Annotated in this window: 46 protein-coding genes, 4 tRNA genes, 1 pseudogene and 1 riboswitch; of the genes and pseudogenes, 19 read left to right on the forward strand and 32 right to left on the reverse strand. The window is 41.6% G+C overall.

Translation table 11 applies throughout. The features are described 5' to 3' along the window. From E0H77_RS06390 to secA, 8 genes are all read right to left on the reverse strand, one after another. On the reverse strand, positions 1-223 hold a 223-nt coding region (locus tag E0H77_RS06390), incomplete at its 3' end, for a hypothetical protein (protein ID WP_165491502.1). A gap of 34 nt (positions 224-257) precedes the next feature. After that, positions 258-334 (reverse strand) — tRNA-Pro (locus E0H77_RS06395). A gap of 4 nt (positions 335-338) precedes the next feature. Beyond that, a tRNA-His gene (locus E0H77_RS06400) sits at positions 339-414 on the reverse strand. Between the two features lie 37 nt (positions 415-451). Beyond that, a tRNA-Arg gene (locus E0H77_RS06405) sits at positions 452-528 on the reverse strand. Positions 529-571: 43 nt separating this feature from the next. Continuing rightward, positions 572-648 (reverse strand) — tRNA-Pro (locus E0H77_RS06410). A 247-nt stretch (positions 649-895) separates the two neighbouring features. Beyond that, positions 896-2116, reverse strand: a complete 1221-nt coding sequence (gene argJ / locus E0H77_RS06415; protein WP_131375951.1) for a bifunctional glutamate N-acetyltransferase/amino-acid acetyltransferase ArgJ — start codon at positions 2114-2116, stop codon at positions 896-898. Positions 2117-2254: 138 nt separating this feature from the next. Next, positions 2255-2572, reverse strand: coding sequence for a hypothetical protein (locus tag E0H77_RS06420; protein WP_131313596.1), 318 nt, complete (start codon positions 2570-2572; stop codon positions 2255-2257). A gap of 134 nt (positions 2573-2706) precedes the next feature. Beyond that, a complete protein-coding gene (gene secA / locus E0H77_RS06425; RefSeq protein WP_131375953.1) occupies positions 2707-5436 on the reverse strand; it encodes a preprotein translocase subunit SecA in 2730 nt (909 codons plus the stop codon). A 282-nt stretch (positions 5437-5718) separates the two neighbouring features. Here secA and E0H77_RS06430 point away from each other — a divergent pair, with 282 nt between their 5' ends. Both E0H77_RS06430 and E0H77_RS06435 read left to right on the forward strand, forming a co-directional pair. Beyond that, positions 5719-6360 carry a peroxiredoxin gene (locus E0H77_RS06430; RefSeq protein ID WP_131375956.1) on the forward strand — a complete coding sequence of 214 codons (642 nt, stop codon included), beginning with the start codon at positions 5719-5721 and terminating at the stop codon, positions 6358-6360. A 128-nt stretch (positions 6361-6488) separates the two neighbouring features. Beyond that, positions 6489-7088 (forward strand): dual specificity protein phosphatase family protein, encoded by a 600-nt coding sequence (locus tag E0H77_RS06435; RefSeq protein ID WP_131375959.1) that lies wholly within the window; start codon positions 6489-6491, stop codon positions 7086-7088. A 2-nt stretch (positions 7089-7090) separates the two neighbouring features. Here E0H77_RS06435 and E0H77_RS06440 read toward each other — a convergent pair whose 3' ends face one another. From E0H77_RS06440 to E0H77_RS06465, 6 genes are all read right to left on the reverse strand, one after another. Further along, positions 7091-8230, reverse strand: a complete 1140-nt coding sequence (locus E0H77_RS06440) for an SPOR domain-containing protein (protein WP_131375962.1) — start codon at positions 8228-8230, stop codon at positions 7091-7093. Further along, complete coding sequence (gene folC, locus E0H77_RS06445) at positions 8230-9504, reverse strand: bifunctional tetrahydrofolate synthase/dihydrofolate synthase (RefSeq protein WP_131375965.1); 1275 nt, start codon at positions 9502-9504, stop codon at positions 8230-8232. The genes E0H77_RS06440 and folC overlap by 1 nt, the downstream gene beginning before the upstream one ends. Before the next feature lies 1 nt (position 9505). After that, on the reverse strand, positions 9506-10399 hold the full coding sequence (gene accD / locus E0H77_RS06450) for an acetyl-CoA carboxylase, carboxyltransferase subunit beta (protein WP_131375968.1): 894 nt from the start codon (positions 10397-10399) through the stop codon (positions 9506-9508). Between the two features lie 2 nt (positions 10400-10401). Further along, positions 10402-11199, reverse strand: a complete 798-nt coding sequence (trpA, locus tag E0H77_RS06455) for a tryptophan synthase subunit alpha (RefSeq protein ID WP_131375971.1) — start codon at positions 11197-11199, stop codon at positions 10402-10404. A gap of 422 nt (positions 11200-11621) precedes the next feature. Further along, complete coding sequence (gene trpB, locus E0H77_RS06460) at positions 11622-12851, reverse strand: tryptophan synthase subunit beta (protein ID WP_131375974.1); 1230 nt, start codon at positions 12849-12851, stop codon at positions 11622-11624. Further along, positions 12826-13476: a phosphoribosylanthranilate isomerase gene (locus tag E0H77_RS06465; RefSeq protein WP_131375977.1), complete on the reverse strand. Its 651-nt coding sequence runs from the start codon at positions 13474-13476 to the stop codon at positions 12826-12828. The genes trpB and E0H77_RS06465 overlap by 26 nt, the downstream gene beginning before the upstream one ends. Positions 13477-13610: 134 nt before the next feature. Next, positions 13611-13803, forward strand: a riboswitch (cobalamin riboswitch). A gap of 23 nt (positions 13804-13826) precedes the next feature. On the opposite strand from E0H77_RS06465, the gene E0H77_RS06470 reads away from it, so the two are divergent. From E0H77_RS06470 to E0H77_RS06490, 5 genes are all read left to right on the forward strand, one after another. Further along, complete coding sequence (locus tag E0H77_RS06470; protein WP_131375980.1) at positions 13827-15713, forward strand: TonB-dependent receptor plug domain-containing protein; 1887 nt, start codon at positions 13827-13829, stop codon at positions 15711-15713. Positions 15714-15800: 87 nt separating this feature from the next. Continuing rightward, the gene (locus E0H77_RS06475) at positions 15801-16373 is read left to right on the forward strand and encodes a cob(I)yrinic acid a,c-diamide adenosyltransferase (protein ID WP_131313606.1); all 573 of its coding nucleotides are present in this window, start codon (positions 15801-15803) and stop codon (positions 16371-16373) included. 49 nt (positions 16374-16422) lie between these two features. Next, a complete protein-coding gene (locus tag E0H77_RS06480; RefSeq protein WP_131375983.1) occupies positions 16423-17148 on the forward strand; it encodes a glycerophosphodiester phosphodiesterase in 726 nt (241 codons plus the stop codon). Positions 17149-17303: 155 nt separating this feature from the next. Then, a complete protein-coding gene (locus tag E0H77_RS06485; protein ID WP_131313608.1) occupies positions 17304-18467 on the forward strand; it encodes an acyl-CoA desaturase in 1164 nt (387 codons plus the stop codon). A 109-nt stretch (positions 18468-18576) separates the two neighbouring features. Beyond that, positions 18577-20019, forward strand: coding sequence for a protein adenylyltransferase SelO (locus E0H77_RS06490; RefSeq protein WP_131375986.1), 1443 nt, complete (start codon positions 18577-18579; stop codon positions 20017-20019). Positions 20020-20047: 28 nt separating this feature from the next. Here the strand turns inward: E0H77_RS06490 and E0H77_RS06495 are convergent, their stop codons facing one another. Both E0H77_RS06495 and baeS read right to left on the reverse strand, forming a co-directional pair. Next, positions 20048-20734 (reverse strand): response regulator, encoded by a 687-nt coding sequence (locus E0H77_RS06495; RefSeq protein WP_131375989.1) that lies wholly within the window; start codon positions 20732-20734, stop codon positions 20048-20050. A gap of 4 nt (positions 20735-20738) precedes the next feature. Continuing rightward, positions 20739-22418 (reverse strand): sensor histidine kinase efflux regulator BaeS, encoded by a 1680-nt coding sequence (gene baeS, locus E0H77_RS06500; RefSeq protein ID WP_131375993.1) that lies wholly within the window; start codon positions 22416-22418, stop codon positions 20739-20741. 143 nt (positions 22419-22561) lie between these two features. Between baeS and E0H77_RS06505 the strand changes: the two genes are divergently transcribed. The 5 genes from E0H77_RS06505 (at position 22562) to E0H77_RS06525 (ending at position 28041) form a co-directional block, all read left to right on the forward strand. After that, positions 22562-22954 carry a hypothetical protein gene (locus E0H77_RS06505; protein ID WP_131375996.1) on the forward strand — a complete coding sequence of 131 codons (393 nt, stop codon included), beginning with the start codon at positions 22562-22564 and terminating at the stop codon, positions 22952-22954. Positions 22955-23235: 281 nt separating this feature from the next. Continuing rightward, positions 23236-25038 (forward strand): acyl-CoA dehydrogenase C-terminal domain-containing protein, encoded by a 1803-nt coding sequence (locus E0H77_RS06510; protein WP_131375999.1) that lies wholly within the window; start codon positions 23236-23238, stop codon positions 25036-25038. A 135-nt stretch (positions 25039-25173) separates the two neighbouring features. After that, complete coding sequence (locus tag E0H77_RS06515; protein WP_131376001.1) at positions 25174-26952, forward strand: acyl-CoA dehydrogenase C-terminal domain-containing protein; 1779 nt, start codon at positions 25174-25176, stop codon at positions 26950-26952. Between the two features lie 112 nt (positions 26953-27064). Next, positions 27065-27550 carry a phosphate-starvation-inducible protein PsiE gene (locus E0H77_RS06520; RefSeq protein WP_131313615.1) on the forward strand — a complete coding sequence of 162 codons (486 nt, stop codon included), beginning with the start codon at positions 27065-27067 and terminating at the stop codon, positions 27548-27550. A 44-nt stretch (positions 27551-27594) separates the two neighbouring features. Next, the gene (locus tag E0H77_RS06525; RefSeq protein WP_131313616.1) at positions 27595-28041 is read left to right on the forward strand and encodes a hypothetical protein; all 447 of its coding nucleotides are present in this window, start codon (positions 27595-27597) and stop codon (positions 28039-28041) included. Between the two features lie 169 nt (positions 28042-28210). Here E0H77_RS06525 and E0H77_RS06530 read toward each other — a convergent pair whose 3' ends face one another. Both E0H77_RS06530 and znuD read right to left on the reverse strand, forming a co-directional pair. Continuing rightward, complete coding sequence (locus E0H77_RS06530) at positions 28211-29674, reverse strand: phospholipase D family protein (RefSeq protein WP_131376003.1); 1464 nt, start codon at positions 29672-29674, stop codon at positions 28211-28213. A 103-nt stretch (positions 29675-29777) separates the two neighbouring features. Next, the gene (znuD, locus tag E0H77_RS06535) at positions 29778-31793 is read right to left on the reverse strand and encodes a zinc piracy TonB-dependent receptor ZnuD (RefSeq protein WP_131376005.1); all 2016 of its coding nucleotides are present in this window, start codon (positions 31791-31793) and stop codon (positions 29778-29780) included. Between the two features lie 133 nt (positions 31794-31926). On the opposite strand from znuD, the gene E0H77_RS06540 reads away from it, so the two are divergent. The 4 genes from E0H77_RS06540 to E0H77_RS06555 all read left to right on the forward strand — a co-directional run bounded on the left by E0H77_RS06540 (position 31927) and on the right by E0H77_RS06555 (position 36233). Beyond that, the gene (locus tag E0H77_RS06540) at positions 31927-32691 is read left to right on the forward strand and encodes a DUF4184 family protein (protein ID WP_265937312.1); all 765 of its coding nucleotides are present in this window, start codon (positions 31927-31929) and stop codon (positions 32689-32691) included. 132 nt (positions 32692-32823) lie between these two features. Next, on the forward strand, positions 32824-34611 hold the full coding sequence (gene aspS / locus E0H77_RS06545; protein WP_131376009.1) for an aspartate--tRNA ligase: 1788 nt from the start codon (positions 32824-32826) through the stop codon (positions 34609-34611). A gap of 105 nt (positions 34612-34716) precedes the next feature. Next, complete coding sequence (locus tag E0H77_RS06550) at positions 34717-34935, forward strand: hypothetical protein (protein ID WP_131376012.1); 219 nt, start codon at positions 34717-34719, stop codon at positions 34933-34935. A gap of 5 nt (positions 34936-34940) precedes the next feature. After that, the gene (locus E0H77_RS06555) at positions 34941-36233 is read left to right on the forward strand and encodes an O-antigen ligase family protein (RefSeq protein ID WP_131376015.1); all 1293 of its coding nucleotides are present in this window, start codon (positions 34941-34943) and stop codon (positions 36231-36233) included. Positions 36234-36235: 2 nt separating this feature from the next. Here the strand turns inward: E0H77_RS06555 and E0H77_RS06560 are convergent, their stop codons facing one another. Beyond that, positions 36236-36994 (reverse strand): glycosyltransferase family 25 protein, encoded by a 759-nt coding sequence (locus E0H77_RS06560; RefSeq protein ID WP_131376017.1) that lies wholly within the window; start codon positions 36992-36994, stop codon positions 36236-36238. Between the two features lie 68 nt (positions 36995-37062). On the opposite strand from E0H77_RS06560, the gene E0H77_RS06565 reads away from it, so the two are divergent. Next, positions 37063-37950, forward strand: coding sequence for a glucosamine inositolphosphorylceramide transferase family protein (locus E0H77_RS06565; RefSeq protein ID WP_131376020.1), 888 nt, complete (start codon positions 37063-37065; stop codon positions 37948-37950). On the opposite strand, the gene E0H77_RS06570 is transcribed toward E0H77_RS06565, so the two are convergent. The 9 genes from E0H77_RS06570 to E0H77_RS06610 all read right to left on the reverse strand — a co-directional run bounded on the left by E0H77_RS06570 (position 37940) and on the right by E0H77_RS06610 (position 51702). Beyond that, the gene (locus E0H77_RS06570) at positions 37940-38983 is read right to left on the reverse strand and encodes a glycosyltransferase (protein ID WP_131376023.1); all 1044 of its coding nucleotides are present in this window, start codon (positions 38981-38983) and stop codon (positions 37940-37942) included. The genes E0H77_RS06565 and E0H77_RS06570 overlap by 11 nt on opposite strands. Before the next feature lie 7 nt (positions 38984-38990). Further along, the gene (locus E0H77_RS06575) at positions 38991-39758 is read right to left on the reverse strand and encodes a glycosyltransferase family 2 protein (RefSeq protein WP_131376026.1); all 768 of its coding nucleotides are present in this window, start codon (positions 39756-39758) and stop codon (positions 38991-38993) included. Continuing rightward, a complete protein-coding gene (locus E0H77_RS06580; protein WP_131376029.1) occupies positions 39755-40510 on the reverse strand; it encodes a polysaccharide deacetylase family protein in 756 nt (251 codons plus the stop codon). The genes E0H77_RS06575 and E0H77_RS06580 overlap by 4 nt, the downstream gene beginning before the upstream one ends. After that, positions 40507-41535 (reverse strand): glycosyltransferase family protein, encoded by a 1029-nt coding sequence (locus tag E0H77_RS06585; RefSeq protein ID WP_131376032.1) that lies wholly within the window; start codon positions 41533-41535, stop codon positions 40507-40509. The genes E0H77_RS06580 and E0H77_RS06585 overlap by 4 nt, the downstream gene beginning before the upstream one ends. Before the next feature lie 21 nt (positions 41536-41556). Beyond that, on the reverse strand, positions 41557-42447 hold the full coding sequence (locus tag E0H77_RS06590; RefSeq protein WP_131376035.1) for a mitochondrial fission ELM1 family protein: 891 nt from the start codon (positions 42445-42447) through the stop codon (positions 41557-41559). A gap of 66 nt (positions 42448-42513) precedes the next feature. Continuing rightward, on the reverse strand, positions 42514-43440 hold the full coding sequence (locus tag E0H77_RS06595) for a branched-chain amino acid transaminase (RefSeq protein WP_131376039.1): 927 nt from the start codon (positions 43438-43440) through the stop codon (positions 42514-42516). Positions 43441-43466: 26 nt separating this feature from the next. After that, on the reverse strand, positions 43467-46211 hold the full coding sequence (gene glnE / locus E0H77_RS06600) for a bifunctional [glutamate--ammonia ligase]-adenylyl-L-tyrosine phosphorylase/[glutamate--ammonia-ligase] adenylyltransferase (RefSeq protein ID WP_131376042.1): 2745 nt from the start codon (positions 46209-46211) through the stop codon (positions 43467-43469). A gap of 75 nt (positions 46212-46286) precedes the next feature. After that, entirely contained in the window at positions 46287-47558 is a 1272-nt protein-coding gene (locus E0H77_RS06605; RefSeq protein ID WP_131376045.1) for a sensor histidine kinase, read from the reverse strand. An 895-nt stretch (positions 47559-48453) separates the two neighbouring features. Beyond that, positions 48454-51702, reverse strand: coding sequence for a type I restriction endonuclease subunit R (locus E0H77_RS06610; RefSeq protein WP_131376048.1), 3249 nt, complete (start codon positions 51700-51702; stop codon positions 48454-48456). A gap of 167 nt (positions 51703-51869) precedes the next feature. Here E0H77_RS06610 and E0H77_RS06615 point away from each other — a divergent pair, with 167 nt between their 5' ends. After that, on the forward strand, positions 51870-52478 hold the full coding sequence (locus tag E0H77_RS06615) for a hypothetical protein (RefSeq protein WP_131376051.1): 609 nt from the start codon (positions 51870-51872) through the stop codon (positions 52476-52478). A gap of 73 nt (positions 52479-52551) precedes the next feature. Here the strand turns inward: E0H77_RS06615 and E0H77_RS13985 are convergent, their stop codons facing one another. Genes E0H77_RS13985 through E0H77_RS06625 form a run of 3 tightly spaced genes read right to left on the reverse strand, consistent with a single transcriptional unit; the run spans position 52552 to position 55315 of the window. Then, positions 52552-52902 (reverse strand): restriction endonuclease subunit S, encoded by a 351-nt coding sequence (locus E0H77_RS13985; RefSeq protein ID WP_213073556.1) that lies wholly within the window; start codon positions 52900-52902, stop codon positions 52552-52554. Then, a complete protein-coding gene (locus E0H77_RS06620) occupies positions 52884-53768 on the reverse strand; it encodes a restriction endonuclease subunit S (protein ID WP_213073557.1) in 885 nt (294 codons plus the stop codon). Before E0H77_RS06620 ends, E0H77_RS13985 begins: the two co-directional genes overlap by 19 nt. Then, entirely contained in the window at positions 53765-55315 is a 1551-nt protein-coding gene (locus E0H77_RS06625; protein ID WP_131376054.1) for a type I restriction-modification system subunit M, read from the reverse strand. The genes E0H77_RS06620 and E0H77_RS06625 overlap by 4 nt, the downstream gene beginning before the upstream one ends. A gap of 601 nt (positions 55316-55916) precedes the next feature. Between E0H77_RS06625 and E0H77_RS06630 the strand changes: the two genes are divergently transcribed. After that, a complete protein-coding gene (locus E0H77_RS06630; protein WP_131376057.1) occupies positions 55917-56381 on the forward strand; it encodes a hypothetical protein in 465 nt (154 codons plus the stop codon). Between the two features lie 621 nt (positions 56382-57002). Here E0H77_RS06630 and E0H77_RS06635 read toward each other — a convergent pair. Then, a pseudogene (locus tag E0H77_RS06635) lies at positions 57003-57593 on the reverse strand (recombinase family protein); the annotation flags it as partial. Between the last annotated feature and the right edge of the window lie 78 nt (positions 57594-57671).

Below are 57671 nucleotides of genomic sequence, written 5' to 3' on the forward strand. Positions count from 1 at the left end.
GAATAGCGAATAGCGAATAGCGAATAGCGAATAGCGAATAGCGAATAGCGAATAGCGAATAGCGAATAGCGAATAGCGAATAGCGAATAGCGAATAGCGAATAGCGAATAGCGAATAGCGAATAGCGAATAGCGAATAGCGAATAGCGAATAGCGAATAGCGAATAGCGAATAGCGAATAGCGAATAGTATATAAAATCAGAAATGCAAGAAATTTTAGACATAAAAAAACCGCATTTAAGCGGATTCTTTAATAATTGGTCGGAGCAGTAGGATTCGAACCTACGACCCCCTGGTCCCAAACCAGGTGCACTACCAGGCTGTGCTATGCTCCGAAATTGGGGTGAATGATGGGGCTCGAACCCACGACAACCGGAATCACAATCCGGGGCTCTACCAACTGAGCTACATCCACCATAGTTTTGGTTCTATTATCAGACTACCAATAAAACTGGTGCGCCTGACAGGATTCGAACCTGTGACCATCCGCTTAGAAGGCGGATGCTCTATCCAACTGAGCTACAGGCGCTTAATCGATGATAAAACATCATGCGATGACTGCCTTGAGGAATTGGTCGGAGCAGTAGGATTCGAACCTACGACCCCCTGGTCCCAAACCAGGTGCACTACCAGGCTGTGCTATGCTCCGATTCATCTCAGCTTTCGCTGTATCGCACATCTGTGCGGTACGGTGTGCATTCTAGGCGTGAGTCCTGTTTTGGTCAATACCTTGAATCAAAAAAATATGCTTTTCTTTACTCAAAAGCTTATTTATTCAGCATTTTTATCATTTTCGTGTTTTTTTTAAACATTTTTCTCTTATTTTCAAGCATCTATCTCACAAAAAAATAAAGCCCCATCTAAAGATGAGGCTTTTAAAACATCAAAATAGTCAATTATGAACGATAATCTGCGTTGATTTTAACGTAGTCATAAGATAAATCGCAGGTATACACCGTATCTTTTGCTGTACCACGCCCCAAATCAACTCGAATGGTCATTTCAGATTGTTGCATCACGCGTGCGCCTGCTTCTTCTGTGTAGTCTGCGGCGGCACCACCATCTTTGCAAAGTTGAACTTCATCGAGCCAAACCTGAACTTTTTCAACATTCAAATCTTGAATTTTGGCATAGCCAATCGCACACAAGATACGCCCCCAGTTTGGATCTGACGCAAAAATTGCGGTTTTAACCAATGGTGAATGTGCGATGCTATATGCAACTTCACAGCATTCATCGGTATTTTGTCCACCTTCAACCGTTACAGTAATGAATTTGGTTGCCCCTTCACCATCACGCACGATGAGTTGAGCCAAGCGCTTCATAACATGAGTCAAAACTTCTGCAACGATTGCATAGCGAGCATCATCTGCTGACTGGATTTCTTGACCACCCGCCTGACCTGTTGCTACAAAGATGCAAGAATCATTGGTTGAGGTATCACCATCAATGGTGATACGGTTAAAAGACTGATCTGCAGCATCTTTCAAAAGCTTTTGCACAAGATCACGTGCAACAGGTGCATCAGTTGCAACAAAAGAAAGCATGGTTGCCATATTTGGGCGAATCATACCCGCACCTTTACTGATACCTGTCATAGTGTAAGTTACACCATCTAACTGGAACTGTTCAGATGCACCTTTTGGCGTGGTATCTGTAGTCATAATGCCTTTAGCAGCATCACTCCAAGCATCAGCTTGCAAACTGTCAAATGCAGGCTGTAAACCTGCAATAATTCGATCGACAGGTAATTGCTCGCCAATCACACCTGTTGAAAATGGCAGTATTTCCTGTGTTGTTACGCTTGCAACATTTGCCAACGCTTCACAAATTTTTTGTGCATTTTGCAAACCTAATGCGCCTGTACCTGCATTGGCATTGCCTGTATTAATCACTAAATAACGGGCATTTTTTTCTAGCAAATGTGCTTTCGATATACGCACGGGCGCTGCGCAAAAAGCATTTTGAGTGAACACGCCTGCAACGTGCGAGCCTTCAGCAAACTCAAAGATCACTAGATCTCGTCGGTTTGGGTAACGTACATGCGCTTCTGTAGAGCCAATTTTTACACCTTTTACCACATGCATAAGTGGCATTGTAACGTCACCAACAGCCATTTTAATAATCCATTTTTAGAAGTGAAATAAAGTTCTAGCTTATTAGATCTGTCAGTAAAAATCGAGTCTCTGCAAAACAAACCCCATGAAAAAACCAGCCATATTGGCTGGTTTTTTCTATCGTATTTAACAAATCGACTATTTAGATTGTTCCATACTAAGTAACGACTGTTCAGCTTTTTGCTGACTTTCTACAGACAATGCTGGATTTGTTGCCACAATGCGCTTTACTGTTAAAGTGTTTGCAGGTGCAATCGCTGTTGTTTGAATTTGAATCAAGCGTCCTTGTGTATCACCCAGCGCATAACGGATTCCAGTACGCGGGCTAACCACCATAGTCGTGTTACCTTGTACAATGGTTTGTGCAGTTGTGATAACCGATTGTGTCTCTGCAGCAAAGCTTAAGCCTGGAGCAAGACATAAAGACAGCCATAGGGCCTGTTTAATTTTTTTCATGGTCATACCAATACTTTAAGGTTTTACACAGTGAATTTTGCCTGAAAGTGTACTGGAATTTGGTGACTGAGCCTATGACCTTGCAATAAAAAAGCAGAACATCTTGTTCTGCTTTTGTAAAAGTGCTGTCAGACTTAAATCTTGCCGTGACATTGCTTATATTTTAGACCTGAACCACATGGGCACGGCGCATTACGGCTGGCTGGTGGAATCACTGCATCTTTAGTCAAGCTAAATTCAGACTCTGTATCTTCCTCGTTACTGTCCATCAGTGTTGCCCCTGTCAATCCATCGACATTGTCATGTTCAAATGACAAACGCATCGAATCTGCCTGCTGTTGCTGACGTGCTTCCATTTCTGCAAGCTCTTCAGGTGTTGGTACATGCACCAAAGATAAGTCAGTAACGACATCTGATTTGATCGCACCCAACATATTCACAAACAAGTTAAAGGCTTCTTTTTTGTATTCCTGCTCAGGATTTTTCTGCGCATAGCCACGCAAATGAATCCCCTGACGCAAATAGTCCATTGCAGCCAAGTGATCTTTCCAGTGACGGTCAAGCGCATTGAGCACAAAATGACGTTCTAGCATTGCGGCTGAATCTGCGCCCATTTGTTCACGACGAGCACGATAACGTGCAACCACCTCATCGGCAATACGTTCAACTAGACCTTCTTCATCGAGACGGCGCTCTTCATCAAGCCATTGCTGAATAGGTAATTCAATACCCAAATCGGTGCTCAGCGCTTTTTCCAAGCCCTCAATATCCCACTGATCATGAATCGACTCAGGTGGAACAAAGTTGGCTATCAAGCCCTTCATGACATCATGATGCATTTCTTCAACATACTCTTGCAGGGTATTTTCTGCCAAGACTGCATCACGTTGTGAGTAAATGATTTTACGCTGCTCGTTATTGACATCATCGTATTTCAACAAGTTTTTACGAATGTCAAAGTTACGTGCTTCAACTTTACGCTGTGCATTTTCAATTGAGCGACTCACCATTTTATGTTCAATGGCTTCATCTTCTTTTAGACCCATTGCACGCATCATGCCAACCACACGGTCGCCTGCAAAAATACGCATCAAATCATCTTCTAAAGACAAATAGAAACGTGAAACACCTGGGTCACCCTGACGCCCTGCACGACCACGCAACTGGTTGTCGATACGGCGTGATTCATGACGTTCTGAACCAACAATATGCAAACCACCTGCACTCAAAACAATCTCGTGGTCACGCTGCCATTCGGCTTTCAAACGCGCTTCATCTTCCGCAGTCGGATTTTCAATTTTTGCAAGTTTGGCTTTCCAGTTACCACCAAGTAAAATGTCAGTACCACGACCTGCCATATTGGTCGCAATCGTGACTGAATCTGGACTACCTGCTTGGGCAATAATATCCGCTTCGCGTTCATGCTGTTTTGCATTCAGAACTTCATGCTTAATGCCCGCCGCAGTCAGTTTTTGCGATAAGATTTCACTGGCTTCAATGGTTGCCGTACCCACCAAAATTGGTGCGCGAGTTTCCTGAATGCGTTTAATTTCTGCCACAATCGCACTGTATTTGCCATTACGATTGAGGTAAATCAGGTCATTATGGTCTTGACGAACCATTGGGCGATGGGTTGGAATCAGAACTACATCTAGACCATAAATTTCTTTCATTTCTGCCGCTTCTGTATCAGCAGTCCCCGTCATACCTGAAAGTTTTTTGTATAAACGGAAATAGTTTTGGAATGTTGTGGTTGCTAGTGTTTGGTTTTCGGGTTGGATTTCCAAGCCTTCTTTAGCTTCTACGGCTTGGTGCAAGCCTTCAGACCAACGACGACCAGGCATGGTACGACCTGTATGCTCATCGACAATGACCACTTCACCATTGTGAATGATGTAATGCACATCGCGCTGGAACAGGAAGTGCGCACGAATTGCCGCAGATACATGATGAACCAAATTCAAATTGGTAGCGGAGTACAAACTCTCGCCTTCTTGCAACAACCCCATCTGGATCAATTCGCTTTCTACAGCTTCATAACCCACTTCAGTCATTTCAACTGAACGCTGTTTTTCATCAATCCAGAAATGCCCGCCATCAGCCACTTTTTCTTCTTTTTGTGGATGCAGTTTTGGCGCAATCGCATTAATTGCAGCATAAAGTTGTGATGAATCTTCACTTTGACCTGAAATGATCAGTGGTGTACGCGCTTCATCAATCAAGATAGAGTCGACTTCATCAATGATGGTATAAACTAAACCACGCTGTTTTTTCTCAGCCAGAGAAAACACCATGTTATCACGCAAATAGTCAAAACCAAATTCGTTGTTGGTTCCGTAAGTAATGTCTGCTTTGTAAGCAAGAGCTTTTTCATCTGGCGCTTGCATCGAGTAAATCGTGCCAACCGTCAAACCCAAGAACTCAAACAATGGGCGGTTTAACTCTGCATCACGCTGTGCTAAGTAATCGTTCACGGTAATAACATGCACGCCCTGACCTGTTAGCGCATTTAAATAACATGCCAAGGTCGCCATCAGGGTTTTACCCTCACCTGTACGCATTTCGGCAATTTTACCTTCATGCAAGGTAATACCACCGATGAGCTGCACATCATAGTGACGCATCCCCATAATCCGTTTACCTGCTTCACGGCAGACCGCAAACGCTTCGGGCAACAAATCGTCTAAACTTACCCCAGTTTGATAACGATCTTTAAATTCTTGAGTTTTTGCAGACAAATCTGCATCGCTAAGAGCGGCTATCGTCGGTTCGAGCGCATTAATTTTCTCGACAATTTTACGCATGCGTTTCAGTTCGCGCTCATTTTTTGTACCGAAGATACCTCCGATCAGACCTGCCAACATGGATAAGCTCTCTAAATTTTGCTAGTCAAAAATGAAAAATGAATTTCTAATTACACGTTATTATGGAGTTAGATTTTTGAAGTACAAGTTTTTTACGTAAAAAGCCGCATTTTTTTTCAACTTATCCACTTTGAATCACACTAATCACCATTAAAAAATTTAATCTAAAAACTTCTTACTTATCTTTTTTATTCATATCAACATAAGAAAGCTATATTTTCTATGCAAAAGAACTGGTTCATAGTGAAACACATCAACCCATAAAAAGTTTTGAGGTTTCACATGAGCTTACGTCTTGGCGATACTGCCCCAAATTTTCAGCAACAATCTAGTGAAGAGCAAATCGATTTATATCAATATTTAGGTCAGCATTGGGGCATTTTATTTTCACACCCTGCGGACTATACACCTGTATGTACCACCGAACTCGGTTATACGGCGAAACTGCAAGATGAGTTTGCAAAACGTGATGTCAAAGCGATTGCCTTGTCTGTCGATGATGTTGAGTCACATCAAGGCTGGATTAAAGACATTAACGAAACTCAAGCGACAACTGTTAACTTTCCAATTTTGGCAGATAAAGATCGTAAAGTTTCTGAGCTATATGGTTTCTTGCATCCAAATGCCAGTGAAACCACTACGGTTCGTTCTTTAGTGATTATTGACCCGAATAAAAAAGTCCGTTTAATCATTACTTATCCTGCATCAACAGGGCGTAATTTCAACGAAATTTTGCGTGTTATTGATTCACTACAATTAACCGACCACTATAAAGTGGCCACCCCTGCCAACTGGCAACAAGGGGATGATGTGGTGATTGTTCCAAGCCTTAAAGATGAAGATGAGTTAAAACAGCGTTTTCCTAAAGGCTATACTGCCGTAAAACCCTATTTACGCTTAACTCCACAACCCAATCTGGACTAAATTCTTATAAAAAAAAACTGTATGTAAATTTCTCCAAGCCTATTTTTTAATAGGCTTTTTTTTACACAAAATCTGCTGCAACATGCCGAAATTTTTATTAAGTTAAAGCAATTCTACGACGAATGTTCATGATCATGCAGGTTCGATCTTATCGCTGGTTTATCATCGCCATAACCACTGGTGTGTTTTTACAAGGCTGTATGCAAAGCAGCGCTTTACCCGATACTCAGCGCCCTACAAATTGGGGAGTTGCTGTCGATAAACACTACAATTTTTATCGTGTTAACTCATGGTTATATCGGAGTGAACAACCTTCATCCGAGCTTTTAGCAGATTTACAACAACAGCAGATTGATATTGTGATTAACCTGCGTGTGCATAATGAAGATCGTCAATTACTGCAATCGACCCATATTCAACTGTTTCATATTCCAATCAATACTTGGGATATTCAGCGGCAGGATATTCTCAAAGTCATGCAAATTTTACAGGCAGCAAAGAGCGAGCATAAAAAGGTACTGATTCATTGTTATCATGGCTCAGACCGTACAGGTGCAATGGTAGCCATGTCACGCATCTTATTGGAAAACTGGTCAGTTAATGATGCCGTAAACGAAATGAAACACGGAGGCTATGGCTTTCACCCAATCTGGATGAATATTAACTGGTTATTTAAATCCGAAAATATTGACTGGATGCGCCAGCAACTGGCACACCCAACCCAATAAAATTAACGTTGATCGAGTGGCACCCAGTCAATAATCCACGCTGATTTCATACCTAAACTGCTATCAGCTTGGATTTTTCGACGTGCTGTATCTGCAGTTTCACGGTCTTTCGCAGGTCCCACCATCACCCGAATTCCTTTTGAGGTTTGGCTGGTCACGACTTTATAGCCTTTGGCACGCAACCTAGATACAGTCGCATCTGCATTGGCTTGGTTTGCCGCAAGTGCAACCTGTACCATCCATTTTTTCTTACCTTCCAGCAAATCTCGTGCTTTATCAGCATCCGCTTTTTTGTCTTTTTTCTTAATCTCCGTATCTTGATCATCATCTGCTTTTTTCTTCGCATCTAAAGCAGCTTTATGTTTGGCTTCTAGTGCCTTTTTATGTTTTACTTCTGCAGCATCAGCTCTACGCTTTTCTTCTGCATCAGCCTGACGTTTTTCTTCCGCATCCGCTTTTTTCTGTGCTTCTAATTCAGCTTTCTTCTTGGCTACTGCGCGACGATGAGCTTCTTCATCTGCTTTCTTTTGTTCATCTGCTTCTGCTTTTTTCCTAGCTTCTCGTTCAACCTGCTTTTTCGCCTCCAAATCAGCCTGTTTTTTCGCTTCTGCATTTGCTTTTTTCTTAGCATCTACAGCCGCTTGATGCTTGGCTGTTTCATCATCAGCGAGCTTCTTTTTTGCAGTAGAATCTACCTGATGTTGTTGATCTACGGCTTTGTTTTTGCTGTCAGGCTTAACCTCAGGTGGAATATTGTCAGAATCGCCCTGCCCTGTACGGCGTTTATTAATTTCTGCATATTCTTCTGCCGCCTTACGTGCAGCGTCGGCTTCTGCCTGCTGCTGCTGCTGTAGATATTGCTGAGTACGCGCTTCTTGTTCTGCTACCGCCCGCTCACGTGAACGCTTCTGCTCTTCAAGCAAGCGTTTTTCCGTTTCAACATCAACAGTTAATGGCTGCAAAGGCTGCATATTGCCAGTTTTTTGCGTTGTTTTTTGTTGCTGTGCTATTGTCGTCTGGGCTGAGGGAGTGGCTTTATGCTTTAATTCTTGTGTGCCTTTGACCAGCAGCGCAGCAAGCAGCACACCACCTCCCAATAAAACAACGCCTCCCATCCAACGTTGTTTGTTATTCATTGACATTATTCAATGTACTCCCAAACCGCTTCTAAGGTATGAAACGAACCACAAACTAAAATCAGTTGTTGATCTTCTACATGATCCAGAGCAGATTGAAAAGCCTCTTTCACATTTGCAAAATGTTGTGTCGCTGTATTGTGTAAAGCTTGTTGGATTTTCTCAAGTCTTGCCGCACGAGGTACTGTCAACTCTGCAATATGCCATTTAGACACCACAGGGCTGAGTAACTCAATGACAGAATCTATATCTTTATCAGCAAGCATGGAAAAAACTGCAACGACTTCAACATACTGTTTATTGTATTGCATGAATTTCTGCAATTGCTTTAACAAAAACTCAACACCATGCGGATTATGTCCCGCATCAAAAATCACCGTTTTATGATGAATTTGACGAACTTCAAAACGCCCTGCAATTTTTGCAGTTTGAATTCCTGCGTGAATTGCCTGATCAGAAACTGTTAATCCACTGACTAAAATAGCAGCAACTGCGGTTGAAATATTATCGAGCGCCAAATGTCCTTTTGGTAAAACCAGTGTTGATGCAGGAGTCGCAAATAGCCACGTTTCTGCACTTTTTTCCTGATAAAAATAATCACGATTGAGTACATATAACTGTGCCTGACATTCTTGCACTTTATCTTGAATTGCTTGTGGAAGCTGTTGCTGCCCTGCAAAAATCACAGGAATGTTTGGACGAATAATACCTGCTTTTTCAAAGGCAATTTTTTCAATGGTATCACCAAGCCAATCGACATGATCTAAACCAATATTGGTAATGACTGCAACATCAGGCTCAATTACATTGACTACGTCTAAACGTCCCCCGAGCCCAATTTCCAGCACCCAGACATCACACTGTTTTTGCTGAAAAATCAGAAATGCTGCCAGCGTTGTGGCTTCAAAAAACGATAGGCTTAAACCACATTCACGACGGGCTTGATCGACTTGTACAAAAGCATCAACCAACTCTTGATCGGTTGCTTCCAAGCCTGAAATTTTGACACGTTCGTTAAAGTGGTAGATATGCGGAGATTGGTAAAGTGCCACCTTATAACCTGCCTGCTGTAAAATAGCGGCGATGGTGGTCGTAGTTGAACCTTTACCATTGGTTCCTGCAACAGTAATGACTTTGGCAGAAGTTTGAGTCACATTTAATTTTTGAGCAACAGGAATGACGCGCTCTAAGCCCAAATCAATTCCTGTTACATGCACATGACCCCAATAGTTGAGCCATGTGTAAAGACTATCCGTAGCTTGTGGTGCTATTGTGTTCAATTTAGATGTTCATCAGCTTACTTACGATTCGATATACAGTATCACGTAATGCATGACGATGAACAATTTGATCGACCACACCATGATCAAGCAAATATTCAGCACGTTGGAACGGTTCTTCGAGTTTTTCGCGAACAGTTTGTTCAATAACACGTTTACCCGCAAAGCCAATCATCGCTTTCGGTTCAGCAATATGAACATCACCTAACATTGCCAATGATGCAGTCACACCACCATATACAGGGTGAGTTAAGACCACGATATAAGGCAAGCCAGCTGCTTTCACTTTTTCAATTGCAGCAGCAGTACGCGCCATTTGCATCAAAGACAACATGCCTTCTTGCATACGCGCACCACCTGAAGCAGCAAAACAAATGAACGGTTGTTTTTTCGCAATTGCGCTTTCAGCTGCTTGTACAAAACGGTCACCCACTACAGTGCCCATTGAACCGCCCATAAAGTCGAATTCAAAAGCACAAGCCGTCATTGCTACGCCTTTTAAAGTGCCTTGCAATACGATCAATGCTTCAGATTCACCTGTTTTCTTTTGCGCTTCTTGCATACGTGCAGGATATGGCTTGCTATCTACAAAGTTCAATGGATCTTTGGCACTAAATTCCTGACCAAGCTCGGTATCGACTTGATCGAAAAACCAAGTTAAACGCTCGCGCGCGCGCATACGCAAATGCTCATCACACTGAGGGCAAACATAAGCATTAAAGCTCATTGCTGTTAGTGAGATCAGTGAACGGCACTCTGGACATTCAACTGTCGGTTCAGTAAAACTTGCCTTTAATGTTTCTTGGGCATCTGGCACATGGATTCCAGGAACTGGGCGATCAGTCCAAGGTGTCGATGGGTTCAGAACTTTACTTGGTTTAACTTCTTGATTCATATTCACTCATCGAGCGCAGCTCGAAGCTCCTTGACTTTATTAACCGTTTGTTCTGCGGCTTGTTCCGGTGGCAACGTTGCAAAAGGCTTAACGAGAGCACTACCGACAATCACGGCATCAGCAACTGCAGCCATGGCTTTTGCAGATTGTGCATCGTTAATCCCAAAACCGACCCCAACAGGAATGCTGGTTTGTGCTTTAATTTTCTCGATACGTTTTGCTGCTTCAGACGTATCTAAAGTTGCTGCGCCTGTTACACCTTTCAGTGACACATAATAAATAAAACCACTGGCTTGTTTTATGACATGTTGAATACGTTCATCAGTTGACGTTGGTGCTAAAAGAAAAATCTGATTCATGTCGTATTGGCTTAGCACCTGATTCAACTGCTCAGATTCTTCTGGCGGCAAGTCCACCAACAAAATACCATCGACACCACTTTCATGGGCTTTTTCAACAAAATTCTCATAACCAATGACTTCTATAGGGTTTAAATAGCCCATCAAAACTACTGGCGTTTCTTGATCTTTTTGGCGAAATTCTTTGACCATAGCCAAAGCATCTAGGGTATTTGTCCCACCCGCAAGTGCTCGCTCTGCAGCAAGTGCAATTACAGGACCATCTGCCATTGGATCAGAAAAAGGCAAGCCCAATTCGATCACATCAACACCTGCATCAACCATGCGATGCAATAATGGTACTGTAACCTCTGGATGAGGGTCGCCCGCCATAACATAAGAAACCAAAGCTTTTTGTTGTTTAGATTGAAGCTGTTCAAAACGTGTGGCTAGACGAGACATAGATTTTACTTTCCTTGCATGAAAATAGTGTGTGCTGTGTTTACATGACACCGCATTGTAACGCTATTTTTTATACATTGCACAGCGCCAAAAGCTGCCTGATTTGATTCAACATTTATGAAACAATCCGCAAGCTACATTAATCAATATTTGATAGTTTTTCTCAATGATCAAACATTCCTAATTTTTAGGCATATTCTGAATTGCTTTTTTGACTTAACACGGAATTTATAATTAATAAAAACATATAAAACAATAAATTAAATAAATGTATAAGCTTTATTCACATGGCAAAATGTTTGCACACGCTTAAAATTTATTCGGCCTATTCATCCTCAGTATTCTGCTTTTTTTGTAAAAATGTCTCAAAAACAAAAGGCGGGCTGTAATCAGCCCGCCTTTCTTTTGATCAAAATATTGTTTTACAGTTCAACCAGCGGAATGCCATCTATACGTGCAACAGTCAGTAAATCTTTATCGCCACGGCCTGATACGGTTGCGATAATGATCTGATCTTTCGACATGGTTGGTGCAAGTTTGGTGACATAAGCCATAGCGTGTGAGCTTTCAAGCGCAGGAATAATACCTTCAATCTGGGTCAAGTCACGGAAACCTTGCAATGCTTCTTCATCGTTGATTGGGACATATTGTACACGCTTCATGTCTTTTAAGAAGCTGTGCTCTGGTCCAACACCAGGGTAATCAAGACCCGCAGAAATACTGTGGGTTTCAATAATCTGACCTTGAGCATCACTCATCAGGTAAGTACGGTTACCATGCAATACGCCAACATGTCCAGCATTTAAAGGTGCTGAGTGTTTACCTGTTTCAATACCATGACCTGCAGCTTCAACACCATACATTTTGACATCGTAGTCGTTCAAGAATGGATAGAATAAGCCCATGGCATTTGAACCACCGCCAACACAGGCAACAAGTGCATCAGGTAACCGCCCTGCTTGCGCTAAGATTTGCTGACGTGCTTCGCGTCCAATGATCGACTGAAAATCACGTACCAACTGTGGATATGGATGTGGTCCTGCCACAGTCCCAATCACATAATACGTGCTGTCGACATTACTCACCCAATCGCGCATCGCTTCATTTAATGCATCTTTGAGTGTTTTTGAACCACTTTCAACAGGAACTACTTTTGCACCCAGTAGGCGCATACGGTATACATTCATGGCTTGACGTTTTACGTCTTCAGCACCCATGTAAACCACACACTCCAGTCCTAAACGTGCAGCAATGGTGGCAGTTGCCACGCCGTGCTGACCTGCACCTGTTTCGGCAATAATGCGTTTTTTGCCAGATAACTTAGCCAGCAAGGCTTGACCAATTGTATTGTTTACTTTGTGAGAACCTGTGTGGTTAAGGTCTTCACGTTTTAGGTAAATTTGCGCACCACCTAAATGTTTAGACCATCGTTCAGCATGATAAAGTGGACTTGGACGGCCAACATAGTAAGCCAAATCACGGTCAAATTCTGCCAAAAACGCTGGATCATTTTTCATTCTGTTATACAGATTTTCTAAATCTTGTAATGCAGCCATTAATGTTTCTGACACGAATCGTCCGCCATGAATGCCAAAGTGTCCTTTAGCATCTGGATATTGTGTATAGTCAATCACTTCGTTTTGCTGATCCACAATGGACTCCTTGCATAAATTTTTTGATTAATCGTTGATCTTTAATCCCTTTTTGAGCTTCCACCCCACCACTCACATCAACCGCAAAAGGCTGTGTCAGTGCAATTGCCTCGGCAATATTGTCAGGGTTCAAGCCCCCAGCCAGAATCAGTGGAATATCCAGTTTCGGGAATTGCGACCAATCAAATTGTAAACCTGTCCCACCCTTTAAGTCAGGATGCCAAGCATCGAGTAAGATAGCACTTGCGCCCGCTTGTTGGTAGCGTTGAATTTCGTTTATTAAGTTTAAATCAGGCTTGACCTGAATCGCTTTATACCAACGGCGTTTCGTGACTTGTGCAATCTGCCGACACATTTCAGGGCTTTCATCGCCATGTAATTGCAATACATCTAACGCAACATTTTGCAGCATAGCCAAGATTTCTTCGGCACTGGCATTTACAAATAACCCGACCGTTTGCACATAAGGCGGAATATGTGCCAGCAAGTGCTGGGCTTGCTCTACAGTGACGGAACGAGGGCTAGGCGGATAAAAGACTAAGCCTATCGCATCTGCACCCGCCTGTACCACACTGTGAATATCTTCTACTCGGGTAATTCCACAAATTTTTGCTCTGGTTCGCATAGATCATCTGGTTTAATAAAAAGCATACTGCCGATTAAAACGGAAAACAGACCATAAAATCTAGAGACGATTACAGCTTTCAACACAATCTATGTCTGTTGATTGTTTCACTCATGTAAAGCCCGTATACTTTAGCGCAATTTATAGCAACAAGTTTTAGGGAAGTTGGTGAAAACCCAACACTGCCCCCGCAGCGGTAACAATGAAACGCATATTGTTTGAGTCATTCACTCACGTCACTGTTTTTTAAAATGGGAAGACGAATATGTTGGTTATATCTGTAACTATATTGCAAGTCCGAAGACCTGCTTGTTGTTTACTTCGATGAATCATTCACGGGGAGTGAATGTATGGAGCAAACCATGTTTCTTTTTAAGCCCACTGCGTTAGCCGGTGCGATTGCGCTTGCAACAAGTTTTTTAGCAACAGCTCATGCAGCAGATAACCAAACCGCAAACAACGACCAAGATGTCGCACCTTTAGATACAATTGTTGTAACGGCATCTCGCACCGCAGAGCCAATCAAGAATGTTCCTGCACGAATTGATGTGATTGACAGCAAGGCGATTGAGCAAATACCGATAGCAGGCTTACCATATTTATTACAGCAAGATGCTTCTATTAATATGGTGCAAAGTGGTGGTTATGGTCAGCTTTCTTCCATATTTCTACGCGGTGCTGAATCCGATCATACGCTAGTTTTAAAAGATGGTGTTCGCTTAAACTCAGCATCATCAGGCACAGCTAGCCTTGCCTTTTTAGATACTTCAGATATTGAAAAAGTAGAAATCCTTAAAGGTCCTGCTTCAGTATTATATGGTTCTGATGCTATTGCTGGTGTTGTCCAACTTATCTCTAAAATCCCTCAAAAAAACTCAGCATTTCTTACTACAGAATATGGTGAAAATAATACTTACAAAACCATTATTGGTGGTGACTTAGCTTCAAATGGTTTCTATGCACAAGTTCGAGGGCAAAGCCTTGAAACAGATGGCACAAAAGTTACTGACCTATCAGGGAATGGAATTAAATCTGCGGGCTATGATCAAAAAGGCTTTAGTACTAAAGTTGGCGTAGAAAAAGAACGTTTTGGAATTTCTATTGATTACTCTCAAAATCAAGGAAAAAGCGCGTATGATTCATACAATTTCGATGGTTCTCTAATTTCTGAAGACTTTCAAAATCAGATGATCAATATTAAAGGTCATTTTAATGTACTCGATACTCTGTCTTTAAATGCTCGGCTATCTCAATTCAACGATGACCTAGATCAAAATGATCCTAACTATCTAGGTGCTTTTGATTTTGTTCATAGTAAAACTCAAGAAGCAGAGCTTTATGGAAAATGGCAATTTACTCCAAGTCAAAATCTATTAATTGGATCAACCTATCGTAATCTTGATGGAGATGTTCTCTCTTATGGTTTACCGTATAAAGAAAGCATAGATTCAGCTGGTTACTATATTCAACATCAATATAATAATAATGGCTTAAGTACCCAAGTAGGTGCTCGTTTAGAAGACAACCAAAAATATGGTTCGCATACTGTTGGTCAAGCTGCGATTCGCTACCAAATTTTACCAATGACAAGCATATATGCAAATGCGGGAACAGCCTTTAAATCACCAACTCTAAATGAGTTATATGCTTATCAAGGCAATCCTAATTTAAAACCTGAAGAAAGTACGTCTTATGAAATTGGTTTAGATCAAACGCTAAATCATGGCTTGTCTACAGGCTTCTCGCTATATCATACTGATGTAGATCATTTGATTGCCACAGGAAGCAATAATATTCTAACCAATATTAATAAAGCGACCTATGAAGGTGGTGAAGTTTACTTAAATTGGAAACAAAACGACCTATTTGCAAAAACCTCTTATAGCTATGTTAAAGCAACCAATAAACAAACAAATACAGATCTAAATCGCCGTCCACGTCAAAGCTTTACTGTAACGGTTGGTCTAGAAAATCAGATTTATGGTCTAAGCACGTCACTTGTTGCAAAATCACATTCAAAAGACTTTGCTGATTGGCCTTCAACAACTTTAAATAATGATCCAGGTTATACAACTGTTAATTTCAATGCTTACTGGAACGTACTTCCATACTTAAAGCTTTTCACAAATATAGAGAATATCGGCGATGTTAAATACAAAACCGCATACTATGGCTATGGAAACTATTATGTAAATGGTGGTCGTCTAGCCACTGTTGGGGTGACATTAAGCTTCTAAACTTTAAAAAAAGTATTTTATCAGCGCATTTTTATGGATAATGTTTGTAAAGGCATTATCCTTTTTTATCATTAAAAGGAACTACTTATGGGTCACCGTTTAAGTAAAATTTCAACCCGCACTGGTGATGATGGCACCACAGGGCTTGGAGATGGAACACGTGTTGAAAAAGATGACTTGCGTATTCAAACGCTCGGAGATGTCGATGAGCTCAATAGTGTCATCGGTGTATTACGTGCGCAAGTTGTCAACAGCAATATTCAGGCAGATGAAAAGCAGCGCTGGGATAAAAGCTTAAGTCTCATCCAACACTGGTTATTTGATCTGGGTGGCGAAGTCTGCATTCCCAACTTTTCCATGGTTCAGGAATCTGCCTTGCTATTTTTAGAAACAGATATTGAAGCCATGAATAAATACCTGCCAATGCTTAAAGAGTTTATTTTGCCAGCAGGTTCATTATCATGCAGTTATGCACATCAAGCGCGTGCTGTGTGTCGCCGCGCTGAACGTAGCCTGATTAGCCTGCAAAAGCGTGATCAAAATATTCAAAAAACATCACTCCTGCTACTTAACCGCCTATCTGACTGGTTATTTGTGGCATCTCGCAGCTTGCAACTAGAAGAACACGGCAAAGAAATGTACTGGCAAAGACAAAAATAGTATTTTTCAGCGTAAAATAAATTCATCATCTATTTGATTTGGCAAATGAATGCAAATTATTGGTCATCGTGGTGCGCGTGGCGAAGCACCTGAAAATACCCTCGGTGGTTTTGCTTATTTAAAACAGTTGGGCATTCGAGCAGTCGAGTTCGATGTCCGCCAACTTCCAGATGACACGCTTATTGTCATACATGATGACAATCTTTTCCGAACCGCTGGAAAATTAAGCTCTGTTTACCAAAGCCAGCGACATGATCTGGCTCACCATGATCATCGCTCCCAATGGAAAAACTGGGAAAATCATGAACCAACCCCTTTGCTGCCACAAGTACTCGATTTACTAAAAGACTTTCAGCATATTGAAGTTGAAGTCAAAGCGGTGAGCAATCAGGCGCAAGCCGAACGTCTTATTGAGGCATTACAACAACAACTCAAGGGTTTTGAACATTCAGCAACCATTACCAGCTTCGATGAGAAAATTTTACAGGCATTACAGCACAACCAAAGTCCATTTCAGCGCGGCTTGCTGATTGAAGACAATCTTAAAACTCAAGCTATTGAAAAAGCAATAAAATATGGGTGTACGCGCATTGGCTGGAAAGATAAACTCGCCACGCCTGATATGATTGAATTATCAAAACTGGCAAAACTTGCAGTGAGTGTCTGGACTGTCAATGATGTATCAAGAGCAAAAAACTTACTAGATCAAGGCATTGATGGATTAATCACCGATTTTCCAAAAACAATGCAACAGCAGCTCTATATTTTAGGGTAATATTTAGACAGAAGATATTGATCGAAAGTTTATCTTTAGCTTTTAAAATACAAGTGTATAATATTGCTAAAGCATCTATAAAGATGTCTCTGAACAACCATCAGTATTACATTTTTGAAGGTTGACCCTATTTACTCTTAGGAGCGTCGCTGCATATGACTCCCCTGCCCCAAGCAAAAGCACCGATTAACTGGACAGCAACCATTACGTTGTTGGGGACTCCCATTGCTGCCCTGATTGCCATACCGCTATATGCTTATTACCACGATTTTTCTGTCAGTGCGTGGGTAAGCCTATTTTTTCTACTCGCGCTGAGTAGTTTAAGTATTACAGCGGGCTATCACCGTTTATGGGCACACCGTGCCTATGAAGCGTCTCTCCCACTAAAAATTATCCTGATGCTCGGTGGAACGTTTGCTGTACAAAACAGTATTCTGTACTGGGCATCTGGACACCGTACTCATCATCGCCATGTCGATGATATTGAACAAGATCCGTATTCGATTAAAAAAGGTTTCTGGTATGCCCACTTAGGCTGGATGATTCGTGATTATCCTGCGGCTACAGCAAACTATAAAAATGCGCCTGATTTGCTTAATGATAAAGTCGTGATGTTCCAAGACAAATACTATGTGCCTTTGGTGATTGCCGTGCATGTGGTGATCTTGGGTACAATTGGCTGGGCAGTTGGCGACTTGTGGGGTGTGATTTTATTAGGTGGTTTGCTCCGCCTGATCTTGAGTCATCACGTAACTTTCTTTATTAACTCCCTATGCCACATGTTTGGTAAACGTCCATATACCGACGAAAATACCGCACGTGACAACTTCTGGTTAGCGATTGCAACTTGGGGCGAAGGTTATCATAACTACCATCATATCTTTCAATACGATTACCGTAATGGCGTGAAATGGTGGCAATATGACCCAACCAAATGGCTGATCTGGTCGTGTTCAAAAGTCGGTTTGGCAAAAAATCTGCGCCGTATTCCAAGCTTTAATATTAAAAAAGCAGAGTTGGCAATGAAATTTAAATATGCCGAACAAGACCTCGCGGTCTATGGACATGACATTAATGAAGACATGCGTAATATGAAACAACATATTGCACAGGAATACGAAGCATTTACCCACACGCTGAATGATATGGCAAAACTTAAAGAGCTTGAGTTACAACATAAAAAAGCAGCGGTCACTGAAAAATTTCAGAAATTTGATCACAAATTAAAACTGGATTTCCAATTGATCGAACAGCGTTTACAACACCATCGTGACCGTTTGGAAGTACTAGTGAAAAGTCTGCGTAAGATTTCGACCTAATCTAACATCACTATTAAGAAAGAGATGCCAGTGCATCTCTTTTTTATTTTGTCTTTCCAAAGCGAAGTTTTGTTATAGTCTTTCCGAACATTTGCAAAACCTGTCGACTATGATTTTCAATTCCCTGTACCCTTCTTTAAATGCCAAGCTTTTTCATCAGCAAGCCCCTAAACCATTGCAGGGCGCACGTGCAGGACATTTCAATGCTGCCTTAGCCAATGAATTGCAATGGACTACAGAAGAACAGCAAGATTGGGTGGCCATTTGTAGTGGACAAAAAACCTTTGCTGAGTTTCCACCACTGGCAATGGTGTATGCTGGGCATCAGTTTGGGCAGTGGGCAGGACAACTCGGTGATGGCCGTGGTTTACTGATTGGACAAATTCTAGATCGGCAAGGTAAAACCATTGACCTACACTTAAAAGGGGCTGGTAAAACGCCTTATTCACGTATGGGTGATGGCCGCGCAGTGTTACGTTCCGTGATTCGTGAATACTTGGCAGGACACGCACTGAATGCTTTGGGTATTGCGTCAAGCAATGCGATTGGATTTACCACATCTCAACATACTGTGCAGCGCGAACAACTTGAACAAGGTGCAATGCTTCTGCGTACAGCAGATTGTCATATTCGCTTTGGGCATTTTGAGTGGATTAATCAGTACGCACCTGAACTGTTGAATGAATTCACTCAAAAAACTATCGAATGGTATTTTCCCGAATGCCTGAATGCTGAACAGCCAATTCTTGCTTTTGTCGATCAGGTAATTGAACGTACAGCCAAAATGATCGCCCAATGGCAACTAGTGGGTTTTGCACATGGCGTGATGAATACCGATAATTTAAACATTACAGGTTCAACGCTAGATTTTGGCCCTTACGGTTTTATGGAACGCTTTCGCCCCAACTGGATCAATAACCATTCTGATCATCAGGGGCGCTATAGTTATCAAAATCAGCCAAGCATTGGACACTGGAATTTATGGGTCTGGATCAATAACCTTGTGCCACTTGCCAAAGCTGAAGATCGTGAACAGTTTAAGCAAGACTTGGTCAAAGCCTTGGAACAGTTTGAACCGAAATTTCTGGCGTTTTATCAGCAAGGGTTGGCTGCAAAAATGGGACTGCCCGATTTTCATAAAGACAGCTTTGACTGCGGCATGGCATTTTTAAAAATCATGCAAAGTGAGCAACTGGATTACACACAAAGCTTTTTGCGTTTACAAGACAAACAATATCGCGCGATTCAAGATGACTGCCTCGATACCCGTCAGGTCGAGAATTTCCTACAGCAGTATCATACAATTCGTGAAAACCAAGACACTCAACAGCTTGATGCAGCCATGCGTTTAGTCAACCCACGTTATATTTTACGTAACCATATGGCACAGACAGCGATTGAAGCCGCACAGCGTGATGACTTTAGCGAAGTGGAGCGTTTGTTTGAATTATTGGCGCAGCCGTTTACCCATCAACCCGAACGTGAACGCCCTGCCGATCTTGCACCTTTACCAAGTGATGTACCCGATGTAATGGTGAGTTGTTCATCTTAAAAAAAGGAGCGTTATCGCTCCTTTTTATTTACTCATTCGGATATTCAAAACGATACCCGACACCATACACGGCTTGTACCCATTCATGGCGATTATCATCTTCTGCGACTTCAGAAATCTTGCGGCGCAGGTTTTTAATGTGGCTGTCAATCACGCGGTCAGCCACGTCAAAACTGTCAGGGTTAATATGATCGAGCAGTTGAATCCGCGAATAGACTTGTCCAACATGCTCTAAAAATAGTTCTAATAAGCGGAATTCGGTCGGGGTCAAATTCAAGGCTTTTTGTTTATACCAAATGCGTTGCTGAGACTTGTCGATACGAAACAGATCATTGTCTTCAGGTTCCGCTTTACGCTCCAAACGGCGTAACACAGCTTGTACACGTGCCACCAATTCTTTCGGGCTAAATGGCTTACAGACATAATCATCTGCCCCCATGTTTAAGCCCAGTACCCGATCAATTTCTTCGGTACGCGCAGTGACCATAATAATCGGCAAGTTAGATTGTTCACGTACCTTACGGCAGATGGTTAAGCCATCCATACGCGGCACCATCAAATCCAGAATCATCAGGCTCGGTTTGCGTTGCAAAAAGCTGTTATAGGCTTCTTGTCCATCGTGAAACATACTGACTTCATAGCCTGCTGCTTCTAAGTAGTCACGAACCAGCCCCGCTAATTCAACCTCATCTTCAACCAAAATAATATGTTTCATAAACTTATGTCCTAAAAGTTTTTGGGAACGTTAACTGGCAGCGCAAACCACCCAAAGGCGAGTGATCAAAACTGAGCTTGCCCCCTAAAGCTGTCGCAATTTTGACTGAGAGTGCCAAACCTAAACCTGTGCCTCCCGTACTACGGGTACGAGAATCATCGACACGATAAAAACGCTCACCCAAGCGTTGCAACTGTTCATCGGTTAAACCTAATGGGCTATCATCAATCAACAATGTCCATACCTGTTCATTTTGTGTGCTATGAATACGAATCGTACCGCCTTGTTCAGTATAACGAATACTATTGCCCAGCAAATTCACCACGATTTGCTTAAAGCGATCGACATCTAAAGACAATACCGCACCGCTACCATCTACTTCGACGTGTAATTGAGCCTGTTCAAATTTAGGGGTGAAATTAATCACTTCCTGCACCACCACCTGCCACGGATCAACCTCAGCAAAATAACAGGTCAACTGTTGGGCTTCAACCTGTGCCAAGTCTGCCAAATCTTGAGTCAGTTTTTTGAGGCTACTCACCTGACTCATCATCGAGGCGAAATGCTCAGGAGTAGGTTTACGAATACCATCCTGCATCGCTTCAATTTGTGCCTGCAACACCGCAAGCGGGGTTTTAAGTTCGTGTGAGGTATCGGCAACCCACTGACGGCGGGATAATTCATGTTGATGCAAAATCTCGGCAAGCTGATTCATTTGATTGGACAAATCGCCCAGTTCGTCGTTACGTTTGACCTGCATTTTGGACTCGTAATGTCCCTTTGTTAACTCACGAGCAACACGCAGCAGTTGATGAATCGGTTTCTTAAAATAAGTCGCCAGTAACAGGGCAAGGAGTAAACTGGCAAATACCGTGACGGCATAAATCAACAATAAAACTTGCTTTTGGGTACTAAAGAAATTGAGACTCAGTGCATCTTCCTGATCAAGAACAGGTTTTAAACCCAAATATCCAACAACCTGATTATTAACGGTAATCGGGCGAAATGAAACTGCGCCTGTATTTTGCTCACCGACGATAAAATGCTTTTTCGCATCATACAAAGACAAGCGAGAACTTAAACCCAATTTATCGGGCATTGGAATAAAACGCTTCTTACCTTCAGGTGGTGCATCACCTAGTAAGATATTCCCCTCTTTGGGTTTATGATTCGTTTGTGGTGGCGGACGATTCCAAAGAGCGCCTCTCTTTAAGGGAAAACTCAGACCCTCAAAAGGCTGATATTCGGAAGGAAGATTTTCTTGTAATAATCGAATTTCATTCACAGACAAGCCTTCTTTTTTGATGGCTGTTTGCTGCTCGACTCCAGTCGGGACATTTAAAATGGTATTTTCTTTAAAATAGCGCTGCTGAAAAGCAATATCATATTGACGGCGCAACCAAACTCGTGAAAGATGATCATAATCATCGGGGTCAGGTTTACCTTCAATTTGTAAAATCTGTGCCTGAATGGCATTGCCCCAGTCATGATAAATGCTATATACCCCAGCCAAGTTTTCAATGAGATGATCCAGTTTTTGCATTTCAACATCAGCAACATACTTGGTGAAGTTTTCCTTCATGGTCCATTGAAACACACCCAAGCTCACCGTGGTAATAATAACGGTGGTCAACAACACTGTTAAAAATAAGCGTAAGGCAATGGGAACACGCAGGTTTTTCAAAAATTCGACTCAATCAACATCCTGAATTTTTCCATTGTAACTAACATGTGAATAAAAAACTCTTCATTGTTCCTTCATGTTGGTTGGTTAAAGTTAACACAGTAAAGTTTTTTAACTTTCGTATACAAAAAAAGGACAATAAAATGAATCGATTCGCCAAAGTTGCTTTAGTAAGTGCCACGTTGCTCAGTATGGGAACATTAACCGCCTGTCAATCCATGATGCAACACCATGACCCTGCTGCTGGTATGCAAGCAGGTTCGGAAGAACCACACCATCGCCATCACTGGCAACATCATATGTCGGAACAGGACATGGCAAAACATCAAGCGGCACTTGAACAATTTAAACAAGCATGTAACAACCAAACTGTTGGTGCAAAAGTTCAGGTCAAACTTGAAGATAAAACCATTACAGGTACATGCGAACTACGCTTTAAACCCGATATGAATAAAGACCATCCAATGTCTCCAGCAAATATGAATAAGGATCATTCAATGTATCCAGCAAATATGCCTATGCCTGCGACAAAATAAATCACCGCAAAGACAAACGGCAGATCATATTGGTCTGCCGTTTTTGTTTGTCACTCAGCCGATTGGCTAAACGCACATTAAATTCTTAGATAAAATTAATATTATTCAATATTTTATTATAGTAAATTCAATTTAATTTGACTTTATAGTCACACAGATTCCACGATTCTACTCTTGTCGAATACTGCAACTTGTTGCACGATGTAATCCATACAAAGTGCTGGGAAAGGCACATTTTAAAGCCATAAAACTGGGGTTTGCCAGTACAAGAGGATATGATCATGCCACAATACAAAGCGCCTTTACGTGATATGCAATTTGTCTTGCATGAGTTGCTGCATGCCGAGCAGCACTATGCCAAATTGCCTGCATTTCAAGATACGGTTAGCCGTGAATTGATTGATCAATATTTAGAGGCTGCCGCAGATTTTTGTGAAAATGAACTGTCTCCACTCAACCAAATTGGTGATCGTGAAGGCTGTAAATGGCATGATGGCATCGTCACCACTCCAACAGGGTTCAAAGAAGCCTATCAAAAATATATTGAACTGGGTTTCCCATCCCTTTCTGCTGAAGAACAATACGGTGGTCAGGGTTTGCCAAACTCTTTGGCAACCGTGATTTCGGAAATGGTCGGTAGCTCGAACTGGGCATGGGGCATGTACCCTGGATTATCGCATGGTGCAGTACGTACCATTGAAGACCACGGTTCAGACGAACAAAAAAACACCTATTTGCCGAAACTGGTTTCAGGTGAATGGACAGGTACGATGTGCTTGACCGAGTCACATGCCGGTTCAGATCTCGGCATTATTCGCAGTAAAGCCGAACCAAATGCCGATGGCAGCTATGCCATTTCAGGAGAAAAAATCTTTATCTCTGCGGGTGAACACGATATGGCTGAAAATATCGTGCATATTGTACTGGCACGCTTACCGAATGCGCCGAAAGGCACTAAAGGGATTTCACTGTTTATTGTGCCAAAATTCCATGTTAATGCTGACGGATCTTTGGGTGAGCGTAATAACGTGCGCTGTGGTTCGATTGAACATAAAATGGGGATTCATGGTAATGCCACCTGTGTGTTGAATTTCGACAAAGCCACAAGCTATTTGATTGGCCCTGAAAACCGTGGTCTAAACTGCATGTTCACCTTTATGAATACAGCACGTATTGGCACAGCAGTTCAAGGTTTGGCCGCATCTGAGTCATCATTCCAAGGGGCACTGGTGTATGCCAAAGAGCGTCTAGCGATGCGCTCACTGTCTGGTGCTAAACAACCTGAAAAAGAAGCTGACCCGATTATTGTGCATCCTGCAGTACGTAACATGCTCTTGACCCAAAAAGCCTTTGCCGAAGGTGGTCGTGCCCTTGTTTACTTACTGTCTCAATATGCCGACTTGGTGGAACGCGCTGCAACGAGCGAAGAACGTGAATACGCAGACAATATTTTGTCCTTGCTCACCCCGATTGCCAAAGCCTTCTTGACTGAAACAGGCTATGAAGCTGCGAATAAAGGCGTTCAAGTATTTGGTGGACATGGTTTTATTGCCGAACATGGTATGGAACAAATTGTACGTGACACCCGTATTGCATGTTTGTATGAAGGCACAACTGAAATTCAGGCACTGGATTTGCTTGGTCGTAAAGTGCTACAAACCAAAGGTGCATTGCTGCGTGATTTTACCAAAATCATTTATGACTTTACCCAAGAGCAAGCTGAAAACACCGAGTTACAAGACCAAATTCGCGCACTGGCGAGCCTGAATAAAGAATGGGGACAACTCACTAGCCGTATTGGTGAACGTGCCAGCCAAAATCCAGACGAAGTTGGCGCTGCTGCGGTCGATTACCTGTTCTTTGCAGGTTATGTGACTTTAGCCTATTTGTGGGCACGCATGGCGGTGGTTGCTCAGCAACAACTGGCCCAAGGTTCCAGCGAAGTTGAATTTTACAAAGCCAAAATCACCACGGCACAATTCTACTTCAAAAAAATCTTACCACGCGTACACGGGCATATTGCCGTGATTGCAGGCGGCTTAGAACCCCTCATGAGTATGGATGCCGAACACTTTGCATTCTAATGCACAGAAAAAAGGCTGCCTCACTGTGCAGCCTTTTTTATGAAATGTCTTGCAACGATATTCTGGTGGTGATACACAATCCATCATCATAAAAATTGCTAGAGTTAAAACAAACACAAAAACAGGTGAACAACAATGCCAATCTATAATGCCCCACTTGCCGATATGCGTTTTATTTTAAATGAGGTGTTTGAAGCGGAACCATTTTGGCAAAGCAATGAAAAGCTGGCATATTTAGATGCTGCAACTGCCGAGGCAATTTTAGAAGAAATGGCGAAATTTGCCAAAAATATCACTCTGCCACTCAACCGTAGTGGTGATGAACACGGCGCACACTATGCCGATGGCAAAGTGTCTACGCCAGAAGGTTTTAAAGCCGCATTTCAACAGTATGCCGAAGGTGGCTGGATTGGCTTGAGTGCCGATGAAGAATGGGGCGGGCAAAGCATGCCAAAAATGCTCACCGTACTTTCCGATGAAATGATTTTTGCCACCAACCCTGCATTTATGCTTTATCCGCTACTTTCAGTCGGCGCGGGTATGGCGCTCAACAGCTATGGCTCACAACAGCAAAAAGAAACCTATTTGCCAAAAATCTATTCGGGCGAATGGTCAGGCACCATGTGTCTGACTGAACCACATGCAGGCACCGATTTGGGGATTATTAAAACCAAAGCTGAACCCAATGCCGATGGTAGTTACCAGATTACAGGCACCAAGATTTTCATTACAGGTGGCGACCACGACCTCACGAACAACATCATTCATCTGGTCTTGGCCAAAACCCCAAATGCCCCTGCGGGTTCACGTGGTATTTCACTGTTTATTGTGCCGAAATATTTGGTCAATCAAGATGGTTCTTTGGGCGAGCGTAATCATGTTGCTCCAGGTTCAATCGAACATAAAATGGGCATTAAAGCCTCAGCCACCTGTGTCATGAACTTCGATGCTGCCAAAGGCTTTTTGGTCGGCAAGGAAAATGAAGGCTTGGCTGCCATGTTTGTGATGATGAACTATGAACGCTTGTCGATGGGGATTCAGGGTTTAGGTGCTTCCGAGTTTGCCTACCAAAATGCCGCGCAATACGCGACAGACCGTCTGCAAGGTCGCAGTGCTACAGGCGTGAAAAATGCTGACAAACCTGCGGACAGTATTTTGGTACATGGTGATGTACGCCGCATGTTACTCAATGCCCGTGCCAATAACGAAGCCTCGCGTGCCTTTGCGGTCTATGTAGGACAACAGCTCGACATCACCAAGTTCTCAACCGATGCCGAAGCGGCACACAAAGCCAATAACCGTGTTGCCCTGCTTACCCCGATTGCTAAGGCGTATTTAACCGATACCGCCTTTAATGCGGTGCTTGATGCCCAAATGTGTTTTGGTGGACATGGCTATATCGCTGAGTGGGGCATGGAACAATGTGTCCGTGATTTGCGTATTGCCCAGATTTATGAAGGAACAAATGGCATTCAGTCTCAAGATTTAATCGGTCGTAAGGTCATTAAAAATAACGGTGAATTCTTATATGAATATATTGAAGAAATCCGTAATTTTGTACATGACCTCGATATCGAGCTTAATTTTATTAAAGACACAACCCTCGACGCCTGTACCGAAGTTGAAGCCATCACCCAATATGTGATTGAACAGGCGCAAGAAGATCCTGACTTTGCCAACGCCGTTGCGGTTGATTATTTGCATGCAGTGGGCTTGCTCAGTTTCGCCTATATGTTTGCCAAAATTGCGCATGTGGCACAGCAAAAACAAGGCGAGTTTTATGCCAATAAACTGCGTCTTGCCCAGTATTATATTGAAAAAGTTTTACCTGAACTCAACAGCCGTTTTGCCAAAATCAATGCGGGTGCAAGCGTGATGATGCAATTTAACTCTGCATACTTCACGCAGCAATAATCTGCTCCAGATTTAAAAAAAATGCCTGTTTATTAGGCATTTTTTTATTTTGTCATAGTTTTTGCATGATACTCTCGTAATCTAAATATAGATCGCATACAGGTGTCATACCATGCCCACCCCCAAAAATAAGACCGATCAAGTTCAACCGTTCTTAGATCGTATTGGTCATCTAGCGGTTGAGAGTTTCCATTATCTCGCCTTGTTTATTATTGGCTGTATGATCGCATGGTCAGCTGTGCATACCACTGTTGGCATTTTTACTGAAAAGAACTACGCCAGTATTGATGATATTTTACTGTTATTCATCTATTTAGAACTTGGGGCAATGGTCGGGATTTATTTTAAAACCAATCACATGCCTGTACGTTTTCTGATTTATGTTGCGATTACTGCCCTGACCCGCCTGCTCATTTCCGTGATTCAGCACGATCATAAAGCCTCTCTGGACTTGCTAATTGTGACAAGCTCAATCCTGATTTTGGCAGTGGCAATTTTTATTGTGCGTTATGCCTCTTGGCATTATCCATCGGCAATTAAAGAAAAAAATGAAACTGTCAGCAAAAAGTTACAGCCTCAGGATGATGAACTGGCATAATTGTCAGATATATTCATCGAATGAAATAAAGAGAGCTGAGGAAAGTGTCTAATTTAAATTTTGAACGTCTAGAGCAATTTTTTGCCAAAGTTCCAAGTGTTCAAGCCAGCCGTATTGTGGGGCATGGTGATGATGGGCAACATGCGTGGTGGTTTAAGTTTTTTATTGATCTTGAGCATCCTTTAGCTTGGCAAACTGTACAAGAACTTGGGCATGTTCTCAATTATCTTTCCACCAATGAACGCTTACCGACCCAGTTTCTCCCTGTGTCCCCACCCCCTTATATGAACGGTGAAGCCAAAGATTTCTTGGCTTGGGTGATTCAGTGTAACCATGCTGACTTTTCACCTGATGTGGTATGTGACTGGCTTGAAGCACGCTTACCCACCCCTGTTGAAGATGAAAGCCAATGGAAAATCAAAACAGATTTAAGCGAAATTGAATCACTGGATGACAAGGCACTCGATCAGCTTTTGCCACCACAAGACTAAACCGCTATACATAAAAAAAGAGAGGCGATGACCTCTCTTTTTTTATGCGGTTAAATGAGTTTCTTTCATTAACCCACTTTATTTCTCTTGTGCCTGATTGAAATATATTTCAATTTTGCTCAGGGATAAAAATCAAGAAGGCATAAATTATGATGAAAGAAGCCTCAAGTTAAAACGTCGACAAGCCTGTCCATTCCATCAAACGGTATAAGGCATATTTCAGTTTTGAACCATCGGCATATTTACTGTAATCCACACTGATTTGACGACCATTTAAGTTTTCCCAAGCCGTATTAAAATAATGCTGTGCATCAACAAATACAGGTGCTTGGCTTGAACCCATTACACGCAGATCAGTTTCAAGATTATAGTTTTTCAGATTACGTGCCGTGAAATTGGCCGAACCGAGTAGCAGTTCTGACTGGGTGGCATTGTGCTTCAGCAACAGTTTGCTGTGAGCCTGTTCACCATGCGTATCATTCCAACGCACCTGAATTCCTGCATTATGCAATTCCACCGCAACTTCGCGGTTTGGAATTCCATTTTTCTTTAAACCAAAAGCATCTTTGTTCGGATCGAGTAACACGCGAATCTGTACGCTTCGGCGTTTGGCTTGTTTCAAAGCATCAATAATTTTGCGTTCAGACAAATAAAACATCGCCAGATCAATCTGATCCTGTGGTTTTGCCGTATTGATCATGTTCAGTGCTGCCCGATAAATCGCAGCTTCAGTGAGTACCTGAACCTGTGGCAGATTTTTTGCACCCTCTTGCTGCCCGACAATCACGACACCCATTTCACCTTGTGACATTTCTGCCACAGGCTGCTCAGAGTTTAAAATATCAACAGCAACAGGGCCAGATACCAGTAAAGCGACATTGTCATGATGTGAACTACCATCATGCGGGTTGGCCGAGGTCACCAGACCTTTCCAGCCCTGATCGGTATCCACCACAATCGTTTTACGATGATTGGCTTTAAAATTCATCAAGTTAAAATAACTGCGCAGCGTCACTTTGCCCTGACCAAATGGATTTGGTAACCAGCCTGCTTGCGGATTATTCCCCAAACCTTGACAGCACAAATACCAAAAACCTGACCATACAGGATTAGGTGTTCGTAGCGGTGTGAGATTGGTTTCAATCACATCAACACCTGCCTGACGCAACTTGCGATAGTGTTCAGGTGCAAGCCCACCATACACCGAGTTGATCGGGTCGGTAATGACTTTAATTTCGATATTTGGAGATTGAATACGCTTTCTAATCAGCGCTTGTGTAAGCTCTTGTGTCAAATGTCGTCGAGGCTGAGCATTTTCTCCCATTTCGTCATTAAACAAAAACATGTCAATAATAATGGTGGTTTTGGCTTGCTCAACCAAACTCAGCATTTGATTAAAAATACGCTGATCTTGTTGTACTTTTCCTGTTGCATCGACATAAGTTTCATCGGCAAAAAATTGTACATCGGCATGGTGCAATGCACCCGTATAGTCAATCCCGCGTGGCAACGGTTTGACCGTATGGTAAACCGCAGAAGATGTATAGCCAATAAAAAAAATACCGACGAGCAACCCTGCATAATGGCGGGGAGACCATTGTAACTTATTATGAATTTTGTGAAATATACGCATAAAAATAAACCTAGCACAGTAGAGTCAGGCTAGGTTCTCTCTCAGATTTTTTCAAGAGTAATTTCGTGATAGGAAACATTCCTGTCACGAATCTGGCTGTATCTTAGAAGTTAAAATCCACACCAACGGTAAAATTACGCCCCACTTGTGGCACATTAGCAAGGAACGATTCATGCTGATAGACTTTGGCATCTAGCAAGTTGTTGGCTTGAGCATACAAACGATAGCCTGTTTTCGGGTTGACTTGTCCTGTATAGGCCAAACCCAGATTCAACATGTTGTAGTCTTTGGTGGCAGTTTCATAATTGGCGATATCATCCTGATTAAACACATGATAATACTCTGCTGTTGCTGAGTAGCCATCTCCAAAGTCTGCTTTGAAACGTGTCCCTAAACGTCCACCCGGAATACGTGGAGCATTGCCTTGATTATCGAGTTTGCCACGCACATAGTCACCAAACAGACCTGCGTTCCATACAGGTGAAAGCTGATAGCTCAAGTCTGCATCAACCCCATAAAAACGCGCTTGTGCCTGACTATATTGAATCAAACGAAAATCCTGATATTGATCCAGCGTTTTGGCATAAATAAAGTTATCAAACCAGTTTTGGAACACACTAACGTTATATTTCAAACGGTCATTGTTAAAGTGCAGCCCCAATTCAAGGTTATTGGATTTCTCTTTATTTAAATTGTCATTCCCCAATTCATAGGTATTGGTCGCCATATGCTTGCCATCAGAATATAACTCCTGAGCAACGGGTAAGCGTTCTTGATGCGATGCTGTCAGTGACAGTTTATAATCCGGGATAAATTCCCAACTGGTTGAACCTGCAAGCGAATAGGCTGTACCACTGTAGTCTTTTTGAGTGGAATCAATATTGATATTTTGCTGGTCAATCCGCGATGACACTTCAAAATTCAGATTATTGACCCGCTTTTGTTGCAATGCAAATAGGCTGTATTTTTTGGTGGTGTTCGGATTCATCAACGATTCCTCACCATTGATACTGAGTTTTTGCTGGGTAAACTGTGTTCCAATTTGCCCTGTCCAGCCCGCCCACGGGTTGTTGCTCAAGGTAATGCGTGCATCTGTACCTTTACTGTTAAACCGAGTATTTGGGGTATCACCCGCCATTTCGGTATGTTGATAATCAGTATAGTTGGCTTGCGCCGATAATTTGTTAAAACCTGCAAATGGATCTTTCAACTCAGTTTTAATGTCGTAGCGTTTTTGCTTTAAGTTAATCCAACCTTGTGCATCATCCCCACCAGCCACTGCTGTACCACAACCGACTAAGCTGTTGCCGCTGCGCTCACAGGTACTATAAAGTTCGTTATCGGCAGGAATACCATATTGGTCATGACGCTGGCTAAAGGAAATTCCTGTGTATCCGCGGTCATAAATCCACGACAGACCCACATTGTAGTCTTTGGAATCTGCAAAAGTGCTGTCCTGACGACGATCTTCGCTTTGCAGATCTTTGGGTAAAATATAGTTATTGGCATCGCGTTTTAAGCCACCTAAACGCAGTGCAAACTGATCACCTAACCCAATCGTGGCATTGCCAGAATACAACAGCTCATCACTACCTGAGTTATAGCGCACGCCTGCACGACCACTATAGCCGCCTTCAGGCATTTTCGTTGGAATCTTGTCATCCACGACATTGATCAAACCACCAACAGACCCCGCAGCATATAACAAAGCTTCAGGACCTTTGAGAATCTGGATTTCCTGTGCTAAGTTGGGATCTACTGTCACTGCATGGTCAGGTGAGACTGAGGATACATCTAAGGCATCTCCACCATTTTGGGTAATTTTGACACGTGCCCCATCTTGTCCGCGAATCACAGGTCGGCTCACCCCGCCCGTGTACTGTGCCGAATAAACACCCGCCTGACCATTTAAGGCATTACCAATCGTGGTTGCACCTTCAATCAAGGTTTTCCGATCTACAACAACATCGCCAGCGGTTGAATTCACTTTTGGTTTTTTGACAACATGAACCTGAATGGTGGGTAAATCGCTTTCTTCCACAGGCGCATCTTGTGCCATGACGTGTTGAATCGCCAGCGATAAAATGGAAAGAGCAAACACATGTTTCTTAAAAGGCATTGTAGGCATCCAGTGCTAAATTTGTTGTTATATTATAACGTATCGAGTTATTTGCAAGACTCATTCGTGCTTTATCCAGAATTCCGTTAAAATTTTGTTTTTCTATTCCTAAATTATCGTTATGGCATTTACTGTGTCGCACATGTTGTTTGCACCTGTGATTTATCGGCTCAGTCAGCGGCAGTTTCCACTTGCTGCAACAGGCATTGGTTGTATGACCCCAGACCTGTTTCGCCTATTTACCCAACAGAACATAATGATCAGTCATTTATGGCAAGGTCTGATTTTCCCTGACCTATTCATTGGTCTGTTCTTTTCGGGGTTATGGTATGGTTTGTATCGTCCTGTCATGTTTACAGGATTGGGGCTAATTACCCCTCTGCATTTACACAAAGTAAAGCAGCAAGGTGTCTTTTGTGTGACAACTGCCTGTGCTGTTTTACTGGGAACAGTCAGCCATTTCTTTTGGGACAGTTTCACCCATCTAGACATCCGCACATGGTTTTCACGCGATTTTTTACAGCAGCAAGTGGAAATTTTCAAACATAGTTACCCACTGCATTACGTCTTACAAATTGGAACATCGCTACTCGCGTTACCTTGGCTATGGATTTGGTCAAAGCGTTACATCGGCAAATATCGGCAAAATTCGCCATCTGCATCACAACGACAATTTTTACAGCGTTTATATGCTTGCTCACTGCTCTGCGGCATTGGCATGCTGAGTGTTTATTTGTCGCATCATTTTGAGTTTGGAGAAAATAGCGATGAACTGATCGGACGGAGTTTTAAAGCCTTTGTACAAGGTTGGCTGTTGTGTTTTAGCATGGGTTGTGGCTTGTTTTTATGGAAATATTCACAAATTCAACCTGCTAAGAGATCGCTACCGCCACATTAACATGCCTTGTCGATGGTTTTTTCGCACTAAACCTTGAGCAACATGACCTAAAAAGGCATAATCGCTGATTCACTGGCGGTACGCTGTTTACGTATACGCTCCTATAGCCAATATAGTTTGGATTTAAAAAACATGATGCGAACTCATTACTGCGGTTCTTTAACCGAAGCCCAAATTGACCAAACTGTGACCCTTTGCGGTTGGGTACATCGTCGTCGCGATCACGGTGGTGTGATCTTCCTTGATATGCGTGACCGTGATGGTCTTGTGCAAGTGGTTATTGACCCAGATACTCCTGAAGCTTTCGCAACAGCAGATAAAGCACGTTCTGAATTTGTATTAAAAATTACGGGTCGTGTACGCCGCCGTTATGCAGGTACAGAAAATGCAAATATGGTGAGTGGTCAAATTGAAGTTTTAGGTAAGGAAATTGAAGTCCTTGCCGCATCTGAAACTCCTCCATTCCCATTAAATGACGAAAACACCAATATTTCTGAAGAAATTCGTTTGAAATATCGTTTCTTGGACATCCGTCGTCCAGAAATGTTAGATCGTTTACGTTTCCGTTCTAAAGTCACCAACCTGATTCGTAACTACTTCGAAGATCACGGTTTCCTAGACGTTGAAACACCGATCTTGACTCGTGCAACCCCAGAAGGTGCGCGCGACTACTTAGTTCCAAGCCGTGTTTCAAATGGCAGCTTCTATGCCCTTCCACAGTCGCCACAATTGTTCAAACAGTTGTTGATGGTGGGTGGTATTGACCGTTATTACCAAATCGCAAAATGTTTCCGTGACGAAGACTTGCGTGCAGACCGTCAGCCTGAATTTACCCAAATCGACGTTGAAACATCGTTCATGAGTGACGATGACATCATGGATTTGATGGAAGGCTTAACGGTTAAAATGTTTAAAGAATTGTTGAATGTTCAATTCGACAAATTTGAACGTATGACCTATGCTGATGCAATGCGTGACTATGCATCTGACAAACCAGATATGCGTATTCCTTTGAAACTGGTTGACGTTGCAGACTTGATGCAAGGCGTTGAGTTCAAAGTATTTGCTGGCCCTGCAAAAGACCCTAAAGGTCGAATTGTTGCGCTTCGCGTACCAGGTGCAGGTGCTTTACCACGTAGTGCCATCGACGAATATACTAAATTTGTTGGCATCTACGGTGCAAAAGGTTTGGCTTACATCAAAGTCAACGAACTTGAAAAAGGCATCGAAGGTCTTCAATCTCCAATCGTGAAATTCATCGAGCCAATCGTGCTTGATTTGTTAAAACGTGTTGGTGCTGAAAATGGCGACATCGTATTCTTCGGCGCAGACAAAGCCAAAGTTGTAAACGATGCGATGGGCGCACTTCGTGTGAAAATCGGTCATGACCTTAAGCTTGCAACTTGCGAGTGGGCGCCACTTTGGGTTGTTGACTTCCCAATGTTCGAAGAAACTGACGACGGCAAATGGACGTCTGTTCACCATCCGTTCACGCTACCAAAATCTTCTGTTGAAGACGTGAAAAATAACCCAGGCGAAGCATTGTCTGTAGCGTATGACATGGTCTTAAATGGTACTGAAATCGGTGGTGGTTCACTTCGTATCTATACTTTAGAAATGCAAAAAGCCATTTTTGAAGCGTTGGGTATTAGCGAAGAAGAAGCAGAAGAAAAATTCAGCTTCTTGTTGAATGCATTAAAATATGGTGCGCCTCCGCACGGTGGTTTGGCATTTGGTTTAGACCGTCTAGTTATGCTCATGACTGGCGCTTCTTCAATTCGTGATGTAATTGCATTCCCGAAAACCAAAACTGCTGAATGTCCATTGACACAAGCACCTGCACCAGTTGAAGCAAATCAACTGCGCGATTTAGGTATTCGTTTACGTGAAAAACCAAAAGCTGAAGCGAAAGAAGCTTAAACTTTTGTGTATTGAAAACCCTGCTTCGGTAGGGTTTTCAATGGCAATTGAGATTGACTCTCTATGGTGGCATAATAAACTGCTTTTTTATGTTAGGTGAAAACTATGGCTATGCGTCCAGAAGTCCGTCGCCGTTCGTTGGTGGTTATTGTGTTTTCTTTGGTCCAATGGGGCATTATGAACTATATTATTCATAATCAACTCATGAACTTTACCACTTACCAACGCATTTTATATTTCTGTTTCAGTAGTTTATCTGCTGCATTGTTAATTTTCTGCGCCTTGATTTATATGGTGCTCAAGGGTAATTCGGATAATAAATAGCCACAATGATCACTTTACGCCACCAAGATAAAAATACTATTTCTTATTGTTCTATTCATGCTTGTATCAACTTAATCTTTGCTTATTTACTATATAAAGCTGTTTTAGGGAAAAGTAATTTAGATGGATTAATGATATTAGCTATTTCAATTATTGCATCTACTTTTTATTACTTTAAAATAAAACAAAAAATAAATTTTCCACTTTATAGTATATTTGTATTTATTACTCCTTGCATTATTTTATCTTTACAATATTTCTTTCAGCTTATACCCGAAAGCATCTCTGTACCAAAGGAAATTATAACAATTCATCAAATTTTTTCCATGTATAATTTAAACTACACATATGGAATATTTTTTTTCTTAATACCTTTTTTAATAAAAAATACGAATTATAATTATAAAAATATGTTTAACTTAATCACAGTCTTTCTCATTATTTATATAATATATAATATATATGTTGGAAATCAACTAAATTTCAATAGAGATGAGCTTGCAAATTATTTTAAAACATTAATCACATATGACAATATCAGCATTATATTAATAGGATTAATTTATCTATATAGCTTTTACTTATATAAAACATATAACAACAAATGGTTAATTTTTTCTGTATTAATTATTTCATTAATAGCCATAATAATTAATATTACACATGGTACACGTGGAACTTGGTTAGTACTCCCATTTCTTTTTATTTTAACTATATGGTTTTATCAAAAAACATGTAGACCATATTTATATGCGCAAGTTGGTTTATTTATTATATTAAGTATTTTTCTATTTGCTTTAAAAGGAAAAATAATTTTAGACCGCATTATAGCTGCATACCACGACCTTATTCTATTCCATGCACACTCCACAGAACCAACAAGTATCGGTTCACGCTTAATTATGTGGAAAAATGCTATAATTGACTTTAAAAACTCACCAATCACAGGAATAAGTACATTTAGAGTATCAGAACAAGTATGTGAATTAAGCAAAAAAGGTATTATATCAGGTGACTGTTTAACACACATGCACAGCATTTATTTTCAAGAGCTTGCAAGTCATGGTCTAATTGGTTTTTTTGCATTACTTTTTTCTTTTATTTTTCCTTTATATTATTTTTTAAATTTTAAAGCTAACACACCTCAACAAACTCTATTAAAGGCATCAGGTATATATGTCATTATTAGCACTATGATTTGTGGAATCACTGATTATTATTTCATTACAGCTGTTGCTAGTTCCATATACTATTGCCTAACATTATCACTCCTAGCTTTATTACATAAAAGGAGTTGATATCAACTCCATTTATTCAAAACAATCTTTTTGATTTTTTTCAAATAATAATGAAAATAATATATTCTATTTTTTTTAACTTGGCCCATTAACAATCTTTCTTGCTCTAAATAGCTACAATTATCTAAGTTATCTTCATTTAGAACTGGATGTTCAAATAAAAAAGTTGCATAAAAACTAATATTTTTTTCCAAAAGGAGACCTCCCCAATGATCATAAATCTTAGGTGTAGCATGGTATGATATTAACCTTTTCGCCATCCCCCTATCTACAACATAAGCATAGGCATAGGCTAATTTATCTAGAAAATCCAGATCAACTTTCAGAATTTTTTCTCCAAAAAATACATTAGGTAATAACTTACCCCTTACTTTATTGCAAATTTTCATCTGAATGCCACCTAAACTTAAAAAGAAATTAGGTTTTAATTTCATATCTTTAATTAAATTTTCTAAATCATCAAGATCAATATCAAAACGTTCAATAACATCATCTTCAAAAATAATTGCATATTGTTCATCAGAGTTTAAGAAATCTCTTAAAGCTGCAATATGAGACAAGGTACAACCTAGCTCACCAGGAGTCATAGGTTTTTTCTTACCCGCTACACCTTGTTGAAAATATTCACTGACGCTTAGGTTTTTACCTATTATCCCAAATTGCTTAAATTCATCTTTATAATTATAAAATGTTGCCTGCGAGTACAGTTTGTTCAAACGATCACTATTAGCAGATTCAATACTGATTAAATATTTTTTCATTTCATTCAAATGTTAAAATGAGGTAAAGATAGTGTATCTAATTATAGTTATATCGAGTGTAAAATCTAATGCTAAATCGCCTAATTAAAAAAAAATGGTATAAACTTCAACAAAACCAAAAATCTAAAAAGTTTAGCTCACATTGGTACATGCGTTTCGGCTGGTTAGAACAACCTTTTACAACACTTGAGCAATTACGACCTTTATTTGAAATTCACTCACCACAACAGTTAACTTTTGCAGACAGCTTCTATGCGCATGAAAATGGTCGCCATTTCATTTTCTTTGAAGAAGTGAATGATCAGCACCCTGTGGGTTTTCTTTCTGTTTTAGAAGTCTTTAAAGATGGCTCCTATACGCTACCTGAAACTATCGTAAAGCTTGACTATCACCTCTCTTATCCTTGTGTATTTAAAGTTAAAGATGTTTGGTACATGATTCCCGAAACTTCCTCAAATAAGACAATTGAGCTGTGGAAATGCAATAAATTCCCATTTAGGTGGGAAAAACATTCTAATCTTCTAGAGAATATTGAAGCAGTCGACAGCACACCTTTCTACCATGAAGGGTTATGGTACCTTTTCACATCAACAAAACGTAATTGTAAAAAATTTGGTGACCGCTTGGACATATTTTTTACTAAAGATATTTTAAATCCAGATTGGCAAGAACATCCTATGAACCCAGTATGCCTAGGTAACCAACAATTCCGAATGGCTGGAAAACCCTTTATCTACAAAGGTCAACTCGTTCGACCAAGTCAAGACTCTTTAAAACGTTATGGCGGTAATATTGAATTAAAAGCAATTACTCAGCTCAATCCAACTGTTTACAAGGAAAAATTATTAGAAGTTGTTTTGCCAAATTGGAACCAGGCTGACGACGGTTGCCACACCATTAATGCAGAAGATAACTTCGTAGTGCTTGATGCGATCCGCCTCACCGCTAAAGAATAAGCGACTTTAGTAGATTTTCATAAATAGCGATAGTCTGCTGGGTCATTGCTGGCACCGTCAGCTCTGTTTTAGCTTTCATAAAAAGAGGGTTAAAATCATTTTTTGCCTCTGGTTTAAGTGCAGATTGAATAGCTCTTGCTAGACCTTGTGCATCACCAATTTCCGCAAGGTATTTTTCTGGCAACCACTCAATCACACCATTAACCTTAGTAGATGCCATTGTTTTATCTGCCTGCAATGCTTCCACCATTACCAATGGAAAACCTTCACGGTCAGATGATAAAACCACAACATCTGCTAACTGAACCAAATCTCGAGCGTCAGTTCTAAACCCTAAAAAAGCGACCCGATTTTGCATATTCAGTTCACTCACCTGTTTTTCTAAATTGGCCCGAAGTGAACCATCACCAATAATCCATAAATTGACATCTATATGCTGCATCGACTCAATCAATAAGCTGATATTCTTTACTGGCTCTAGGCGTCCAATACACATGACCACTTTTTTACTATGATTCAACTTAGAAAAGTCATTTCGAATAGACTGAAGTAATTTTTCTTTATTCTCGATCGTAAGAATGGGCTGAGGATATACCCCGTTGTAAACAACGTGTGCTTTCGATTTGGGAATATCGTGTTTCAGTGCTTGGCTAACTGCAATAACAGCATCACCAGCTAGATATGCAGACTTATTCTTTTTCGTGCCGTGTACAGTTGTCACAAACTTAGGGCCAGATAAAAATGGCTTAATACGAGCAATCAGTTCAGCAGCTTTTCCTGCTTGTGCATGAACAATATCTGGCTGAATTTGTTGAATTAGAGACTTAAGTTGCAAAAGTAAAAAAATATTCCAACGGCTTCGTGCAAAATCAACAGCATGAAAATGTACATTTGAGTTGAACTTCTCAACATAACAAGGATGGGCAATCACGTGCACTTCTTGGTTTAATGCTAACTCGTTGACCAAGTTAAAAGTATGCTGTTCTAAACCACCTATTCCACCGCTTGTTGCTAATACCTGAACAATTTTCATAGTTGGCCTATTTATTTTTATCCTTATTCATGGTCTGCTCAAACAACTTGGCTTCTTTTAAAAATGCATAAAAAGCATTAATCATACTATTTACAAAACCACGCCAGCCATTCAAGAAACTACGACGGATAAAATAGGATTTCATAAAAGTCATCGGCATCACCAAAACCAATTTTGTAAGGCTTGGTGACTTTCCTTTTTGGTATTTCTCTAATGCTTTTAAATTGGAATATTGATTATTTTTTTCGACTTTAACGAAAATGCTCGACTCACCATAATGATAAATATCATGTTGAGCACGCTGAGATTCGCCATTCACAATTACATTTTCATGGACTTTATTGGCAAGGTCATAATGCCCTTTAGACTTGCGGAAAAACCGCACCTTCGCATGTTTTTTTGTATGTTTACTGTTGGGAACACCTAAGAACACATCATTAATTGGTGTGATTAATGCATCAAGCTTGTTCTGTTGAATAGTCTCAACAATTTCTTGTTTTAACTCGCTAGATAAGACTTCATCACCATCTAGGTTGAGTACCCAATCATTTCTACATTTTGCTAAAGCCAAACTTTTTTGCCCAGCATAACCTTGCCAGTCTTGGTGAGAAATTTGCGTATTTTCAAAGCGCTGAGCAATTTCATAAGTGTTATCAGTACTGCCTGAGTCTAAAATAATAACTTCATCAAAATCACTGACACTTTGCAAAGTTCGCTCTAACCAAGCACCACAATTTAAAGTGACAACATAGACACTACATGGAATTTTATTCATAACTTATAACGTCCTTTAGCAAGGGCGATACGCATCTGTAAAGCATTCATGGCACCATGCGTGCTGACACGTGGAATATTAAATTGATTCATTGTTTCATACGCCTCGATTTTTTTACGAGTCGATACTGCATTTTTAAAGCCAATCTCTTGAGCCATTTTTTGGTGCTTTTCGTTAAATCGACCAAATGGATAAGCAAAGCTAGGGCATTTTCCAACTAATGCTTCGACATCGCGTTTAGACTGAAGCATTTCATCATAAGCAGTTTGATCATCAAGCTTAAGTAAGTTCACATGATGTTGGGTATGCGCACCAAATTCAATAAAACCAGAATTCGCCATTTCATGGATTTGCTCATGCGTTAGCTTTTCGATTCCTTCAATTTGGGTTGCCAAATAAATGGTTGCCTTCGCGTTATATTTTTTAAGTAATGGATAGGCATAAAGATAATTATCCATAAAGCCATCATCAAAACTTAATGCAACCACATTCTTTTGATTACGGTATTGTTCAAGCTCAGAGACAAAACAAAAAGTAGTTCCTTTACGCGTCAACAACTGTAAAAGTTGTTCAAACTTTTCAGGAGGCATATTCATACCAGAGGCTACATCTTTAGGGGTAACCTGATGTAACATCACAATGCGTGGTAGTTTGTTCGAACGAAACGGAAGCCAGAATGTATAATTACCCAGCATATATAACAGTGCAGCAAGTACTAATAGTCCTACTGCAACGTACAAAAACCACATCATGCATAAACCTCATGTGACCATTCATAATCTTCTGAAAGGGGCTGCTTAAATGTCACCTCAACCATAAACTGGGTAATGCGCTTAGCATTGAAAGATTTACGTGTTTTCTCCCAGCCCTCTTTCGCTATTTTTTCAGCCTGCTCTGGATTTTGATCAAAGAATTGTATCTTCTTGGCTAAGTCAAACTGATCATCAAAGTAAACGACTTCCTGATCAGTGTAGAGTTTCTCAAAGCCCGGAATTCTTGGGCTAAAGGTGAGTAAACCATTCCCCGTCAGTTGTACAATACGGTCAGAACTATACAAGGTTACATCATTACAGCGTGAGTAATTAAGTCCCATTTTTGTTTCAGACAGAACTTTATAATAAGCTTTACCATAAACACCTGGTTGTTCAAAACAACCATAATATTGATAGTTTACATGACCTTGTTGCAAAGCATCTGCCAAGTCCTTTAAGAACTTCTCACGCTCAGGTTCTTTATAGACCACACCACAGAAAATAAAAGTCTTGTCCGTCTTAGAGTTTGAAAACTGTTGCAGAGTCTCAACATTGCGATGACCAACATTTGGTAAATAGGCTACGCTTAAATGAGGCTGTTTTAGCTTCTGTAAATACTCACCACCAGTTGTACAGAAGATAGCATCCAAATACGGCGAAAATGCTTTTACAAAGCCAAGTTTATTTTCTAGATAAAGCGGGTCAACATACCAAAATGCAATTTTAGTCTTTGGATAAGATTCTTTAATCTGTCTGAGAACATCTGGACTCATTAAGTCACTATGTCCAATCAGTACCAGATCAGGTTCAATGTTATTGACGACTTTTAAGACTTCTTTATTAGCCCAATTGGCACCCAATTTTTTTGTTTTAAAAATGGTACCCATTCGAGCCATATCACGAAAGCTAAAATCATAAACGAAATGGCCATTTTCAATTAATCCGGCAGAAATTTTACGGTCTGTGCAGTAAAAATGTGCGCCTTGTTTATTAAAGCCAAAATTTGCAATATGCAATATTTTCATTTACTTACTCAAATATAAAATTTAAATTTTTGCTAAAAGATATGTTGCCACACGTTCTGCTTCTTTAAAAGTGCTTGCCGCAGGCAGTTGTTCTAAATTGGTTATCGAGGAGACAAATTGTTTTTGTAACAGCCCATCAACGGCTTGCGTAATACGGTCTTGCTTGAGCCGATCAATCTCAATCAGCCCGACACGGCAACCTGCGGTCAGGGCTTCAAACAGCATCGATACACTGTCTTCAGTCACCCAAACCGCTTCGGCTTTTTGCATTTCTTCAAAAATCCAGCCTTGTGGTGTCTGTTCCACAGGGAAAATCTGTAGCTGAGCCGCATAAGTTTGCTGTTGTAATTGTCCCAAAAAATCACTCGGGGTACGGCGCGAGGTGGTTAAAATAATCGTTGCTTGTGGTTGCTGCTCGGTAATGCCTTGAATAGCTGCCAGCACTTTTTCAGCGTTCCATCCATGACGTTTGGATGAACCACCCAAGGCAATCAGGATTCGATTGGCTTGATGACGTTGCTGATTCACAATGGGATTGAGCGCACCTTGGGTCACGATGACTTTGTCCGATGCAGGCACAGCATCATGCTCGGGAATCACCGCATAATCAAAACATCCCAATGGCAAACTTGGTTTCATCAAAATCACAGTTTTGGCATGTGGGTAAACTTTCCCCATGAGCCATACACGCAAATGGGTATGACTACCGACCCCAAAAATAAAAGTCGGTGCTTGTTCAACCTTGGCGCATTGCTTGGAAAAAATAGCCCCGATCAAACTCAAAATCGGCAAATCAGCAATCGAGATTTCCTGAAAAGAGCTGTTCGCATGTTGGCGCTGCATCGCCTGATACAATCCCAAAGCTTGCGAACGATGCCCTGCCTTACCATCACTGATATACACCACATGCATACTGATTTTTCCACTCGCATAAAAAAAGCGAAACCGAAGTTTCGCCCTTATCTTAACTGATTCAGCTTATTTTACGTAAGTTAACCAGTGTTCGTATTTCGGATTTTTACCCTGAACGGCATCAAAGTAAGTCTGTTGAATCAACGTGGTGATTGGGCCACGGCAACCTTCACCAATTTGACGGTCATCGTATTCACGAATCGGGGTGACTTCCGCAGCAGTACCTGTAAAGAATGCTTCATCAGCGATGTAGAATTCATCACGGGTAATACGACGTTCAATCACTTCAATACCCAAATCTTTGGCAATGGTAATGATAGTTTGACGGGTAATACCATCAAGCGCACCACCTGCAATGTCAGGAGTATGCAATTGACCATCTTTCACCAAGAACACGTTTTCGCCAGAACCTTGGCAAACGTAACCTTGTGGATCCATCAACATTGCTTCGTCGTAGCCTGAATGAGCCACTTCCTGATGCGCAAGAATAGATAAAGTATAGTTACCTGATGCTTTTGCTTTACACATGGTCACGTTTGGATGGTGGTGCGTAAATGAAGACGTTTTTACGCGAATACCTTTCGCCATCGCTTCTTCACCAAGGTATGCACCCCAGCCCCATGCTGCAACTGCAGCATGAATCGTATTGTCAGTTGCGGCAATACCAAGTTTTTCTGAACCAATCCAAATAAGCGGACGTAAATAGCAAGAAGCCAATTTATTTTCACGTACTACATCAATTTGCGCTTGCTCTAACGTTGCTTGATCAAATGGAACTTTCATTTGATAAATTTTTGCAGAGTTAAGCAAACGTTTGGTGTGTTCTTTTAAACGGAAAATTGCTGTTCCTTTTGGTGTTTCATAGGCACGGACACCTTCAAACACGCCCATACTGTAGTGTAATGTATGGGTTAAGACGTGAACTTTTGCATCACGCCAATCTACTAATTTTCCATCTTGCCAAATAAAACCATCACGATCAGCCAAATTCACGGCACACACTCCAAATTTTCACATCATTATTCACTGTCCAAGGCTTGTGCGCTTGGATCAATTAATCTCTGCCATAACTTGCAAACGATCTCGCGGGTGTCGCGCCATTGTGCAGCTTGAACTTGCATGTTTTTGTTTGCAAGTGCTAGACGGTGGCTCTCGGCTCGTTCACTTAGATAAGCTTGAATCAAAGCCTGCGCATCTTGGCTGGGTAAGCAATCTAACCGCGCAGCATCTTCAAGGATTCGGACATTGTCAGAGAAATGGGCGAGATCGGGCTTCGTCCCACTCCATGCCAACACCATATACTGTGCCATAAATTCAATGTCAACGATACCACCTGCATCCTGTTTTAAATGAAAAATCCCATCTTTTTTTTGCTCTTTGCTTGAGCCTAAATGGTCTTTCATTTTCTGGCGCATTTTTAAGACTTCGGTCTGAACTTCACCTTCATCGCGTTTTTGCGTCAGAATTTCACAGCGAAGCTGCTCAAATTGCTGTCTTAAGCCCAAATCCCCCGCTATTGAACGGGCGCGAACCAGTGCCTGATGTTCCCAAAGCCATGCACTTTTCATTTGATATTGCTCATACGCTTTCAGGCTGGTCACCAATACCCCAGCTTCACCCGAAGGACGCAAGCGCGTATCGATTTCATAGGCACGACCATCAAGGGTTTGCGTGGTCATCAGCGACATAAATTTCTGTGCAACCCTTAAAGCAAACTCAAAACCGCTAATCGATTTACGCCCATCGGTATCAGCCTGTTCATCCAGATAATGAATAAATACCAAATCTAAATCTGAGCCATATCCAAGTTCAATGCCGCCAAGTTTGCCATACCCAATCACAATAAAGCCTTTTTGGTCGATTGAGCAGCGCTGTCCATCTTGCGTGACAGGATAGCCGTGCTTTTGCGCCACAATTTCATATGCCAGATGCAAAGTTGCTTCCACACAAACTTCAGCAATATCGGTTAGGGCATCGGAGACTTTCATGAGTGGACTTTCGGCAAGCACATCACTGGCTGCAACGGCCAATACATGGCTTTTCTTAAACAAACGTAACACACGCATCAGGTCTTCCACCTGATCCAACTCGATACGCAACAACTGATAACGCATGGATGCTTCCAAATCGGCACGGCGTGGCAGTTCAAAATCCATCGACAAGAATTCATCGAGGAGTACTGGATAATGCGTCAGTTCCTCACAAATCCACGGGCTGACTTCTGCCATTTTGACCAAACGCTGCAACGCCCCTTTGTTTTCAATCAGCATCACCAAATACACAGTACGGCGCATCACCGATTCAATCAGCGGCATCAGGCGCAGCAACGCCACTTGCGGCTGCTGTGCCTGCAACATTGCAGTAATCAACGGCGGCCAAAAAGCTTTTAACCGCTCAACTGCTTTGGCAGGAAGTTTTTTAATGGCGTGTCCATGCCAAAACTCATGGATGAGGTTTTGCGCATCCTCATCAAGCACTTCGAGTAACTGTTGTTCGAGTTCAGCGCTATCCGCATCCTGCTGATCAAATTCATTTTCCCGAATCAGGTTTTTAAACTGCAAGCTCACCTTGTCACGTTTCTGATTCAGTACAACTAAGAATTCATCCCATGTGGCATAACCCAGAGTTTCTACCATCCGCTGACGCAATACAGGCTCAACAGGCAACGCTTGGGTTTGCTGATCATTGAGTGCCTGAATCGCATGTTCGACGCGGCGCAAAAACAAATACGCATCTTCAAGATCATAGATAATTTTCGGTTCAAGTAAACCGACAGCACCAATATGTTCTAAGCTGGTCAGACAGGTACGGTCTTGCAACTCAAGTTTTGAACCGCCGTGAATGAGCTGAAATACCTGCACAATAAACTCAATTTCACGAATCCCACCTGCTCCCAGCTTGATGTCATCATGAATATTGCGGCGCGCTACCTCACGCTCAATCATCTGTTTCATTTCACGCATAGCTTCAAAGGCGCTGTAGTCAACATAACGACGGAACACAAAAGGACGGGTCATTGCCATCAGGCTATCGCCTTTCTCTCCAGTAATGACTCGCGCCTTAATCCATGCGTAGCGTTCCCACTCTCGCCCATGCTGAATCAGGTATTTTTCTAAGGCAACATGACTAATGGCCAGTGCCGAACCATCTCCCCATGGACGCAGGCGCATATCAACCCGAAACACAAAACCTTCTGCGGTCATATGATCCAGCAAATAAATCAGCTTTTGCCCCCACAAAATACAGAACTGCTGTACCTCAATGCATTTTCGCCCGTTGGTTTCGCCTTGTTCATCAAAAGCAAAAATCAGGTCAATATCACTAGATAAATTCAGTTCTTGCGCACCGAGTTTGCCCATACCAATCACGATCAGGTCTTGCACCTGACCGTCATAACCCATCGGTTCGCCATGTTTGGCTAACAATGCTGGCAGAGCAAAAGCTTTTGCAGCACAAATACAGGCATCAGCAAAATCGGAAAGTTCACGAGTAAGCTGTGGCACGGTGGTCTGTTGGTTAGCGTCCTGCCAAATCCAGCGAAACATCAGGCGGGCACGTAAAATTCGTAACTGACGCATCCATTGAATTTCATCATGGATACCTGCAAGCGTTTGCTCAACATAAGCAAAAATTTCAGCAGTAGATAATATCTGATGAAAAGGATGATCTTGGTCATCTTGCTGTAATTGGTCAGCATACTGTGCCAAGACTTGTTCTGCGTATTGACTGGCGTGAAGTGTTTTTTGTAATTGATCGTGGTTCATGATCAGCGTATTTCCCGTATAGCTAAGCGTAGTTATAGCAGGAGAAATAAACTTTTGGAAAATAAAAGTGAGCTTTTAGTGCGCAGCCAACTGATCTTGATGTAACGGTAATGCACTATGCTCATCTTGAGCTTTCGGCAAGATCACAGTAAAAGTTGTACCTTGACCTTCTTTCGAAGTTACCCGAATTTCACCATGATTTAAGTCAACAAAGCGTTTACACAACACCAGACCCAAACCTGTCCCACGCTCGCCTGCCGTACCCTTTAGTGAGGTTTTAATGCGCGGCTCAAATACATGCTGTACCTGCTGCTCAGTCATGCCCAAACCTGTATCGGTCACAGACAATTGAACCTGCTCCCCATAGACACCAGCACTAATCGTCACTTGGCCCGCGCCATCAACAGGTGTAAATTTCAAAGCATTTGAAGTCAGATTTTGTAGCACGGAGGTCAGCATATTAATGTCAGCAAACACCCGAATATCATCAGGAACCTGATCCACTAAGCGAATTGTCTTTTTCAGGGCAAGACTGCTCAGCACATCCATTACAATATGACTGCACTGTTTGAGTTTAAAATTAATCGGATGATAAACAAAATGCCCACCCTCGGCCATCGCCCAATCGAGCAAATTTTCCAGCAGGTTATAAGTGGACTTGGCCGTGTCATTCAAATAACTGGCAATATTTTGGATACTGGCTGGATCAAGAGTATCAAATTCCTCTGCCAGCACATCTGAAAAACCCAGTAAGCCATGAAATGGCGCACGTAAATCATGGGCAATAATCTGAAAAAACTTGGTACGGCTAGAATTTAACGCCGAGAGCTGCTCATACGCTTCTTTAAGTTCAGTATGTTCAAATCGCAGTTCTATATAGCCCAGCATTCCCTCTAACAATGATTGAACCTGCTCAATATCCTGTGGGTTAAAATCGGCTGAGGACTGATCAAAAAACATCAGTTGACCAATACTGTTTTGATTCACCACCAGATTTAACGCAAGCAAACGCTGGTGATCAAAAAAATGATGTTTCAAATGTTCTGAAAATTTTGAATAATTTGGATGTTTTGGAGAAATTACAGCATAATCATTGGTATAACAGACTTGCAGTTGAACTGCCAATTTAGGATTTGCTGGATAAACCTGAAAACCTTGTTGCGTAACAAACCAAGCATAAGGCTCATGATGAAATGCCCAAACAGCAAATTCCACATTGAGTAAACGACGTGCCATTTTCAAAAAAATGTCGATCTGATTGCGCGGGCTAGTAACCCCCAACAACAAGGACAGCTTACAATCACTCATTTGATCGGCTTGGTTGAGTTCTAACAATTTTGGCTGCATGCCTCGCCTCACATATCCTTTCGTACTGGCATTGTTTTCAAGTATCACCTTAATGAAAACCCCGTTTTCAATTAACAAAATAACACACTAAAGTCATTTTTTTAAAACAAACATCGAATCATTTTATTTTTTTTGTAACCAATACCTTCCGATCATAGCTATCTAAATCATAAGGTTTTTTATTTTTTTTCGAAGTTATCTATAACCATTTTTTTTGCCAACTAGATCACTAATTTTAGTATTTAAAAAGAAAATCAATTGCAAATTATTGTGATGAAAATTTTTGATAAATTTCACTCAAAAATTCTAAAAAAACTGTATATGTGGAGAAAGCAAACGGCGATTTAGCTCAACAATGAGTCTGTCGAATCCAGAAAGTATGAAGCAGAATTGAATCAATAACGCTTTAGCCAATCCATGAAAAACCTTCCATGAGCGTATCGACTGCCAAAGCCCACTTTTCTCCCAACTGTGATGATCACAGAGGTTGTCTTTAGCGCAATAAACCGCTCAAGGCGTACTTTTAGCTCGCCTGTCAGAATAAGTAGATCCAATTTGGGAAACCATAAGGGTTAACTTGGCTAACTATTGTAGTTTAGACATCCAGAATTTTACTGTAAGCGTTTATTTTGGTTAACAAGGAGGCCAATTTATGGATAAAACTTAATCAACGATTAAATATCTTTGTATTAAGAATGCTGTAAGTTAATAGTTTTTTATAAACAACAAAAAACCGAAGCGGTTGGCTTCGGTTTTTTTAAATCTTTATACCAGATTTATGGTCCGAGGGTCGGACTCGAACCGACACGTTCTCTCGTTGATTTATAAGCACTTTTTAAGATTACCATACCTACAGGTACTCATCCAGGTACTTATTCTACAAAATGACACCTCATTATGCTGCACATTCAGAGAGCTCATCTGCTAACTGCTCAGCTTGTTCTAGTATCGTTTCTGTAGCCAATAAAGCCATGTCTGGTGGATAGCCATACTTCTTCAATAGACGCTTAACAATCACTCTGAGCTTGGCTCGTGCAGACTCCTTGATGGTCCAATCCAAAGTAACACTCTTACGAATGGACTCAGTCAGGACAACAGCAAGTTCTCTCAGAATCTCTTTCTGCATTAGCTCTCTTGCGCTGTCATTCTCTGCTACTGCTGAGTAGAAGGCATATTCGTATTCGGTGAGGTTAAGCTCCTGTGCCAGCTTGTCAGACTCTTGAATCGCTTTAGCCAACTTGATCAGTTCATCAATGACCTGTGCCGCTGTAAGTACCTTGTTCTGATAACCCTTAATTGCTGAACTCAGCATGTCCATCAGCTTCTTACCTTGAGTGACACTACGATGCCCTCGCATCTTGATCTCATCATTCAGAAGCTTCTTCAATGTCTCTAAGGCAATGTTCTTATGCTCATACCCTTTCATCTCTTGCATGAACTCATCAGAGAGAATCGAAATGTCAGGCTTCTGAATCCCTGCTGCATCAAAGATGTCAACGACTTGCTCAGTGACTAAGGCTTCATCAATGGTTTGTTTTACCTTGGCTTCAAGCTCTGAATTACTGAGACCTGTTATATTTCCTGTGCCATCACCAAATTTAGCTAAACGTGCTTTAACCGCTTGGAAGAAGGCAACGATATGTGCCGCTTCCATTGCTGCAGGATGAGGAGTTGCTAATGCAAAGGCTTGTGACATGGCTGCCACAGCATTAAGGAATCTCGTTCGGCCTTGCCCTTGGTCAACACCGAGAATGTGATCTTCAGCTTCAAGGATGATACTGAGCTTACGAGAGGTTGTCGCTTTGAAATATTCTCGATAATCGTAACCATGCATGATGCCATCAAGTACTTCTAATTTCTCTTGTAAGATCGTGGCTGCTTCATCTTGCACAAGTGCTGGGTCACCCTTACCACCAGCTTCAGAATAGAATGACAAAGCTTCCTTAAGATCTGAAGCAATCCCCAAGTAATCAACGACCAAACCACCAATCTTATCTTTATAGACTCGGTTCACTCGTGCAATCGCTTGCATGAGATTATGGCCTTTCATTGGTTTGTCGATATACAGCGTGTGCATACTCGGTGCATCGAAACCAGTCAACCACATGTCACGAACAATCACGAGCTTCAGTTCATCATCGTCATCTTTCATACGATTAGCCAAGAGCTGACGCTGCTGCTTGGTCGTATGGTGTTTTGCAATATCCTCACCATCTGAAGCAGAGGATGTCATCACAACTTTGATCACGCCATGATTCAAGTCATCGCTATGCCACTCAGGCTTAATTTTGACAATCTCATTGTAGAGCTCTACTGCAATACGGCGCGACATGCTGACGATCATGCCCTTACCCTGATTGGCATTGGCAATGAGGCGCTGTTCAAAGTGTTCCACAATGTCTTTTGCAATCGCCTGGATACGTTCTTTACTACCGATGAGCCCTTCAACGCGTGCCCATTTCGCACGTTCTTTTTGGGTCTGGTTGAGGTCATCTTCACTGAACTGTTCATCAAACTGCTCGATCAGCTCTTTGCCTTCATCACTAATAGCAATTTTAGCCAAGCGGCTCTCATAGAAAATACGAACCGTTGCGCCGTCTTCTACAGCTTGAGAAATATCATAGATGTCAACATAGTTCCCGAAGACTGCAGGTGTGTTTACATCATTCTTCTCAATCGGTGTTCCTGTGAAGCCAAGGTAAGTTGCATTGGGTAAAGCATCGCGCATGTATTTGGCAAAACCATAGACAGTGCGCTTACCAACGACTTTGCCTTCAGCATCTTTTACATCGACCTCTTTGGCATTAAAACCATACTGAGAACGGTGTGCCTCATCAGCGATAACAACAATGTTGGTTCGAGCTGAAAGCTCTTCGTAGACACTCCCACCATCATCAGGTTGGAACTTTTGGATCGTCGTAAAGATCACTCCACCAGAGCCAACCTTGAGTAACTCTTTGAGCTCCTCCCGTGAATCAGCTTGCTTGGGTGTTTGTCTAAGAAGTTGACTCGATGCTGCAAATGTTCCAAACAGTTGATCATCCAAGTCATTACGATCTGTGATCACGACAACAGTTGGGTTATCGAGTGCAAGGACAATCTTACCTGTATAGAACACCATAGACAGGGATTTACCTGAACCTTGAGTGTGCCAAACAACACCAGCCTTTCGGTCACCGACTGCTTGCTGTTGTACAAGTTCGAGCTTACTTCTCCCCTGATGTTGCATGGCAAGCTCGGCAGACTTCGAGTCCGAAGTTATTGCAGACGCACGAATAGTAGAGAGTACTGCTGCATTGACCGCATAGTACTGATGATAAGCAGCCATCTTCTTGATGGTCTTAATAGTGATTAGACCATTGGCATCTTCTTGCTTACTCGACTCAAACACGATGAAGTGTCGAATCATATCTAACAAAGTTACTGGATTAAGTAAGCCCTGAATCAATACTTCGAGTTGTGCCTGGGTTTTCTTCGCTTTTGTTTGACCATTGGTGGTCTTCCAAGCCATATAACGACTCAGGTCAGCAGAGATTGTGCCTGCTTTCGCTTCTAAACCATCTGAAATGATGTTAAAGGCATTGTAGGTAAATAGTGACTGAATCTGACTCTTGTAGGTTTGAAGCTGCTTATATGCGCCCTCAACAGTAGCATTCTCATCAACAGCATTCTTCAGCTCGATCACCACTAGAGGTAAACCATTTACATAAAGGATCAAATCTGGACGGCGCTCCCAGCGATCTTCCCGAATGGTGACTTGATTGACCACAAGGAACTCATTGTTCAATGGCTCGTTAAAGTTAATTAACCAAGCAAGCTCACCTTGTGTATTCCCCTCTTTGGTTATCTCAATGTTAATACCTTCAGTCAGCAGTCTATGGAAATGCTGGTTATTCGACAGTAAATCTGGTGACTGGATGTTGGTAATTTGTTTGAGTGCTTCAATACACTTATCTTCGCTTAACTGGGGATTTAAGCGTTGTAGTGCTTCTAATACTTTGGATTCTAAGATGACTTGCTTATAGCTTCGTAAAGGGTGACTTGCTTTAGACTCAATCTCTGGTCCATAAATATAGGTATAACCTAGTCCCTCTAGTTGTTCTATTGCCATCAGCTCTATGTCTGATTCAGTCATTCTAGACATGGTTCCTCAATATTCTTATAAAGTCAGATGCTTACCCTATCATACTCCCATTACTATTTCAGTAAGCACCTATACCTTTCACTTCAGCTTAGTCCAAATATCTCAGTCATTGCTTTTTATCTGAGGATATTGGATATTTGCACCATAGCGAAACTTGAGAACAAGAAATGGCAAACATCCTGATTAGAACAAGCTGGAATACCAATAACTATCAAAAACCTGCAGGTGTAGGTCATCTTGCAGAAAACCAAATCAACTATGTAAGCAGTGAAGGTTTTGGTGCAGAAGAATGGAACTTCAATAAAGGTGATTTAGTGGGTGACTTGTTGTATGGCTATATTCGCCCCGACTTTAAAACATTAGTCGGTAAAACCCATAACATTTACTTTTATACGAGAAGCCCCTCAGGAGAGTTATTCCTTGTTGGGCACTACACTGATGCTTACTTTTTAACGAATCAGGAGCGCTACCTACTCAGAACTGAGATGGATAAACAGGGACTCGTTCAAAAGCGTATTGATCAGGTCTATACGACCTTACAGTCCATTCCTGAATTTCAGCACTGTACACGTGAAGAAGTTGCACTAGAGTTTCCAAACATGAGTAGTTTCAAACTCCAGGTTAAACCAGAAAATGCCATTCTCTATAGCAAGATGCGTCCCTTTTCAGAAGATGTTTGGAACGACCTTTCGCCTGATAAGAAACTATGTCGTAGATACCGTGGCTACAACCATATCCCCAATCTAAAACAGTGGGTTGAAGCAACTCAACAATAAACATGTATTGAACCTAGTACAAGTCATCTAGCTCAATGCAAAAAGGTGAAGCTCTCAGGCTTCACCTTTTCTACTATACAGTTTCGTCTTCGTAATGCACTCGCACTTCACCACTCATCAGTTTAGGAAGCAATGAGTCTCGTAGCTTTTCGAGGGTTTGGATTTGCTCGACATTGTTTAGCTTCTTTTCAAATAATGGAGCGATCTCAGACTCAAACTGAGTAATAAAATCCATTGGTGGAAGCTTAATCTCGACATCCTCAAATGTTCTAGTAGTGATGGTGTCAAACACACTTCCATAAGCTGCTGCTGACAGCTCATCAACGATATAAGCCAATAGCAAGTATACGAAGTAATAGTGAGTATGCCCTTTAGGGATAATCCCATAATTGGACTGACTAAACGTCATTGGTCTAGATAACATTGCATACTTGCATACTTGCCTACTGTACCTCTCGCACTAATGACAGAGGCTAACTTAGGTAACAGCTTCGTTGAACTTTTCTGTAAACCAAGTTCTGTAATAGATTTCTCTGCACTAACAATAAAGCCTTGGTGAGCATTCGCTATATCGCCACCTGAAAGCCAAAGAATATCCCCATCCCAATAGTCAGCTTCAGATGTTTTAGGTGTACCACCACCAACTAATAAGAATACGTCCAGTACTTTAGTTTCGTTCCAATCATCTTTCGCTTCCTCAATAAACCACTGACGGAAGAGTGTTTCAGCCATGGCTTCCAAGGTCTTGTTCTGACGATGCAGCAGGTCAATTTTGTCATCAAGCGATGAAAGGACAGAAGCTATGGCTTTTTGTTCGGAGAGAGGTGGTAAATAGAAACTAAAGTCCTTAATTTGTGAGGCACTAATATGTGGTACAGCTGTACCAGTCTCAATAGAGCAAACATATTCAGTAAAGCTTTTTGAACCTATCACATATCTTAAAAACTGCTGACTCAAGGTTTCTTTAGCTCTTAAACATGCTACCCGTTGAACGAGCAAGCAAGGTAGGTCTTGACTTGAAATAATAGAGTACTTCAGCCCTGCCTCAATCCAAGGACGATCCATTGCCAATATTACATCCTCTTTTTCTAGGAAGTAATTTTGCTCACGAATGTCATCGGTAAGCTTCCAGCGTTTTGCATTTTCCCATCGTAAATAGCCTTGTGCTATGTTGTCACCTCGAAGAAGTTTGATATCTTCTTCAGAGTCTGAATAGTCCTTACTCTTAAAAGGAAAACCAGTTAACAGAATTACTTGTTCTCCAAGGGTTGTCTCAAACCACTCACTCATACCACCACCTTCGCCAAATTCTCAGCAATGGCTTGGTTTAGCTTTGCTTCCTCAGTAAGCTGTGCTTCAAACTCTGCCTTCAGACTTGTAAAGCGTTCCTTAAAGTCGAACTCGTCTTCATCATCTGCCAAACCAACATAACGCCCTGGTGTGAGTACATAGTCCAGCTCAGCTACTTTCTCCAATGACACAGAAGCACAGAAGCCAGCAACATCTTCATACTCACCGCCTTTATTGCGCCAGTTGTGGTAAGTATCAGTAATCAGTTGTAGGTCTTCATCAGACAGTACTTTGGTTCTGCGGTTAATTAGGTGACCGAGGTTACGAGCATCAATGAATAGAATCTCATTACTACGGTCTTGATACTGAGTCGAACCTACACGATCACGGCGCATAAACCATAAAGCAGCAGGAATCTGGGTATTCAGGAATAGCTTGGCAGGCAGATTCACAATACAGTCGATGACATTGGCATCATTAACCAAGGCTTTACGAATCTCACCTTCACCACTGGTTTTAGAGGTAAGCGCACCTTTTGCCAATACAACCCCAGCCTGACCCTTTGGTGACATATGGTACAGGAAATGCTGCATCCAAGCGAAGTTAGCATTACCTGCTGGTGGTGTACCGAGTGACCAGCGAGCATCACCCACAAGCTGCTCACCACTCCAGTCCGACACGTTAAATGGTGGGTTAGCAATGATGTAGTCGGCTTTCAGGTCTTTGTGTGCATCATTCAGGAATGAACCTTCAGAGTTCCACTTCACATGCTCAGAGTTAATACCACGAATCGCCAAGTTCATCTTAGCCAGTCGCCATGTGGTCTGGTTGCTCTCTTGACCATAAATCGAAATGTCATCAATTAAGCCTTGATGTGACTCAACGAACTTCTCAGACTGAACGAACATACCGCCCGAACCACAACACGGGTCGAAGACACGCCCCTTGTATGGCTCTAACATTTGAACCAGTAAACCAACGATAGACTTCGGTGTATAGAACTGCCCACCCTGTTTACCTTCAGCTAAAGCAAACTCCCCAAGGAAGTACTCGAATACATGCCCTAAAACATCGGCAGAGCGAGATTTAGCATCACCTAGAGCAATGTTACCAATCAGGTCAATCAGTTCACCTAGGCTCGTAGGATCGAGATTCTGGCGTGCATAAACTTTAGGGAGTACACCTTTAAGCTGAGGGTTCTCAGTCTCAATGGCTTCCATTGCTGCATCGACAGTAACCCCAATAGTTGGTTGCTTGGCTTGTTCCAATAAGTATGACCAACGTGCAATCTCAGGTACAAAGAACACGTTATACGCCGTGTATTCATCACGGTCTTCTGGATCTGCACCTTCAAACTCTCCCTCACCTGAAACCAGTAAATTGTAGTGTGCTTCAAATGAGTCCGAGATGTATTTCAGAAAGATCAAACCAAGGACTACATGCTTGTACTCTGCAGCATCAATGTTTTTGCGAAGTTTATCTGCTGCTTTCCAAAGGATAACTTCTAACGGCTCTTGCTTGGTTTCTTTCTTTGGAGAACGTGCCATGGTAAATCCTTATAGTAAAAGTAACTATGCTTTTACTCTGTGTTGTTATTCAGACCACACCATTAAGGTGTAGTCAAAAATGGATAAATGAATGGTGCAAAGAATACCTCGAAATTACTCTCAATGGGAGTAAGTTAAATAGCAACTTCCTTACTAGTGAAGGATATAGTGTTGTATTAATAGCATATCGCCTAAGTATTGCTATTAGCCCCCTAAATGATCACATTAGAGTATCGGATGGCCTATCTATATATCTTTGTGTCAGCTTCAGGTTAGCTAAACAAGGTTGGAGACATGTTATGTCTCCAACCTTTAGCTAACCCTTGCAATATCCCTTAGCTGGGGCCCCGTAGTTGCTTACCCCCATAATAAGGAGACACGACGTAGGAGTGGCGACGAATTTATGGGGGTAAGTGACTATGGGCAGCTTATATAAAACACTCAATAACACACACATACAGACTATAATTATACTATATAGTCAATTTAACGCATATCAATCAATAAGTTACATTAATATAAAGTTCACATAAAGAACTCACATTACAATATAAGTCCCAAATAAGAACTTATCTTCGCATTATCTAGGCTTACTTCAATCATGTTACTCAGCAATCAAAATACCTTTTTACCAATTAATCTCAATAGTGGTGACGAACTTGTTGCAAGTGTCACCAAGAAACGCCAACACCATGTTCCACCTTATTTTGCTATTGGCCGTTCTACTTTTATGAACTATCGATTGGAAGATGGGTCACAAAAAGTTGTTGAAGGTTTCAACATGACATCCATCTTAAGAGACCTATCTGCTAATGCAACATGGTTATTTTGGACACTAGTAATGGAGCGTGACCTTAACACCAATATAGCCCAATTCACACCTATTGGTATATCTGAGAAAAATAAGGTCAAGAAAGGTTATAAAGAGCTAGAAGAAGCTAAATTAATCATACGAGTTAAACGCCAGACTTACTTAATCAACCCCAAAGCAATCCTACCTAAATTTCAAGATTTCGCCCAAGTATATGCTCACTGGACTGATCTGATTAAGCAAAAGAAACCATAAAGGTATAGGGTGCCTATAGGAACCATTAGAATCAACCATAAGGTATCGGTAGCAGCTTTTTTGGGGTTTCACCTTAGGGAGAATACTCTATATAAAAAACCCTTTTAGCAAGCCATACATGCATACCGAATAAGCCCCTCACCTAAACCTCCAGTTCCTTACAAAGGTCTAGCCCTGCACTTCTTATAGCATTTCACCACTCACTGACGCTCGTGGATCATGCTATCGAAGTGCAAGGCTAAAGAGAGCCTTAATTCACTTGTACAAAGCCACCCCAACCCTAATGCTATGGTTTGATTAAACCAATACACTGATGTACATAAAGGAGTATTTTACTTAGAGTAAGCATCCTTTTTAGGAATGCCCTCCCTGGGGGGTATTCGAGCTATGGGGGTGTTCATTTGGAAGAACATGCACTCGTACTAACTTGAGATAAATCCCCAAAACTTTTCGATCTCCCTACTTAGAGTCATGTTCCTATGCTGAAAGCATAGAGAACATGCTCTCAGTAGGGGGACAAATTAATCACTCAGCTTGAAGTGACTTTGCTTGTGCGATAGATGCCTTTAAGCGAGCTTCATTCACTGGGTTACTCAGTAAGTACTCGGTTTCATTCTTAGCAGCTACACGATAGACCGTAGCAACCCCACAACCAACGGCGTTGGCAACCTCCTCTTTAGTCATTGTGTTCAGTGCCAGGAGCTCTTTAATACGCTTATGCTTGGCTTGATTGGCTTTCTTACCTGTTGGTTTATAATCTGACCTAGCTAACCCCTGTTTAATGCGCTCTATGCGCTTCTCATTATCCAGCCTGGCCATTGTTGCCAGTAGATCGATCAGCATGTTGTTCAGTACACTGAGTATCGAAGACGTTGTAGCGTCATTCACTTGGATTAACTGATGAGTAGTTGGTAAGTCTGCAACGATCAATCTCAACCCTTTGGCTTTAATACGATCCTTAAGGACCTCGAAGTCATCTTGGGTTAAACGAGACAAACGATCCACTGATTCAACCAGTAGAGCATCGCCATGATTGGCTTCTTCTAAGAGTCTATTAAGTTCAGGTCGATCAAGCCTAGTACCTGAGTAGTTCTCAATATAAGAGATCACCCCACCCAGCTTGAGTCTATGGTTTAAATCGAGTAAGTCATTCAAGGCACGTTCAGCGTCTTGGCCCTTGGTTGAGGCTCTCAAGTAAATACGAGTAGTCATGGCTTCTATCTTTTAGTCATTGTTATTCAAGTACTATGATAATACTATCCTTTAACTAACAAGTTAAGTCTATCGATA

It is taken from the genome of Acinetobacter brisouioides (assembly GCF_004331075.1).
GTDB lineage: Bacteria > Pseudomonadota > Gammaproteobacteria > Pseudomonadales > Moraxellaceae > Acinetobacter.

Excerpts from the sequence above, each read along its gene's own strand:
- argJ (WP_131375951.1), bottom strand. The coding sequence starts at position 2,116 with ATGGCTGTTGGTGACGTTACAATGCCACTTATGCATGTGGTAAAAGGT.
- E0H77_RS06420 (WP_131313596.1), bottom strand. The coding sequence starts at position 2,572 with ATGAAAAAAATTAAACAGGCCCTATGGCTGTCTTTATGTCTTGCTCCA.
- secA (WP_131375953.1), bottom strand. The coding sequence starts at position 5,436 with ATGTTGGCAGGTCTGATCGGAGGTATCTTCGGTACAAAAAATGAGCGC.
- E0H77_RS06430 (WP_131375956.1), top strand. The coding sequence starts at position 5,719 with ATGAGCTTACGTCTTGGCGATACTGCCCCAAATTTTCAGCAACAATCT.
- E0H77_RS06435 (WP_131375959.1), top strand. The coding sequence starts at position 6,489 with ATGATCATGCAGGTTCGATCTTATCGCTGGTTTATCATCGCCATAACC.
- E0H77_RS06440 (WP_131375962.1), bottom strand. The coding sequence starts at position 8,230 with ATGTCAATGAATAACAAACAACGTTGGATGGGAGGCGTTGTTTTATTG.
- accD (WP_131375968.1), bottom strand. The coding sequence starts at position 10,399 with ATGAATCAAGAAGTTAAACCAAGTAAAGTTCTGAACCCATCGACACCT.
- trpA (WP_131375971.1), bottom strand. The coding sequence starts at position 11,199 with ATGTCTCGTCTAGCCACACGTTTTGAACAGCTTCAATCTAAACAACAA.
- E0H77_RS06465 (WP_131375977.1), bottom strand. The coding sequence starts at position 13,476 with ATGCGAACCAGAGCAAAAATTTGTGGAATTACCCGAGTAGAAGATATT.
- E0H77_RS06470 (WP_131375980.1), top strand. The coding sequence starts at position 13,827 with ATGGAGCAAACCATGTTTCTTTTTAAGCCCACTGCGTTAGCCGGTGCG.
- E0H77_RS06475 (WP_131313606.1), top strand. The coding sequence starts at position 15,801 with ATGGGTCACCGTTTAAGTAAAATTTCAACCCGCACTGGTGATGATGGC.
- E0H77_RS06480 (WP_131375983.1), top strand. The coding sequence starts at position 16,423 with ATGCAAATTATTGGTCATCGTGGTGCGCGTGGCGAAGCACCTGAAAAT.
- E0H77_RS06485 (WP_131313608.1), top strand. The coding sequence starts at position 17,304 with ATGACTCCCCTGCCCCAAGCAAAAGCACCGATTAACTGGACAGCAACC.
- E0H77_RS06490 (WP_131375986.1), top strand. The coding sequence starts at position 18,577 with ATGATTTTCAATTCCCTGTACCCTTCTTTAAATGCCAAGCTTTTTCAT.
- E0H77_RS06495 (WP_131375989.1), bottom strand. The coding sequence starts at position 20,734 with ATGAAACATATTATTTTGGTTGAAGATGAGGTTGAATTAGCGGGGCTG.
- E0H77_RS06505 (WP_131375996.1), top strand. The coding sequence starts at position 22,562 with ATGAATCGATTCGCCAAAGTTGCTTTAGTAAGTGCCACGTTGCTCAGT.
- E0H77_RS06510 (WP_131375999.1), top strand. The coding sequence starts at position 23,236 with ATGCCACAATACAAAGCGCCTTTACGTGATATGCAATTTGTCTTGCAT.
- E0H77_RS06515 (WP_131376001.1), top strand. The coding sequence starts at position 25,174 with ATGCCAATCTATAATGCCCCACTTGCCGATATGCGTTTTATTTTAAAT.
- E0H77_RS06520 (WP_131313615.1), top strand. The coding sequence starts at position 27,065 with ATGCCCACCCCCAAAAATAAGACCGATCAAGTTCAACCGTTCTTAGAT.
- E0H77_RS06530 (WP_131376003.1), bottom strand. The coding sequence starts at position 29,674 with ATGCGTATATTTCACAAAATTCATAATAAGTTACAATGGTCTCCCCGC.
- znuD (WP_131376005.1), bottom strand. The coding sequence starts at position 31,793 with ATGCCTTTTAAGAAACATGTGTTTGCTCTTTCCATTTTATCGCTGGCG.
- aspS (WP_131376009.1), top strand. The coding sequence starts at position 32,824 with ATGATGCGAACTCATTACTGCGGTTCTTTAACCGAAGCCCAAATTGAC.
- E0H77_RS06550 (WP_131376012.1), top strand. The coding sequence starts at position 34,717 with ATGGCTATGCGTCCAGAAGTCCGTCGCCGTTCGTTGGTGGTTATTGTG.
- E0H77_RS06555 (WP_131376015.1), top strand. The coding sequence starts at position 34,941 with ATGATCACTTTACGCCACCAAGATAAAAATACTATTTCTTATTGTTCT.
- E0H77_RS06560 (WP_131376017.1), bottom strand. The coding sequence starts at position 36,994 with ATGAAAAAATATTTAATCAGTATTGAATCTGCTAATAGTGATCGTTTG.
- E0H77_RS06565 (WP_131376020.1), top strand. The coding sequence starts at position 37,063 with ATGCTAAATCGCCTAATTAAAAAAAAATGGTATAAACTTCAACAAAAC.
- E0H77_RS06570 (WP_131376023.1), bottom strand. The coding sequence starts at position 38,983 with ATGAAAATTGTTCAGGTATTAGCAACAAGCGGTGGAATAGGTGGTTTA.
- E0H77_RS06575 (WP_131376026.1), bottom strand. The coding sequence starts at position 39,758 with ATGAATAAAATTCCATGTAGTGTCTATGTTGTCACTTTAAATTGTGGT.
- E0H77_RS06580 (WP_131376029.1), bottom strand. The coding sequence starts at position 40,510 with ATGATGTGGTTTTTGTACGTTGCAGTAGGACTATTAGTACTTGCTGCA.
- E0H77_RS06585 (WP_131376032.1), bottom strand. The coding sequence starts at position 41,535 with ATGAAAATATTGCATATTGCAAATTTTGGCTTTAATAAACAAGGCGCA.
- E0H77_RS06590 (WP_131376035.1), bottom strand. The coding sequence starts at position 42,447 with ATGCATGTGGTGTATATCAGTGATGGTAAGGCAGGGCATCGTTCGCAA.
- glnE (WP_131376042.1), bottom strand. The coding sequence starts at position 46,211 with ATGAACCACGATCAATTACAAAAAACACTTCACGCCAGTCAATACGCA.
- E0H77_RS06605 (WP_131376045.1), bottom strand. The coding sequence starts at position 47,558 with ATGCAGCCAAAATTGTTAGAACTCAACCAAGCCGATCAAATGAGTGAT.
- E0H77_RS06610 (WP_131376048.1), bottom strand. The coding sequence starts at position 51,702 with ATGTCTAGAATGACTGAATCAGACATAGAGCTGATGGCAATAGAACAA.
- E0H77_RS06615 (WP_131376051.1), top strand. The coding sequence starts at position 51,870 with ATGGCAAACATCCTGATTAGAACAAGCTGGAATACCAATAACTATCAA.
- E0H77_RS13985 (WP_213073556.1), bottom strand. The coding sequence starts at position 52,902 with ATGTTATCTAGACCAATGACGTTTAGTCAGTCCAATTATGGGATTATC.
- E0H77_RS06620 (WP_213073557.1), bottom strand. The coding sequence starts at position 53,768 with ATGAGTGAGTGGTTTGAGACAACCCTTGGAGAACAAGTAATTCTGTTA.
- E0H77_RS06625 (WP_131376054.1), bottom strand. The coding sequence starts at position 55,315 with ATGGCACGTTCTCCAAAGAAAGAAACCAAGCAAGAGCCGTTAGAAGTT.
- E0H77_RS06630 (WP_131376057.1), top strand. The coding sequence starts at position 55,917 with ATGTTACTCAGCAATCAAAATACCTTTTTACCAATTAATCTCAATAGT.